Raw genomic sequence first — 57671 nt, 5'->3', positions numbered from 1 at the left:
TGCTCTGCAGACACAGAAAAAGACAACGCAGCGGCAATTGCTACGCCTAGAGTAGATTTGTTTAACATGATATCCCCTGACCCGCGCCCACCGCACAAGTGATAGTAAATTGACTTCAAGGCCGGTCTCCGGACTTAACATAACTCGCTAATAAATTTAGCTAAAAGTATGTATCACCGTTGCGGGGGCAGTGTTGGACTTCGTTTATATCCTATAAACGCCACCAACTTCCCGATTATCTTGCCGTACTTAATCAACAACCTTGAAAAGTAACCACAAGCACCTTGAAAATAGGTCGCTATTGTGATTATTTTAAGCACAAAAGTCAATGGACGGCTATACATCTAAATACTCTAGGTTCTAGGAATAACCATAAGTTCTAAACTAAAAAAGCCAAACTACATTGCTGCAATTTGGCTTTTTCTAGCACCTAGAAACCTAGCTCCTAGCTTTCTAATCTCTAAAGTTTTTAAACTGAAATGGTTGCCCTAAATCAGCACTGCGTACTACTTGCATGGCTTCTTGTAGGTCATCACGTTTTTTGCCCGTTACACGTACTTCTTCGCCTTGGATCGCAGCTTGTACTTTCACTTTAGAGTCTTTAATGGCTTTAACTACTTTTTTAGCCATATCTTTTTCGATACCTTGCTTTAGCGCAACATTACGGAAAACATTTTTTCCCGCACGTGAAATATCTTGCAGCTCTAAACTTGATACGTCCATACCGCGCTTTGATATTTTGCTCGCTAAAATATCAAACAACTGCATAACCTGTGAATCAGCTTCTGCTTTTAGTTTAATGGTTTTATCATTAAGCTCTATTGACGCATCAACGCCTCTAAAATCAAAGCGAGTTTCAAGTTCACGGTTAGCGTTATCAACAGCATTTTTTGCTTCGTTCATTTCGACTTCCGAAACAATGTCAAATGAAGGCATAAGTCTCTCCTAGCAAGATATTTTTAATTCAAATTTATATTGTCGATAATTATACTATATAAATTTTATAAATCTTTACACTTTTCTATGCTTTGTTCAGCTGCGATACGAAATTTGTTTGATATACTACGGGTCTATTTTTAAACGATTTAGGATTTTTCGTGACTCGGCGTGTTTATCAAACCCTATTTTTAATCAGTATTCTGGTATTTACCTTTTTGTTTGCCCGCGATTTTAGGGGCGTTGGGGTATCGTCACTGCCTCACCTAGATAAGTTGGTACATTTTACTATTTTCTTTGTTCTGGCAGCCGTCATGGTCAGAGCATTCAAGCTACCTGTATTCGTTCACCTCGTGTTATTAGCATTTTATGGCATTGCTATTGAGCTAATGCAAAGCACAATCCCTTATCGTAGCGCCTCTGTTGCTGATGTTGTTGCTGACTTTTCTGGGGCTGCTAGTTTCTTTTTGTTGTTCGGTATTTATTCTCGTTTTAAAAAGAATCAAAATGGCTAATATATTCGTCGTTGGCGATGGTGCCATTGGGCTGCTCTATAGCCATTATTTGAGTCAACAGCACAGGGTTACCCTACTTACCAAGCATGCTATTGACGAACCTCGTTTTTATCAACAAGCAAACGCGCCAAAACAAACAATTAATTGCCAACTGACAAACCTGACTCAATTATCCGAGCACGGCCAAGTCGATGTTATTATTTTTACTGTTAAAGCATATCAAGTTGCCACCGCATTTAGGCAACTAAAGCCTTTTTTAAGCGCTCAATGCCAATTGATTTTATCTCACAATGGCATGGGTAATGTAGATGAAATAAATAGCGAACTTACAAAACAACAAGGACTATATTTTTTAACAACACGTTTAGCGGGCTACAAAGATACACCTTTTAGTGTGTTGCATACTGGTATCGGGAGCAGCATTTTAGGTGATTGTAACCAGCAAGCAAAAACACAACTCGCTGAAGTTAAAAATCTACTAAACGCTATTCCTGAATTAACAACCACAAATAATATACAACAATTACGCTTTGAAAAATTACTCGTTAATATTGCTATTAATCCACTCAGTGCGCTGCACAATGTGAAAAATGGCGCACTGACTGAACCACAGTTTAGTGGCATAATTTTAAATATCTTAAACGAAGCGTGTACCGTAGCAAATAAACTAGGTATTAATGTGCGACTTGCTGAAGCATTGGCGAACGCCTATCAAGTGATGAGTGATACCAAAAACAATTACTCATCAATGCATCAAGATATCGCCCATAATCGCATCACAGAAATTGACGCGATGTGCGGTTATATTTGCCAAAAAGGTAATCAACTCGGTGTTAATACCCCTCACAATCAATCTTTACTCGATGCTATCAGACATAAAAAAAGCGCGATTTAACTCGCGCTTGTTATTAATAACTATCAACCTTACGGGCGATAAACTTTAACATTGGCAAAGCCATTTTCATGTAAAATAAGCGCCTGTAGCTGACTCATTACACCTTTAGTGCAATATAAGTAGTAGTCTTTGTCTTGCGGTAGGTCTGCAAATTTGGTCGCTAAGCGGAAAAATGGCAAATGCACAACTTCTATCCCATCAATTTCAAGCGGTGCTGCATCTTCTTCTTCCGGCGAGCGAATATCAACAACAACTGCATCAGCTGGTAAATCAGAAACTGACTCGGCCTCTTTTAGCTCTTGTTTAGCTTCAACGTCAATGTCACGAATATCCATAATACGTGCGTTTTCAATAACAGTATTGAGCACATCAAAATCAAACTTTTGCTCTTCAGCTTCTACTACGGCAATTTTAGCTTTAACTGTAGGCTTTTTAGAAATCACACCACAGTATTCCGGCATAGTTTCGGCCATTTCTGCGGTGCCAATTTTACGAGCGATGTTTATAATTTCTTGTTTGTCGTGTTGGATCAGCGGGCGTAATATAAGCGTTTCGGTAACACGGTCAATCACACTTAAGTTGGCTAATGTTTGACTTGAAACTTGGCCTAGACTCTCACCGGTAACGAGCGCTTGAATCCCCATTTTTTCAGCTATTTGGCTGCCTGCACGCATCATCATACGTTTGAGGACTACACCCATTTGACTGTTTTCAACATTTTCTAAAATTTCGGCAACAACGGGGTCAAAGTCAACACTGATAAATTTAACTTTATGGGTTGAGCTAAACTGCTTCCAAATATAATAGCTGGCTTGTTTAACACCAATCTCGTGCGCCGCACCGCCTAAATTGAAGAACAAAAAGTGCGTACGAGCGCCTTTGCGGATCATTTGATAACTAGCAACGCCCGAGTCAAATCCACCTGACATTAACGACAAGACATCTTCTTGCGTTGGTAATGGGAAACCGGCCATACCATGATGGGTGTGCGTTACGACGTAAGCTTTATCATCTTTAATTTCAAGACGAATAGTTACTTCAGGATTTTTCAGTCTTACGCTGGCACCATCGACGTGCTGATTTAAACCACCACCCACATAACGCTCTACATCGGTAGAGGTGAAATCATGCTTACCTTGGCGCTTACAACGTACACAGAATGTTTTGCCCACGACGGTGTGGCCAACCATATCTAACGCTTTTTCGTAAATATCGTGCAGGTTTTCGTAGTTAGTTTCGGTCACTTCAATAAACTGCACAATACCAGGGATCCGTTGTAAGCCATCGATAAAATCAAGGCGCATTTGTGCGTCATCTGATTTAGTTACGACGGATATATTGTCCCAGTTATTTTGTACTTGTACTTTTTCGTCAAGCTTGCGTAACACAATTTTAATGTTGTTTTCTAACAACTTAGTAAAGCGTTTACGCACAGAGCGGCTTTTAATGGCTATTTCAGGATGGAGTTTGACGATAAATTTAAGCATAGTTTACTCGTTAGACAATATTTAGGATTCACGCACCCACGTGTTGGGCGCGCGATTATAACAAAAAATCTAACGTCTAGGAAATAAACAACCGCTGCGTTTAATTAAACAGGCTCTGCTTGTGCCGCTAATTTACTGTATTTTTCGCGTAACAAGTTAATTTTTGGGATACTTTGCTCGGTACCAAATGCTTTAAAAAGCGCTAACACTTTTAAAATACCATTATAAATATCTTGCTGCATTAACTCACCGCTTAACCGTCTGGCTTTAATGTAAGGAGTCCAAAAACTGACGGTGATTTTTAGCATATGAGCAAGTTCAACGGTATCTTCATCATCAATTGCGATCATCCCACCTTCACGCAGGCCAATCACAATTTCGCGCACTTGACTTAACAAAGCCTCTTGAAACTCAATATAATCTTTTTTCAGTACTTCGTCGCGAGATAAAATGTCACCCAAATTGTCATAGAAAAAATGAAAACGCCACATCAACTCAAACAAAGCATCAAGATACCCAGTTAAGTGTGTTAGTGCTTCATCCTGCTTTTCCATTGGCACAAATTGAGTGTGTAAATGCTTACTATATAATGCAAAAATATGGCGAATAATGTCTTCTTTATTTTTAAAGTGATAATAAAGATTACCGGGACTGATGCCCATATGTGAAGCGATATGGTTGGTTGTGACCGCACGCTCGCCATGTTGGTTAAATAGCATTATGCTGGTTGTAATTATTTTATCCTTGGTACTCATATCCTGCTACTCTGATTATTTTTATTAGAGTAAATGCCCATAATTCACTCAGTATTATTAGCCGCGCAGTATATACAAATATAATCCAATAAAATACCACCTTGAAAATTTCTAATCCATAATTCGTAGTTATTGTTTCTTATTGAAATAAACTCATTTACAAATGAAAATATGCAGTCGCAATTTGCAGGCTGATCTGGACAACAAAGACTGTTAATATAACCCTCAAAATAACACTAAGATGATATTTATGAAAGTCACCGCAATTTATCCTGGCACCTTTGATCCATTAACCAATGGACACACAGATCTGATTCAGCGGGCAGCTAAAATGTTTGATACTGTAATTGTTGCAGTTGCTCACAATCCTAGTAAAAAACCCTGCTTTAGCCTAGATGAGCGGGTAGCAATTGCCAATAGTTTACTCACTCATTTAGATAACGTTAGCGTGATCGGTTTTTCTGGATTATTAGCTGATTTAGCACGCGATCATAGTGCGAATGTACTGATCCGCGGTATTCGTGCGGTGTCTGACTTTGATTATGAGTTTCAGCTTGCCAATATGAATCGTCGTTTAAATCCTGATTTAGAGAGTGTTTTTTTAACCCCAGCTGAAAAGAACTCATTTATCTCTTCAACCCTAGTTAAAGAAGTCGCGCGTCATAAAGGCGATGTCAGTGAGTTTGTACACCCTATTGTAGTAAAAGCATTACAGGAAAAGTTACACGGATGAAGTTAAATATCTATTTAAGCACCCTTGTTGTGATTGCCACACCCGCGTTTGCATCACCTTGGATTGAAAGTGACGACCCTTTATTACGAGCCTCAATTGAGATGCTCTTTAACCAAGGCGTGATTAAACAACCGATCAATAGTTATCCCTTGATGTGGCAAGGCATTGCCAGAGATTTAAATACAATTGAAAGCAGCAGTTTATCAACACAAAGTCGATTTGCTTATCAACACGTAAAACATGCCTTAGAGAACGCTAAACAAGGCAGTAGCTCTGGTGTGAGGCTTAACTACAATAGTGAGCCGGCTTTGCAACAAAGCTTTGGCAAACGCGATCAACAAAAAAGTGGCATTAATAGCTATGGCTCTATCACTGGCGACCGTGTTAGCGCCAAAGTAAGTGTTAATTACGCTGATCAGGCACTTGATGATGAACACATAAACTATCATGGCAGCTACTTAGCAGTATTAATGGGCAATTGGTCTGTTAGCGCCGAACAAGTAAGCCATTGGTGGGGGCCAGGTAACGACAATGCATTACTACTGTCGAATAATGCCGCACCAATGAAAGGGCTAAGAATTAACCGTGCTAACACCCAATATGTCGGCCCAAGCTGGCTATCATTCATTGGTAACTGGCAGTTGACTGGTATTTACGCAAAACAAAAACCACATTTAAGTAATGGTGAAAAAGGCGACTACTGGGCTATGCGCTTTGCCAGCACACCACTACCAGGACTTGAGGTTGCATTTAGCTCAGCGGGCTCTGACTATTTAACCAATACAGAAGTAAATCCTAATACGCTGGAAGTAATAACAAATAAGCAACGCTTAACAAGCTTAGATGCCAAATACTCAACTACTATAGCAGAGCAACCGATTGCATTTTACACCGAGATAATGGGAAAAAATGACAGTGGCTTAGCGCCAAGTGATGCTTTTTATACAATTGGCGTTGAGAGCTTTTTTGGCGGCCAAGAGCAATTACTAAAAACCTATTTTGAATATTCAAATACACAACAAGATTGTACAGCCCAACTTAGTTGTGACGATGCTAATGAAGCATTTATTAATTATGCCCAAGCCTATAATCATAAAGATCGGTTAATTGGCTCTGCAACACCACAGCAAAGTAAATCAGCAGTATTAGGTGCGCATTATCATACTATGAACGGTTATGGCGGCTATGCGAAGTTACGTTGGTTTAAAACTGACATCACCGACTTGACCCAAGTCGCCGAAACGTTTGAACGCTTACAATTAGAGCTTGGTTATCAGCAGGCTATTTTTAGTGGTTTATGGAAGATCAGCGGCTCAGTGTATAAAGACGAACTTGCTAACGAGTCTGATACCAACAGCGCATTAAAAACCAGCTGGGAATACCGGTTTTAAGTTTTCGAAACAAGGGCCTGATTTTTATTTAGGCCCTTGATTATACTAGCTTTTTGTAATAATTTTCTTAAGCCTAAAAAATCTTTATTTATAGCTAAGGCTGTTATCATTATCACATCGCATATATTGACACCAAAAGAATAAACTGACCAAAGCCACCAAGGCTCAGAATTTAAACGCACATAGATATCGCAATAAATTGCGGCAATTAAAATCGCATTTAAGATAAGCCCACACATAATATAGCAAGTAACTGGAGAGGGGCTAATCTTTTGATATCTTATCAACAATCCAATGCATGTAAGAGTAAGCAAATCGTATATAAACCAGTTCAAATAAATTGAATACACTAAATATAAGAGCTCGCTCGTTATATAAGAAACGGCCATTATAAATGAAAGTATTACTATGCTTTTATTGGGGTTATTTATGTACAGTACCCAATTTAATAAAAAGACCATTAAGAATCCCCACTCGATAAATACACCGATGTACGGACCAACTACGTCATTTATAAACATAGGCTAAATGGAGTGTTTTATGTGATGTGTTTTAAATAATGCTTTAATTGCATTTTTAAGCCTAATTAAACCTAAAATGTCACGATCGACAATCAAGGCTACTATCATTGTAAAATCAATGATATTTACACCAAAAGAGTATATGTCCCAAAGAATCCAATAAGTTGAATTTTCATAAACCTGAACATCTAAATACACAGAAACAAACAATAGGATATTTATAGACAAACCGCAGACAAGATAAATAAATGACGGTGTAGAGTTCTTTATAACGAGATAGCATCCCGCCAAACATAGTAATGTCACAAAATCATATAATGCCCAATGCATATATGTGACTGCAGTAGAAGATAGCCATGTAAAGAAATGATCCCCTGCCATATAGGAGATCATCATAATAAATGAACTGATTAACAGCGTAGTTTTTCTTTTAACATCTATAGAGTATATAAAGATATTAAAAAAAAATGCCATTAAAAACCCCCAAGCACTCAATGCAGAAAGGGAGAAAAAACCAAATTGTTCAGTTAAAAACATTTCACTCCTATTGAGGCCTTTTATCTCGAGGAAGCATCACCCCACCACCGCGCTGGATTTCAGCTTCACCTTTAGCCGCTAGTAAGGCTTCATTAGATATAGACACTGTATCAGATTGTAGGGTTTTATTACTAGCGCTTTGTTCAAGTGCTGGCTTTGATTGTTGCATATTATTGTATGCTTGCATTTGTAATTGGCTGTTAGCTGTAACTTGCATAAGATTAATCCTTTCAATAAATGTTGAATAAATGACTTATTAAATAAGCCACTGTTTTTAACGCTCTGATAACTGCTTGGCGCTTTTAAAGATGAACTCACGCTGAGCCATCTTACATCTAGTAATAAGCAATTACTGATCCAACATTTTAAAAAACGATCTTTTTTGATCTTTTATTTGCTACAGCGCATCCCACACAACAGGTCATACCAGATATGATAAGGCATAAAAAAACGCACAGGGATAACCGTACGTTTTTTATATCCAGGGATTTTAAGCTACATTTTTACACGGGATCTCCGCGTTCCGACTTTGCTTCAAAATAAATTCCATCGCGACTTCGTCACAATTGTCTCTGCGTAAACACAGTTCACAATCTTTCATTACCTTTTCCGGTAAGCTGTCTTTGGTACAGAATGTGAAACCTTGTTTTTCAAAGAAATCAGGTACTCGCGTCAAAACAATGATGCGATTGAGTGCCAATTTTTTGGCTTTAACTAATAAATGTTCAACTAACTGACGACCTTGCCCAGTAATACCGGTTTCAGGATCTATCCCTAAAGAACGAATTTCAGCAAGACCAGTATCATAAATATACAGTGATGCGCAGCCCGCGACTTCTCCAGCAACTTCGGTAACCGCAAACTCATTGATTGAATGTACCATGTCGCTTTTAGCACGCGGTAAATTTTCACCTACCGTAGCCCAGTGCTGGATCAATTTAGCAATTGACTCTACATCGTCAAGATTAGCGTCACGAACTGTTATTTGCTGTTTTTTTTTGGCATCTTTAACTGCAACTGTAACTTGCTCTAAAGATGTACCACCAAGTGCTTGGCGCGCTTTTATACATGCGTCTATCTCTAGTACAGCATATACGTCCTGTGCAAAAATACTATGCACCGATTGGAATTGTTCTAAACTTAAATCTTCTAAGTTATTCCCTTGTGCGATAGCCATTTGTACCAACACACCAACAATATGATGACCTTCCCTAAAAGGGATCCCTTTGGCGACTAAATAGTCAGCAAGCTCTGTAGCGTTGGAGTGCCCGCCTTTCGCAGCAGCTAGCGTTCGCTCGCCATTTACTTTTATACCTTTGATACACGCTTGCGCCATATGAATACAAGCTAGCCACGTTGGCATGGCATCAAATAAGCCTTCTTTATCTTCTTGCATATCTTTATTATAAGCAAGTGGCAGTGCTTTTAACGTCATCATCATGGCACTAAAGGCACCAAATACACGCCCTGTTTTGCCGCGAATAAGCTCTAGCGCATCGGGGTTCTTCTTTTGTGGCATCAATGATGAGCCTGAAGTAACATTATCTGCTAACTCAATGAAACCCGCTTCACCCGAATTATAAAAGATCAAATCTTCTGACATACGCGATAAATGGATCATAGAGATTGATGCACAGCTTAATAGCTCAACCACAAAGTCACGATCTGATACGGCATCTAAACTATTTTTAGTCGCAGCGGTAAAACCTAACCCCACGGCAAGTGCTTGCCGATCAATTGGGTACGCAGTACCGGCAAGTGCCCCACTGCCCAAAGGGCAAAAATTCATTCGCGCTTTAGCATCTGCTAAACGGCTTTCATCACGTTCGATCATTTCCACGTAAGCCATACACCAATGACTAAACAACAATGGCTGAGCACGTTGTAAATGGGTATAACCAGGTAAGATAGTGCCCAGCTCACGTTCAGCTAAAGCGATAAACTCACCTTTTAACTGACCAAGCGCCGTAAGTATGTGAGCGGCGGTATCACGACACCATAAACGAAAGTCAGTAGCGACCTGATCGTTACGACTACGTCCGGTATGTAATTTTTTAGCTAAGTCACCCACTTTTTCGATCAATGCAGCTTCAACATGTGAGTGAATATCTTCAGCTCCTGACGTTGCCACTGCTTGTGGATCAGCTTTTACTTCGTCGAGTAATTCATATAATGCAGCGACTAACTTTTTGTGTTCGTCACTACTTAATACATCAACCTGCTTAAGGGCACCTGCCCACGCTACAGAGCCAACTATATCTTGCTCTGCGAGTTGATAATCGAAGGGAAGTGAGTCGTTAAATTGTTTAAACGCCTCATCTGGACCCGTAGAAAAACGTCCGCCCCATAATGCCATGAAATCTCTCCAAACCCTGAAATTGCCCCGCCTTATTGTTACGGGGCTGTAGTAAAATTACTTCTTCGCTAGTGCTGAAATTCTGCTTGAAAGCGAGAATAAACGAATAAAGCCTTCAGCATGCGATTGGTCGTAAACATCATCTGCACCAAACGTTGCAAAATCTTCGCTGTATAAGCTATTAGGTGATTTTTTCTGAACCGCTGTTACCTGGCCTTTATAAAGCTTAAGAATAACTTCGCCAGTAGCAACTGTTGATAACGCTTCTGCGCCCGCTAAGATTGAATCTTTAAGTGGTGTAAACCAACGACCGTCATAGACTAAATGTGAAAACTCGCCGCCCAGTACTTCTTTCCATTTGCGGCTTGCTTTATCAAGTACTAACTCATCAATCGCTTGTAATGCCGCCATGATCACTGTGCCACCAGGGGTTTCATAACAGCCACGGGATTTCATGCCCACTAAACGGTTTTCAACGATATCAACACGACCAACACCATGCGGGGATGCAATATCATTAAGTTTAACTAGACAGTCATACGGTTTAAGCTGCTCGCCATTGACAGCAACAACTTCACCTTCAACCACGTTTAAGGTAACAAATTCAGGCTCATTGGGTGCTTGCTCTGGTGAGCTAGTCCAAGTCCACACTTGCTCACTTGGTTGACACCACGGATCTTCAAGCTCGCCACCTTCGTGAGAAATATGCCATGCGTTTGCATCACGGCTGTAGATTTTAGTTGCCGATGCAGAACATGGAATATTACGCTCTGCCAAGTAATCAAGTAATGACTCACGGCTTGATAAGTCCCACTCACGCCATGGCGCAATAACTTGAAGATCAGGCGCAAGGGCCGCAAAACAAGATTCAAAGCGCACTTGGTCATTACCTTTACCTGTACAACCATGAGAAAGTGCATCAGCGCCTACTTTACGAGCAATCTCAACTTGCGCTTTAGCAATAATAGGACGTGCCATTGACGTACCTAATAAATAAGTACCTTCGTAAATTGAACCGGTTTTTAACGTTGGGTAAATATAATCACTTACCATTTCGTCTTTTAAGTCAACTACATAACATTCAGAAGCACCAGATGCGATCGCTTTTGCTTCAACGCCTTCAAGTTCTTCAGCACCTTGACCTACATCGGCCACAAACGCGATAACTTCACAACCGTAGTTTTCTTTTAACCATGGCACGATGGCTGACGTATCTAAACCACCAGAATAGGCTAATACAACTTTTTTAATAGAACTCATTGGTGATACCTTACACAAAATTTGGATTTAATAATGAAACAAGCAATGCGTTTTGCGCATGCATACGGTTTTCTGCTTGTTGTATAATTTTTGACGCCGGACCATCCATTACCTCAGAAGTAATTTCAAATTCACGGTGTGCTGGCTGGCAATGCAGTACAGTGTCAGCCCCAGTCTGTTTAAGCAACGCCGCATTTAATTGATACGGCATGTACTTTTCTTTTACTTGTTCAAGTGGCGTATCATCGCCCATTGATACCCATGTATCGGCATACACTGCGTTAGCGCCTACAGCCGCTTCAACACGATCACTCACCATCACTGATGCACCATTCATTGCGGCAATTTGCTCAGCCTGCTTTAAAATTTGCGAGTCTGGTGAACTGCCTTTAGGGCATACGGCAACAAAATCGGTGCCTAAAGTAGCCGCAAGTAACATCAGTGAATGCGTTACGTTGTTGCCTTCACCTAAATAAGCTAATTTTAGCTGGCTTACATCGCCATATACTTCTTGCAGTGTTAGAAAGTCAGCAAGTGCTTGGCATGGATGATATAAATCGCACAAACTGTTGACCACAGGTACGCTTGAAAATTCAGCAAGTGTGGTTAATGTTTTATGCTGATATACCCGCGCCACAATACCGTCAGCCCAACTGGCAATGTTCAATGCAAAGTCTTTTACTGATTCACGTGCGCCCATGGCGCCATTTTGTGAATCAAGATACACCGCATGTCCACCTAACTTATTAATACCTATATCAAATGATAAACGCGTACGTAAGCTTGGTTTTTCAAATAAAGTAACCACCGATTTGCCAGCCAGTGCTTGACTAAAATCAGCTGGGTTAGCTTTAATTTTTTGCGCTAAGTTAAGTAATTTAAGTGCGCCTTGTTGGTCTAACTCTAGACCCGATAAAAAATGATTAAACATATAAAACCTATGGTGTAATTTTTGTTCCGACGTGCTCACCCGCGAGTAGAGCAATTAAGTTTTCTGGCTTTTGCCAGCTCGAAATGTAAACGCCACGTCGTAAGTGCTGGGCAGCAAGAAGGCTGGTCTTAACTTTGACCTCCATCCCACCCAAAATTACTCCTTCTGCAATTAAAGTATTGATCTGGTTTGTGTCAAGTTGATGTAACGGCCGTTTATTTGCATCAAGTACAGCTTCTACATCAGTCATAAAAATAATTTCCGCATTAAGCTCTTTAGCTATTGCCGCCGCCGCTTCATCAGCGTTTACGTTATACCAAAGGCCATCTTCACCAAAACCGATAGAGCTGACCAGAGGTAAACGACCAAGTTTTAATAACTCCGGTATCACACTTTGCACACCGCCGTCACAATTACCAACTTGACCAAGCGCTTTGAGTTTTTGTGACGAAATAATGCCCGCTTCGTATAAACTAAGCCCGACCGGTTTATGACCTGCGATAATTGCTTGGCTCATTAATTGTTTATTAGCACACCCCGCAAGCGCGCCAACAATATAAGGCATTTGCTCTTTTGGACTGATGCGTAAACCTTGATGTTTCGCACTAGCAAAACCAGCCTCAGTCAACCAATTATCAACTAGTGAACCGCCACCATGAACGATGACAAATTGTGCTTGAGTTTGCGATGCAAGCGCCTCAAATAACGCTTTAGCCGCGTCTTCTGTATTGAGTACTGCACCACCGAGTTTAATGACCCATGTTTGCATTACTAACTACCCTTTTAAACCTGTACTATGGGCAATACCCATGGCTAAATTAATGCACTGCAATGCTTGCCCTGCAGCACCTTTTAATAAGTTATCAATAGCTGCCATCACAATTAGCTGCGTACCTTGCTGCTGCCATGCAATATCAACGTAAGGCTGCTTTGCAACTCCTTTAATTGATGGCATTTTATTACCAAGCAATCTGATCAGTGGCTCATCAGCAAGCACTTGATAAGCTTGTGTAACTTGCTCTGGTGTAACTCCAGGTTTCAATTGCACATAAATAGTTTCTAAAATACCGCGTGGAAAATTACCTAAATGCGGCGTAAATAGCACCTTGTGACCTAAATGCTGCTCAATCTCAGGACTGTGTCTATGATTAAACAATCCATAAGGTGCTAACGACACTTCACAAAAATGCGTGGCTACACTAGCTTTACGCCCCGCACCGGTTACACCCGATACAGCATTAATAATAATGGTTTGCTCGGCTAATAAGCCGGCTTGTTGCAATGGTTTTAACGCATTCAGCGCTGCTGTTGGATAGCAACCAGCCACAGCGACTAACTGCGCCTTGGCGATTGCTTCACTATTCCATTCAGCCAATCCGTAAGCCGCTTCACTTAGTAATTCCGTATGTTGATGCGCAAAACCATAATAGGTTTGATAATCTTCATTACTGCTTAAACGGTAGCCACCCGATAAATCAAATACTTTTTTGCCCATGCTTAAAAAACGTGGCGCTAAGTCAACACTCACTTTATGATCAGTACACAAACATACAAAATCGGCCGACTTTTCAATATCGTTATAAGCGCTATCACTAAGAGGCAATAAAGGAGAATCAAGCAAACCTAAATGCTCAGGATACAAGTCACTTAATAATTTACCCTTATCTAAGCTTTGCTCAGATACATAGCAACCAGCTAAGGTTAATTGCGGGTGTTTTACTACCAAACTTGCTAATTCTGCGCCGCTATAGCCACTTGCGCCAATAATCACTACTTTCATTCGTTACTCTTTTTGGTTTTTTGTTACTACATATATATTCAAATCGGGTTTAACAGTGCATAAAACACTATTTTATGAATGAAATCTGGTTATCGTCGTTTTATATTCATTGCGTCGCTTTAATATATTTATGCTTAAAAAGTGAATTGATATTCATCATAAATACTTTTATATTGTTATGCAATTAGATTGAATACTTATTTTGGATTTTTTTATGTCATTACCGTCTTTTTTATCTATGTATCAGCAATTGATTGCTGCACCTTCAATTAGTGCCATGGATGAGTCATTGTCTATGAGCAATAAAGGGGTGATCGATTTATTAGCTACTTGGTGTACAAGTCTTGGATTTGAATGTGAAATTACTGAGTTGTCGGGCCCTAAAGGTCGTTTTAACTTACTCGCAAAACGTGGCCAGGGAGATGGTGGTTTAATGCTTGCCGGTCATACCGATACAGTCCCATTTGATGATAGTCGTTGGAACTATAATCCGTTTAAATTAAGTGAAGATAACAATAAATTATATGGTCTAGGCAGTATTGATATGAAAGGTTTTTTCGCTTTTGTATTACAGGCAATCAGTGAACTAGATAAGAATATTCAAACACAGCCAATTTTGATTCTAGCTACTGCCGACGAAGAAACCACCATGGCCGGTGCACAGCAAGTTTGTCAGCATAAAAACTTAAAGCCAGCTCGGTGTATTATTGGTGAACCTACTGATATGACGCCTGTTTTCACACATAAAGGACATATGAGCAGCGCGATTCGCGTAGTCGGTCGTTCCGGACATAGCTCTGATCCTGAACGTGGTTTAAATGCCATTGAAGTGATGCATAAAGTTATTGCAAAACTGTTAACTTTAAAAGAGCAATTAAAGAATAAATATGCAGTTGAGCATTTTGTTATTCCTTACCCTACTTTAAATCTAGGACACATTCATGGTGGCGATAATGCAAATCGCATATGTGGCTGCTGTGAAATGCATATTGATATGCGCCCTTTACCGGGTCTAAGTGTGCAAGAACTGCAAATGATGCTGTTAAAAATAGCTACAGAGATCAATAACCAATATCCCGATTCAGTCAGTGTGATGGATATGCACGAGCCAATCCCCGCGTTTACCGGCAGTACTGATTCGGCATTAGTTAAACTGGCAGAAAAAATATCAGGAGAGCAAGCAGTTGCAGTGAACTACTGTACTGAAGCGCCATTTATTCAACAATTGGGCTGTGAAACGATTGTGATGGGACCGGGTTCAATTAATCAGGCTCACCAACCCGATGAATTTTTGGCGATGGAAAAAATTAAACCATCTCAACATATTATCACTGAAATGATCAGAACATCGTGTTTTAGCTAACAAAGAAAGTGCTGCTTGCGTTATCCCCACGCAATCTGGGAATAACGCAACTGTTACTGCTCAGTCCATGTATTTACTAAGGTATTTCTTAAATACAGGATCTGTTTTAGCCAGCTCTTTTTGCTCAGCAAGTATATCTTTTAAAATACTCTCTGATGTCAGCGGATTTGCAAGTACGACTCTGAATACCACTGTAGGTTGATGATCATACTGCGCGGGAGTTAAACGGGTACGGGATACAAAGGAACGACCGGCTTCACGTTGACGTTTTTGCATACTGGCAGTAAAACGATTTAACGAGGCAAAGATATCCAAACGCGTTTGTTCATCTGCTTGAGCTATTTTTTGTTTTATCTGTTTTGGCACATAACGGTATGTCAGTAAACATAACTCAGGTTCTGAGATCAGCTCAAAGTCATCATCTGCTTTCACTAAATCAGCAAAGTAGCGGGCTTTTTCAATCCCTTTATCTATTAAGATTTCGTAGCCTTTACGGCCAATAACGCGTAAGCAAGCATGCACTAACATCGCCATACCAGGACGACTACCTTCAAGCGTATGACTACCTAAATCTTTTGATCCTTTACGTAAGATGTATTCTGCATGATGTTCTATAGCATCCGTAGCTGTAGGATCTTTAAATAGCACTAACCCAGCGCCCATTGGCACATACATTTGTTTATGAGCATCGACGGTAATTGAATCTGCTCGCTCAATGCCTTTCAGTAACGAGCGATATGTATTAGAAAGCAGCGTAGCTCCTCCCCATGCTGCATCGACATGAAAATGGCAGTTGAGTTCAGCGCTTAAATCAGCCATAGCATCAAGAGGATCAATATTGCCAGTTTCAGTCGTGCCGGCTACCCCAACAATCGCCACCACTTTTATACCTTGCGCTGCTAGCTCATGGGCTTTGGCGCGCATTGCATCAACATCAACCTTATTGTTATCTGCAGTTTTAATGGCAATAAAGTTATCACGACCAATGCCAAGTAAATCAGCTGATTTTCCTAGCGAGTAATGGCCACGTTCAGAAATAAGTACTGCAAGGCCTTTATATCCATAATGCAACATGGCACTGATCAAACCTTGTGAACCAATCCCTTTAAATTCGCCGTCCGCTTTCAGTAAGCGATTACGAGCAATCCACAATGCGGTAATATTGGCGATTGTGCCACCCGAACAAAACGCACCTAGCGACGTTTTCGCACTGTGCATCCATTTGCTATAAAAACTGTCATCTTGCCCGTATGCCAAATGATGCATCATACCAAGCACTTGGCGCTCAAGTGGAGTAAATGCTTTGGAGGTTTCTATTTTTACTAAGTTTTGATTAAGACCAACCATCAACTTAGAAAGTGGCAATACAAAATGCGGTAATGCTGACGTCATGTGCCCAATAAAGCTTGGCGCAGCGGTATGCACTGAATGAGCGACAAGTTGCTCCATAATATCTTGCGCATAAGCAGATACAAAAGTCGGATCTTCTGGGATTGCTGCCGATTGAAAATCTTTTTCAATCTCATGCAATGGCTTTTCAATTGCCGCTATGTTCTCATTCAAAAAACCTGCTAAATTGCTTGAGATCTCAAGTTCGATTTTACTCAAAGTTGAGTCTGGTGCTTCAGGCACAGTAAATATACGCATCAGAGTTTCTTTAGAGGCGACGGCACAACGCTTTTGATCCATCTTTATACCCAGTAAATGTAGCTTTGTTTAGCTGAAGATCCATCTCTAGGAACTCCATTACTAATAACGCCAAAACTACAATGATTCCACGAAATGCGTTAACTCTACTGTAATAGAGTTGAAATGTCTCGTATAAAGCCACAAAAGTAGCCAATTGCATGACAAATTAATGATAATTTGATTAATATTTATCATTCAAATAACTAACTATATTTTTATAGGCGATACAGCCTTTTTTTGTATAATAGAAGGGCTAATAAATCAAGGAAGAGCATGATAAATACAAATTTACGGACAAATTGGATAATCGCGGGTTTCATGCTGTTTTTTATCAGTTTATTGAGCTACATCTATTACACCTACAACAGCACTCGTAACGATATTATGCACAGCGTTGATACTCGATTACTCAATGCGGCATTAAGCGTTAAGCATATGCTTGGTGATGAATACCATCAAAAAATCAATGCAGGCCAATATATATCATCAACCGAATACCAACAAAAAAGCCGGCAACTTTCAGAGTTTGCTAATGCGTTAAATATCGCTTATGTATATGCCATGGTTTTAAAAGACGGTAATGTACATTTTAGTGCATCGAGTTACACTCAGAACGATCAAAATACCGGTAAAATCACCCAATTACTCGATCTATACCCTGAAGCAACTGCCGCTAATATTGGCGCGTTTTATTCAACAGAGCCAGTGTTTGAAATTTCAAAAGATCAATGGGGGCATTTTAAAACAATTTTTGTCCCTTTTGTCGATGCCAATGGAGTCACCTATTTAACTGGGGCCGATATCACCATATACGATCTCAATCAGCGATTAGCGCAAAGTGTATCTAAAGCTGCGGGCATGGCTATGTTTTTCTTTTTTATTGCTCTGTTGGTTGCCGGTATTTATGTGTATTTATTGAAACGTGCGATTTCAACCGATACCAGTAGTGGCTTTGCCAATCATATTGCACTTGAATATTATATTAAAAACTCCCCTAATCATCATCTGCAACTTGCTGTTATTTGGGTAAATGAAGTTGAAGATATAAGCAGTTTTTATGGTACAGAAGTAGGCGACCGCGTTATGAAAAACTTGTTGCAACACTTCAAAAAGCGCCGCCCTGCGGGTAGCCAGATGTTTCGTCTAACGACCAACAAAATAGTCCTCATCGCTCCTTTTGGTAAAGATAATGCAGGTTTTCTCGAGGTGATCCAAGCTTATAATTGCAGTACCCCATTACTTACCGACCCTTTTATATACATCACCTTGTGCGCAGGCATCGCCAGTGGCAATAAATCAATGTTACTTGAAAATGCTCATATTGCCGCATTACAAGCTAAACAAGGTCGCCGCACTGTGATTAATTACTCAAGCGCACTCCATGATGTAAAAAACCAATATCAGTACAATGTAGCAATGGCAAAAGAAGTGCGTGAAGCATTTGAGAACAATAGAATTGTGCCTTATTTTCAGGCAATTTATGATAATGAAACGAATGCCATTATTCAGTATGAATGTTTGGCTCGCATGATCACCTGTCACGGGGAAGTCCTAAAACCAGAATCATTCTTAGATGTCGTTAATCGCTCTCGCATGGATGGAATGCTCACCCGCACAATGCTCACACAATGCTTTGCACGATTTAGAAAAACCAGTACGTGCTGGAGCATCAATATCACAGCCCAAGATATGCTTGACCCAAGCCTTGCTGAATTTTTAGAAAACGAATTTAAACGCTATCCACTACCGAGTAATATCACCCTAGAACTATTGGAAACCGAAGCTATCGCAAATTTTTCTGAGGTAAAAGCATTTATAACCATGGTTAAAAATCGTGGTGTACGGGTAATAATTGATGATTTTGGTACAGGTTATTCGAATATATCTAATGTACTAAAATTAGAAGTAGATGGCATTAAGCTTGATGGTAGTTTGATCAAGCAAATTATCAACGATAAAGATATTTATTTATATATTGAGCATATTGCCAGCTTTGCTAAGCAACTCAACTTACAGCTAATTGCTGAGCATGTAGAGAGTAAGCCTATCGCCAACGCGCTTAAAAAAGCTAATGTGACACTAATGCAAGGCTATTACTTTGCCGAGCCTGTGCCACATATTACTGCAAATAAAAACCAACCGTATCCAATCTCTTAACCTAAACTCAGGTTAAGAGATTTACGAAAACATTAAGTTATAAAATACTTAATTTTTATTTCGAGCCAGGATCTAAATTAATTACTAAACGGTGACTTTGTTGACCACTTGCCCAATATTTACGTTCAAATGGCGTAACTGCCAAATCATTTTGATAAAGCTCTACTGTGCAGTCATGTCCGGTGAGTTTGAGTGCTTGAGCAAACTCTTTCACATAAATATCCCAATTGCTGCGAACTTCTAACAGCCCACCTAATTTAACGATAAATGGAAAAATAGCAGCGCCATGCCAGCGACGTTGAATATGCTTCGCTTTTGGCCACGGATTTGGATACAGCAAATAATGATGTGTGGGTTGCCAATTAGCCGCCACTGCGAGTCGCCAAAAGTCATTTAAATCGGCTTGCACTAAAATGTACTGACCTGAATCGGTTTGTTTATATTCAATGTCATGCTTATCTAAACGATGCGATGACTTATCAATACCTATAACTAACGCATCAGGATGTCGTTTCGCTAAATTAGCGGTGCTTTCACCTACCCCACAACACGAATCTAAAATAATGGGCCCATTAAAAGCCTGCACTTTTTCATTTACTTGATCAAACGCCGTTTGCGTATGAGCTGCAATGGGTTTTTTAAACTGGGCAGCTAAATGCTTATTAACTATATCATCCAGCTTTTCATGTAAGCCTTGTTGATTCGATACAATACTTCGTGAATTTGCATCACTCATTAGTGTCTTAACCCCACACCTTTTTTAATTAACGTTAAAGCTAATATAAATAAGGCTGTAATAAATAATAACAACACGCCAAATGCGACCGTTAAATCAACATCCGACACGCCTAAGAAACCATACCTAAAGGCATTAACCATATAAATAATTGGATTAACCTGCGATACGCCTTGCCAAAACTCTGGCAATAAAGTGATTGAGTAAAACACACCACCTAGATAGGTCAATGGCGTTAAAATAAAGGTCGGAATTATACTGATATCGTCAAAGCTATTAGCATAAATAGCATTGATCAAACCGCCTAAAGCAAATACCGCAGAAGTTAAAATTACTGTCGCGATGATCACAAAAATATTATGGATTTGAATATCCACAAATAATAACGACACACACGTAACAATTAATCCCACCAGCATGCCACGGGTCATACCACCGCCCATATAGCCAAGCACAATGATATAATTAGGCACGGGTGCAACTAACAGCTCTTCAATACTTTTTTGAAACTTGGTTGAATAAAAGCTTGATGCCACATTAGAATACGAATTAGTGATCACCGACATCATGATAAGACCCGGCACAATAAACTCCATATAACTAAAGCCCCCCATATCACCAATACGAGAGCCTATAAGATTACCGAAAATCACAAAGTACAAACTCATAGTGATTGCCGGTGGTACGAGTGTTTGTACCCAGATACGCAAAAATCGAATGCACTCTTTAAACCATAAACTCTTTAAGGCTACGCCATATTTAAACATCTACTTGCCCCGCCCTTGCTCTAGTAAACCTACAAACAACTCTTCTAATCGGTTAGCTTTATTACGCATGCTAAGCACGGTATTGCCCTGCTCGGTTAATGCTGTAAATACTGCATTCAAGCCCTGTGATTTGGCTACTTCAACCTCAATAGTATGATCATCAGCCATAGTAAACTTATAACCATCAAGCGTAACGGTAACCGGCTGGACAGGCTGTTTTAAATCAAGAATAAAGGTTTCTTTATCTAGTTTGGCAAGCAGTGCTTTAATGGTGGTGTTTTCAACGATAATGCCGGAATCAATAATCGCGATATTTTTACACAGCAGTTCGGCTTCTTCTAAGTAATGGGTGGTGAGAATAATCGTCACCCCCTGCTCATTAATTTGTCTTAAAAAATCCCACATCGAACGGCGTAATTCAATATCTACACCGGCGGTTGGCTCATCTAAAATTAGCAGTTTTGGTTCATGCATTAACGCGCGAGCAATCATTAAACGACGTTTCATGCCACCTGATAGTGTTCGTGCTTGTTTGTCTTTCTTTTCAAGTAAGCCTAATTGCGCTAAATATTTATCCGCTCGTTGATGCGCCACCTTACGGGGAACTCCGTAATAACCCGCTTGATTTACCAGTATTTGCGTCAACGTTTCAAACTGGCTAAAGTTAAACTCTTGTGGCACTAAGCCTAGTTGTGATTTAGCGGCTTCTAAATCTGAATCTATGTTGTGACCAAACACCTCTACTAAGCCTTTGGTTTTATTAACCAATGATGAGATCACCCCAATGGTAGTTGACTTACCCGCGCCATTTGGGCCTAACAAGGCAAAAAAATCACCTTCATATACTTTTAGATCAACGCCTTTAACGGCTTCAACACCATTTTTATATACTTTGGTAAGGCCTTCAATATTCAAAGCCAATGCTTTACTCATGATTTACCCTCCCCATAACCCCAACGTTTAGTTAGTGTGTGTGCAATATTTAAATGATCTAAAATACGTGCAACCATAAAATCAACTAAGTCGTTAATGGTTTGCGGTTGATGATAAAACCCCGGTGCAGCTGGCATAATTGTTACCCCGAGCTTTGCGAGCTTTAGCATGTTTTCTAGATGGATTTCACTAAATGGCGTTTCTCGTGGCACTAAAATTAACTGACCACGCTCTTTAATCACGACATCAGCGGCGCGCTCTAATAAATTATCAGAGGCCCCCATCGCTATTGCAGAGACCGAGCCTGCACTACACGGGCACACGACCATTTTTTTCGGCGCTGCAGAGCCAGACGCCACAGGGCTAAACCAGTTATCTTTACCAAATACTTGTAACTGCCCTGGCTGTGATTTAAATAAGCTACTTAATTGTTCGGTGGCTTTATCTTCATTGGCTGATAATTTAATGTTTGATTCAGTATCTAGCACTACACGCGCCGCGCTTGAGATCAATACATACACGCGAAACTGCTGCGCGAGCAATACTTCAAGTAATCGTAAGCCATATGGCGCGCCTGACGCACCACTAAAGGCCAGCGTTATGGTTTCTTTATATTGCACTGTCGCTCCGGTTTATTGCTGGATAAATTTATGCTGCAAAGCTGTTATCAATGTGTTGTGGAGACCATTAAAGCCACCATTACTCATGATCAAAATATGTTGTTGCGGTTGCGCTTGGGAGACCACTTGTTCAACGATCTCATCGGTATTACTCAAGCATAACATACCAGCCTGTTTGGCCTGCTCACTTAATGACCAGGTTAAATTATCTGGCTCGAATAAATACACATCATCAGCATCAGCTAATGACGCCAATAACGTATGTTGATGTACACCCATTTTCATAGTGTTTGAGCGCGGCTCTAATATCGCAATAATTTTTTCATTGCCTACTTTTGCACGCAACCCAGCAAGCGTTGTAGTGATAGCTGTTGGGTGATGAGCAAAGTCGTCATACACTTTAATATTGGCAATATCGGCTTTTAGCTCCATCCTACGTTTAGGACTAATAAATTCCCCTAACCCTGCAATGCTATGTTCAATTGCAATCCCGACATGGCGCGCGGCAGCAATAGCCATAATAGCGTTTTTAACATTGTGCCCACCAAACGCTTGCCATTTTACTGAGCCTTGGTATTCATCATTGAGTAACACTGCAAATTCACTGCCATCGGCATTAATCAGCTCATATCCCCAATCAGCGCCCAGTGTTTCACTTTCGCTCCAACAGCCTTGGTTAATTACATCTTGCAGAGCATCGTCTTGTTGTGGCCAAATAACTTTGCCGCTACTTGGTAGTGTACGCATCAAATGATGAAATTGTTTTTTAATAGCGTTTAAATCTTCAAAAATATCAGCATGATCAAACTCAAGATTGTTTAAAATCAGTGTGCGCGGTAAGTAATGAACAAACTTACTGCGTTTATCAAAAAATGCAGTGTCGTATTCATCAGCTTCAATTACAAAAAATGGCGTTTCGCCAACCCGTGCCGACAAACCAAAATTTTGCACGATACCGCCAATCAAAAACCCTGGCTTTAAACCCGCGTATTCTAAAATCCATGCCAGCATGCTTGCAGTGGTAGTTTTACCATGAGTTCCAGCAACCGCCAGTACCCAGGAGTTTTGCAATAAATTATGCTTTAACCATTCAGGGCCAGAAGTATACGCTAAGCCCTTGTCCAATACATATTCAACACATGGGTTACCACGACTCATTGCATTGCCAATAATCACCATATCTGGTGCAGGTTCTAACTGAGAGACATCATAGCCTTGGGTTAATTTAATACCAAGCTCTTCAAGTTGCGTGCTCATTGGCGGATATACGTTTAGATCAGAGCCCGTGACTGTATGACCTAGCGACTTAGCTATCGCTGCAATACCACCCATAAAGGTGCCGCAAATGCCTAAAATATGAATATGCATATTATTCCTTTGCCGCCACACATAGCTTACGCAGCGCTAAAAAATAGATAATAAATGAGATGCCATAATGCCAAAAATAGCGCTCAGTTACCATTGCCATCTAACACAACACTTGTGCTAAATAACAACGAATAAGTATATAAGTTAAATAATTCCCTTACTTATGCTTAACCGCTCAAATGTAGATGTAATTGCAGAGCCTCGCTGGAAAGGTCGCTTATCGATGGGTGCAAAATACACTTTCTAATTTAAGGTGCATTTGGCTTATAAAAAAACGCCTTAGCTCATTGAGTTAAGGCGTTTTTATTGATCTTTTATAAACCTAGCGTTACATCATCAAAAAAACAATTAAACCCACACCCAATAATAATCGATAGATAACAAATGGCATCATCCCCATACGTTCGATTATTTTTAAGAACAGGAAAATACACGCATACGCAGAGAGAAACGATAAACCAGCGCCTAAAATTAATGTTGTCCAATCAACTATATGATCCCCTAATGCCAGCTCAATGGTGTAATACAAGCCCATCATTGAGATCACTGGAATTGCGAGTAAAAATGAAAAACGCGCAGCGCTTTGTTTATTCATCCCCAGCATTAAACCGGCGGTCATCGTAATACCCGAGCGTGATGTACCTGGGATCATCGCCATCGCTTGCGCCATACCGATCATCAGTGCTGATTTCCAAGTTAATTGATAAATTGTTTTAGTTTGCTTACCTTTTACGTCGGCATACCAAAGTAATAAACCAAACAAAATAGTGGTGATTGCAATTACCCACGCACTGCGTAAATAGAGCTCGATTAAGTCTTTAAAAATTAAACCCAGTACAGCGGCTGGTATAGTGCCTAAAATAATCCACCAGCCAAGTTTACTATCATCTGTTGTACCTTGTGCACCAAATGATTTAAACCATGCAGCAAGTATTTCGACAACTTCTTTTCTGAAGTAAATTATTACGGCAATCAGCGTGCCTACATGCACAGCAACATCAAAGGCAAGGCCTTGATCTTGCCAGCCAAGAATTTGTGAAGGGAGAATGAGGTGAGCTGAGCTTGAAATAGGTAAAAACTCAGTTAATCCCTGGATCAGGGCTAAAACAATAATTTCGATAATACTCATGGGTTAGTAAACTCCACCTTCCATAGTTTTTGCTTGGGGTTGTTATAAGTATCCCACAACTGAGCGATTGTTTGCTTTGCTGTAGGATGATAAAAATCGGGAGCTATTTCTGCCAAAGGCTGAAGAACAAAGGCATTCTTGGTGATTTCATCACGGGGTAACTGTGCAGGAGAATCACACACTACATCATCGTAAAACAGTAAATCTAGATCGAGTGTACGCGGGCTAAATTTTTTATCATTATTTGTACGACCATTCTCTCGTTCAATCTGTTTGAGTAACTGACATAACTGGGGAAGCGGTATCTGTGTTTGTGCACCAATGACTGAGTTGTAAAAGTTATTACCTGCAAAGCCAACTGCTTCGCTTTCAAAGACACTGGAATGCTCGAATTCTATAAGGTGTGCTTTTAGGGCAATTAACGCTTGGCGGATATAATGTTCTTTATCAACATTAGAGCCAAGGCTAATATAAATTTGCGCCATCTTAACGTGCCTTGAGTCGGGTAATTTCAACACCTACAGTGCGTGCTTGCGCGACGGCTGCGGGTTTACTAACTCGAATGGTAACTTGTGTTGTAGCAAACTCGGTTAAAATGATAGCCGCTAGTTGCTCTACTAAGGTCTCCAATAACTCAACAGGCTTTGCTGTCGTGTGCGCGATTACTCTCTCACTTACCTTTGCGTAATCAAGTGCTAAGGCAATGTCATCGGTTTTTGCTGCGGGTTTAATATCACACAGCATCTCGATATCAAAATACAAACTCTGTTTAGTTTCTTTTTCAAAATCGTACACGCCTATGATAGTGTCAACATGTAGTTGCGATATAAAAACCTTATCCATAACTGCTCCAACTGGCAAAAACTTAAAACTCATTGACTTGAGTCTACATCGGCTATAATTTGCATTTATAGCCTTTATACACTTTAACTGTGTTTTATTATGTAAAAATTACCCATACAATAGCCTATAGGTACATCATGTAAAAATTACCCATATGATATAAGCGTATAGATACATTATGTATCTGCTATTTGAACCACGAAAAGTATGAATGCAATTTTTGCGGCCAATGATAGCCGAAAAACTGCGATTAAAAAATAAGGAAGCGCGTGATAGCCGTTTTAATGTTAGTTTTAGCCTATTTACTCGGGTCGATTTCATCAGCCATTCTAGTGTCTCGGCTGTTTAAACTACCCGATCCTCGCAGCAATGGCTCAAACAACCCAGGCGCAACTAATGTTTATCGTCTTGGTGGCGCTGTTCCAGCCTGCTTAGTCTTAGTGTTTGATATTCTCAAAGGGACTATTCCTGTCTGGGGCGCTTATTTTTTACAACTTGAACCACTAATGCTGGGATTGATAGGGGTTGCTGCATGTTTAGGACATATGTTTCCGGTATTCTTTCACTTTAAAGGCGGTAAAGCAGTTGCAACTGCGTTTGGAACATTGCTACCCATTGGCTTGTTGTTAGGCGGGTTATTAATTTCAACCTGGGTGGCTGTTGTTGCTATTACACGCTATTCGTCACTTGGGGCATTAGTCGCCGTTTCTTTAGCGCCATTATACACTTGGTGGATCAAACCGCTTTATACCTTACCAGTAACATTTTTAACTATTTTGATTATCTTTCGCCACCACGCCAATATTAAACGTTTATTTAGTGGCAAAGAACCTAAAATTGGTGACAAAAAAACGCCACCAACTAAAGATGATAACAATACTTAAATTTAAATAGCCTCTAAACTATCTATCGGCCAACGTGGTCTCGTTTTCATATCAAGGCTGGCAAACTGCCCAGCCTTTAAGCGCTGCATACCCGCATAGGCGATCATGGCACCATTATCAGTACAAAACTCTGTGCGCGGATAATAAACCTGTCCTTTCATGCCTTGCATTACACGCTCTAGTTGCGCACGTAGCTGTATATTGGCGCTTACACCACCGGCAATTACTAAGCGATTTATACCCGTTTGCTTTAAAGCACGCTTACATTTAATAACTAATGTATCAATAACTGCGGTTTGAAACGCATGAGCGATATCGGCTTTGGTTTGCTGATCATCGTCATTATTACGAATAGTAATTGCAGCCGCCGTTTTCAAGCCGCTAAAACTAAAGTCAAGGCCCGGTTTATCTGTCATTGGTCGTGGGAAAATAAAGCGCTTAGGAACACCTTGCTCAGCAAGTTTAGCTAACCGTGGCCCACCAGGGTAATCTAAACCAAGTAACTTAGCTGTTTTATCAAATGCTTCACCTGCGGCATCATCTACCGATTCACCCAATACTTCATACTGACCAATCCCAGCGACTTTAACCATCATGGTGTGTCCACCTGATACGAGTAAAGCAATAAACGGAAATTCAGGCACGTTTTCTTCAAGCATTGGCGCCAGTAGATGGCCCTCCATATGATGAACAGCCACTGCTGGAATATTCCACCCATAGGCAAGTGAGCGTCCAATTGAAGTACCCACTAATAATGCTCCCACCAGTCCTGGGCCTGCAGTGTAAGCAATACCATCGATATCTTCAGGTCCGCAACCGGCCTGTGCAAAAGCAGCATCGATTAATGGCAAGGTTTTACGAACATGATCTCGAGATGCAAGTTCAGGCACTACACCGCCATAATCTGCATGCACTTTTACTTGGCTATAGAGTTGATGAGCAAGTAGACCTTGTTCATCATCATAGATTGCAATTCCCGTTTCATCACACGACGATTCAATGCCTAAAATTCGCACTGCAGTTTTCTCCCATGCCCTTTGGCACTTTTAAATTCTTAAAATAAATCTCTTAATCAGAGTTTTGGTTACTTAAAGTGTAATACCAATGTTTGTTTGTCCATCAGCTATAGCGTGTTGCTTTAACGCTTTAACATTTTCAGCTGTTACTCTGCCCATCTGCTCAACAAAATCAATTAACTCGCCTAACACTTCAATTTCGTATTGCATTAACGGATGTTCACGTACCGCTGTATTATCAGCCAGTTCACCTTCAACCGTTAATTGATATTCAATAAAACGCGCAACAGTCGCCTGAGAGATTTTACTAATGCTGATAAATTCTTGCTCATCTTTGGCAATTAAACCATGCATTAAACCTAATAAGGCAGTGGCGGCATCTATCGCTGGATAAGTACCGAACATATCAAAATCAGCGAGTTCTGGAACATTAGGCTCTATTTTCTCAATTTGCTTTTCAAGACTTATCTTACTTTTCGGCAGTAAGATTTTTTCCCAACACAAATTAAGTGCACTACGCAAAATAGCTTCGTCACCAAATCCTGTTGCTTCACTAAATAAACCATAATTAGGTAGCATGCGTTCAATTAATGCTGCTGCCAGTACCGCTTGTTGCAAATAGTTAAGCTCTCTTATACGCTGAAAATTATTCGCTTTAGTCATTATTTGGTGTCCTGCAAGACCAACAAATTTCAAATGTTGGCCCATTATGCTCGTTACAGTTGGGGCATACCCAATCAGGAGCGGATTGTTGTACTTGAGTGTAGTTTACCAATATTTGCCGCGCCTGGCGCTCTTTAATCACAAAAACCTGTACTCTCACTTGGGTTTGATCTAAAGGTATTTCGCCAACGGCTCCTTGTAAGGACTCACCGAGTAACTGACACTCAATATTGCTGTTAAGTAATAACCCTTTGACAATGTTTGCCTCTACCGCATTTGCAGCGCAATAGATTGTTAACCATTGAAATGGGGGTTGCTCTGTACTGTTGTTATTTATTTTATTTTGCAATGACAACCTCTTTTACTTTGCGATTAAATTACCCTAAGCTACTCTAAGCGAAGTAATTGTTATATAGGAAATAATCATGACCCTCACGACACCTGGACTGCTGTTCCCTGCAATTTCTTTATTGTTATTAGCATATACCAATCGTTTTTTAGTGCTAGCACAATTAATTCGTGAACTTAATGCCCGTGAAGGTGACACTATTCGACCATTAGTCGTTGCACAAATTACTAACCTAAGGAAACGCATTAGACTCATTCGAACTATGCAAGTCTATGGCGTTGCTTCTTTTTTAATGTGTACATTCTCAATGTTTGCATTATTTATTGAGTTTAAAACCACTGGCGTAATTTTATTTGGTATTAGCTTAGCCAGCCTTGCGCTATCGTTGCTAACCTCTTTATATGAAATACATATTTCATGTGATGCGATTGAAATTGAGCTTAAAAACATTGAAAAAAAACCACTGAGCAACAAGGCAGACTAAAAAACAAGCACTATACTCTTTAGCAGGATGATTAAACTAAAGGCGTAAACGTGAACGACTTTTTATTTTCAGAAAATGTCATTGAAGAGTCAGAAGCTCAGTCACCACAAGCGTTCTGGAATATCCTTGTGGTCGATGATGAGGATGATATTCACCAAGTCACTAAACTTGTACTATCTGGCTTTACCTTTGAAGATAAAGCTTTGTGTTTACATCATGCCTATTCAGCGAAAGCCGCAAAAGAATTATTGCAACAAAATCTCGATTTTTCGGTTGGTTTAATCGACGTGGTAATGGAAACTAGCCATGCAGGTTTAGACTTAATAAAATTTATCCGTGATGATATCAATAACCACGACATCCGCCTTATTCTTCGAACGGGTCAACCTGGCGAAGCCCCTGAAGAAGCGGTGATCCGTGAATACGATATTAACGATTACAAAAATAAAACCGAGCTGACGGCAATAAAAATGAAAACATTATTGTATTCAGCTCTGCGTTCACATCGTGATATTCAAATTATTGAGCGTCATAGAAAAGGCCTTGAAAAAATAATCAACGCTTCTAGCTCATTTTTAAAATGTGATAGTGTCCATGAATTTGCATCAACAATTTTATCCCATGTAACCAATGTTATGGGCTTAGATGACACTGAAATTTATTGTGCCGCAGCTGTTAACCAACAAACATCCCCAGCCACTGATTTTAAGCTACTGGCAGCTTCAGGTGTTGAGCCTGAACCTAATGCCGATATGATCCCCGAAGATGTAAAGCAATTATTTGTTGAAGCACACAATCGCAAATCATCTCAAAAAACCATGCATGACTACATTGGCTATTTTCCAACTCAAGCGGGCCTCGAAACGATGTTGTATGTGCGCAAAGGCTCGTTATTAGGAACCACCGATTATCAGCTTTTGGAGTTTTTTGCCAACAATATTGCTCTAGCTTACGATAACTTGAAATTACGCGAAATGATGAAGGATTCGCAAAAAGAGCTATCGTATATTCTCGGTGAAGCCGTTGAAAAACGCTCAAAAGAAACCGGTTCACATGTCAAAAGAGTTGCACACTATAGTGAACTGTTAGGTAAGTTATATGGCTTAAATAACTTTGAGTGTGAAGTAATAAAACTCGCCTCCCCCTTGCACGATATTGGAAAAATAAGTATTCCAGATCATATTCTCAATAAACCCGGTAAGCTTGATGATCAAGAGTGGGCGATTATGCAAACTCACGCCGAAGTTGGTTATGATATTCTAAAGAATTCGAATAACGAAATATTAAAATGTGGTTCAATCATTGCTCATACACATCATGAGAAATGGGACGGCTCAGGCTATCCTAATCAACTTGCAGGTAAAGATATTCACATTGTTGGTCGTATTACAGCTCTAGCGGATGTTTTTGATGCCCTTGGCAGTGATCGTTGCTATAAAAAAGCTTGGCCACTTGAAGAAGTACTCGATTTGCTCAAGAAACAGAGTGGCAAACAGTTTGAGCCAAAACTTGTGGACATATTTATTAACAATTTAACACTTTTTTTGGAGATAAAAGAGCGTTACCCTAACTGATACTTGTAACAATTGTGTGAAATGCGCTTTTCAAATTGGGTACAATGGATTACTATCTATTAAAATAATATCAATTATGTTCGCCAGTAGTGCGGCTTACTTATACAAAGGACTATAAAAGTGAGATTTGAACAATTAGAGCAATTTGTAGCTTTAGGCCAGCTACGACATTTTCGCCAAGCGGCCGAAACAACAAAAATTAGTACCTCAGCATTGACGCGCAGTATTCAGACTTTAGAAGATGAAGTTGGCTATGAATTAGTCAAACGCTCGACTCGCTCCGTGAAGCTAACAACTGAAGGTGAGCTTTTTTTAGAGTACGCACAAGACACTCTAAGCAAGCTCGAAGAAACTAAAAAGCGTTTATTTAAATCCGTTAATGGCTGTGCAAGTGAAAAGCTGGTGATTGGCTATACCAATAATGCTAGTGCCATAGTGCCTATTTCATGTGGCCAATTTTTAGCACAATACCCTCATGTAAAAATCGAAATGCAACTACAAGAACAAAGTGAGTTGGTTCGTAAACTGCAATTAGGTGAAATTGATATTAGCGTTTGTTCGCAAGCAGTTAATAGTATTGGCAATGACATACACTTACCTGATCAACTTATTTTATTCGTTGCAAAAAGCCATCCTCTTGCGAATAAGAACAATCTTTGCAAACAAGATTTAAATGATTACCCTATGTATAGTTGTTTTTCACAATCAAAACAAATTCAAACTATGTTGAATGAGGCTGTCGATAGCTTAAACAAGACCAGCAGTATAAAAGTTGGCAGTATTGAGCAAGTAATGGACGGGTTGTGTAAATCAAACCATGTTGCAATTAGCAGTATTGAACATGCAAGTTCGGTCGCAGAGAATAATAATCTGCTCCAGTTAAAAACCAATAAGAACTTAGCTCATGAGCAATTGATTGTACAAACCAGCCAGCAAGTTACTGCTGACGACCCAATAAACCAGCTCCTGTCATTAATAGAAAAGACAGCGTTATCAATTAATTCTTAAGTAACAGCATGAAAACCAAGCCTAAAGCAGAACTCAGGCTTGGTTTCTAAATCTTCAGTAGTACCTTTGCATCATTTTAAGCTAAACTACGCGCCTTCCCTGCTATATAGTACAATTAATGAGCCTTAACCTGATCCCTGGACGTTATTTAACTGACATAGAAACTCATGGCTACGCCGTGATCGAAAATATGTTTGCTGAAACACTGACTAACGCGTTGATAGAAGATTGTTATCGTATCAACCCCAATTTCAAATCAGCAGGTATTGGCCGTCAGCAGGATTTACAAATAGACAAGAGCATACGCACCGACAAGACCTTTTGGTTTGATGGTAGTAGCCAAGCTCAAATTGATTATCAAAATGCGCTAGAAGATATTAGAGTAAACTTGAATCGTTATTTCTTTATGGGTTTATTTGATTATGAGTGTCACTATGCGAAATACCAGCATGGCGACTTTTATAAAAAGCATTACGACGCATTTAAAGGGCGTTCGAACCGTGTATTTACTACTGTATTTTACTTAAATACAGTGCAATCTGGTGGTGAGTTAGTGATTTACAAACCTAAAAGTAAAGACGTTGAAATCACTATTCAGCCCAAAGCTGGCACGTTCGTGATGTTTGAAAGCGAACGCTTTATGCATGAAGTACTGCCGACAATTGATAATCGCTATTCAGTTGCGGGTTGGTTTAGGAAAAACACTTCAATCAGTGGCGTTATTGATCCACCTCGCTAACACTATAGATTAAATGGCAAGGACGCCACTAAGCCAATAAAAACGACCATACCGACATAATGATTATTTAAAAAAGCTTTAAAACAATGCTCTCTATTACGACTATGAATTAGAAATTGTTGGTAAACCAAAAAGCCACATGCCACACATAGACCAAGCCAATACGGCATTGCTAATTGACTCGTATAACCAATTAAAGCCAACAAACCTATAAATACACCATTTAGCGCAAAAATAATGATTCGATCGGCACTACCAAACAATATCGCTGTAGACTTTACGCCAATTTTCAAATCATCATCTCTGTCTACCATGGCATACATAGTATCGTATGCCGTAGTCCACGCAATATTAGCGATAAATAACAACCAGCCAAGCAGTGGGATATTATCTGTTGCAGCCATAAAAGCCATCGGAATAGCCCAACCAAAAGCTGCACCTAGCACTATTTGCGGTAAATTAGTGTAACGTTTCATAAATGGGTAGCTAAATGCCAATAGCAATGCCCCGACTGACAATAATATGGTTTGCCAACTGAGTAACAACACCAGTATGAAAGCAATTATGATAAGCAACAAAAACAAGCTTAATGCTTCGCCACTACTCACCAAGCCAGAAGCTAAGGGTCTTTGTGCTGTGCGTTTTACCGCGCCATCAATTTTACGATCTGCGTAATCATTAATAACACAACCTGCGCTGCGCATAACAAATACACCAAAGCTAAATACCACAAAATTAAGTAGGCTTGGCATACCATCACTTGCAAGCCACAATGCCCAATATGTAGGCCATAACAGCAATAAAGTACCGATAGGCTTATCGGTGCGCATTAACTGCTTATAATACGGTATATGAGCAATGTGTAAGGCAGCAAATTTCATAAATATAGATAAGCCTCTGGTAAAAATATTTCAGCTACTAAAAAACGGCTTTGCGCCAACGAAAAAATACTGCGTCGCCCCCACAAGGGTTTTGTAGCTGCAGAGTATTGGCTAACAAGCTGCTGTACTGGGTGCTGACAATCAAAACGTGCTATTTCAATTTCGGTACGTTTTAAGTCCGGATGTTGAAAAATAACATCACCTAAAGGCCGATTACCCAGTGCCAATAATTGCTGTTGTTGCATATCATCGGTGGCAGGCAGCCAGCTTTGTGCGTATACCATAGGGATGCCATCACAAAGCAGCAAAACTTCACGATTAATACCAATACGCTTTGAACAATCTAGTAATTGTTGTTGTGAAATACTCAGTTCAAACTCTTTCTCACTAAGCACTTTTACAGAGAATTCACCACACTGTGTTTTTAATTTAGCCGTCAGTGAGTTGGGTTCAAGTAGCCAGTCTTGCTCGTTACAAGACAAAGAATTGATTGATGTACCTAACTGCCAATCCGCAGTTACAGAAATAGGAAATGTGATCACGATAACTCTATTTAATAATAACCCTTTAAATGATACCACTGCCCGCGTCGGGGAAAAAGTGATGATTAATGAATATAATAGCTGCATCAGCCTGTATCTTAGCCATTATTACGTATAGACTAATAACAATTAATTACAGGGCTCTCTACTGAATATGAAAAAAACGCTTTACGCTGGCATATTAATTAGCACTTTCTTTATTAGCTTGTTTAGCAGCTTTGCAAGCAAAGCTGAATCAACTGTGGGCTACTTTGGTTTCGAACCCGATATCATTACCAACTATATTGGTCAGAGTAATAAAAAGTTAGGTTATGTGCGTATTACTGTAGATTTAATGCTCAGTGATATGTCAAACATTGCTATTGTTGAGCATCACACCCCGTTACTTAGAGATGCATTGGTAGAAATTTTATCAAAAGAGCCTGAAGAAAAAATTAAATCACTCACCGGCCGTGAAGAGATCAGAAAGCGTTGTGCCGAAAAACTCAAAACCCTGTTAAAACAAGAAACAGGGCAAGAGATCATTCGCGAAGTATTATTTACTAAATATTTATATCACTAAGTACTTATATAACTGAGTATCTTAAGCTGTTTTTTTAGTAAACAATTGAGCGGTAAACGCGTAAGCCATACCGCTTAATAGCCCACCTAAGTGCGCCCAGTTAGCCATACTTACAAACAACATGTCAGCAAAGCCTAGTACCAGCCAAATCAGCATAAAACCAATAATACCATTAGTTACTAAAGCCGGTTGTTGCGGGTTCAATGCCCGATGGATCCAACAAAACCCAAGTAAACCATAAACAACGCCACTTAAGCCGCCAAAGTTAGGGCCAACCATAATAAACTCAGCCCAATTACTAAATAGCGCGGTCACTAAAAAAAGACCTACTAAAGTACTTTTACCACTGAGCTTTTCAATACCATCGCCTAGCATGATCCACCACATAATATTAAACACTAAGTGCACAGCAGTAAAATGCACAATTGCAGGTGTAAGCCAAGTTAATGGTTGATTGGGTTTAAACTGTAATACGCTATAAATTGACTCAAAGCCACCGAGTAAGAAGGCAATGTAAATACCTACACATAATAAAGTGACCGTTTGGTTTAACCAGCTCAATGCTTTAAAGCGTGCTTTTAAATTTAAGTCATGGCCTTGATAGCTCAACGGTGATTGCGTACTTCCTACTTGCCAAGATGCCTCTTGATAACGGGCATGATTGGGGTTTTCTACAAACGCTTGCCATAATGGCTGAGCTTGATGGAAATGCTCTGGGGCAACACAAATAATTACCGTTTTTCCATCTTGCGATCGAAGCTCGCCCTGTAAGCCTTGGCTTTTTATATAATCAATAAAGCCTTGTGCTGCACGTGGATTATTTATACTACCCAGTTCGATCATCGTTCCACTTGCTCCGGAAATTGGGTTTCCCACTGGGTAAAACCACCATCCATACTGTATACATCTTCAAAGCCTTGCTCAGCTAAGTAGTTGGCTGCGCCTTGTGAGCTCATACCATGATAACAAACAATAATAATTGGCTGTTCAAACTCTTTGTTCATCATAAATTCGCCAATATTGGCATTTGATAAATGCTCTGAACCCGGAATATGCCCTGCTTGATACGAATTAGGATCGCGAATATCAGCAATCACGACATCATCTTTATTAAGTAGTGCTTGAGTTTCGGTAATTGAAATATGCTTAAATGCCATAGTACTCTCTTATAATTACAAAAAAGGCGACAAATGCCGCCTTTAATTCTCTTAACAAGTGGATAATTAATTCCAGTTAAGAATTACTTTCCCCGATTGGCCTGAAATCATCATATCAAAGCCAGCTTGGAAGTCATCTATTGAATATTGATGAGTGATGATTGGATTTAGATCGAGCCCTGACTGAATAAGACTGGCCATTTTGTACCAGGTCTCAAACATTTCACGGCCATAAATCCCTTTGATCACTAAGCCTTTAAAAATCACTTGGTTCCAATCAACCGCCATATCAGATGGTGGAATACCTAGCATGGCAATTTTACCACCGTGATTCATGTTATTTAACATGCTATTAAATGCAACCGGTACGCCTGACATTTCTAGACCAATATCAAAGCCTTCTGTCATACCAAGCTCTTTAATAATATCTTCAAGCTTTTCATTAGCCACATTAACTGCACGCGTTGCGCCCATTTTACGTGCAAGGTCTAATCGGTATTCATTGACATCGGTGATCACTACATGACGTGCGCCAACATGTTTTGCAACTGCAGCAGCCATAATACCAATTGGGCCTGCACCTGTGATCAACACATCTTCACCCACTAAATCGAATGACAGTGCTGTGTGTACTGCATTACCGAATGGGTCAAAAATAGAAGCTAACTCATCACTGATATTGTCTGGAATTTTAAATGCATTAAACGCTGGGATCACTAAATACTCGGCAAAAGCCCCCTCGCGGTTAACACCTACACCAGTGGTGTTACGGCATAAATGAACACGCCCAGCGCGACAGTTACGACAATGGCCACAGGTAATATGCCCTTCGCCCGATACTCGGTCACCAACACTAAAACCGCGAACTTCTTGACCCATATCAACCACTTCACCGACATATTCATGACCTACTACCATAGGCGTAGGAATGGTGTTTTGCGCCCACTCATCCCACTTATAAATATGTACGTCAGTACCACAAATAGCGGTTTTACGAATTTTGATTAATAAATCGTTATGCCCAACTTCAGGTTTTGGCGCATCCGTCATCCAAATACCTGGTTCTGCTTTTAATTTAGATAATGCTTTCATGAATCACACTCAATAAAAAAACCGCTGCGAAGGCAACGGTTTAAAATAAATTAATTAGATAATGCCCATTTCTTTACCAATACGGGTAAAGGCGTCAATTGCGGTATCTAATTGCTCAATGCTGTGCGCAGCAGAAATTTGTGTACGAATACGCGCTTGGCCTTTTGGCACCACTGGGAATGAAAAACCAGTGACGTAAATACCTTCTGCTAATAACTTATCAGCCATTGCCGACGCAACTTTAGCATCACCTAACATTACTGGAATAATCGCGTGATCTTTACCCGCACAGGTAAATCCAGCCGCTTCCATTTGCTCACGGAAGTATTTAGCGTTTGACCATAACTTAGCACGCAATTCACTGCCATTTTCGAGCATTTCTAATACTTTGATTGATGCTGTAACGATTGAAGGCGCTAATGAGTTTGAGAATAAATATGGGCGAGAGCGCTGGCGTAACCATTCAACTATTTCTTTTTTACCTGATGTATAACCACCCGATGCACCGCCAAGCGCCTTACCTAAAGTGCCGGTAATAATATCAACACGGTCTAGCACGTTGCAGTACTCAGGTGTGCCTTTGCCGTTTTCACCGACAAAGCCAACGGCATGAGAGTCATCAACCATAACAAGTGCATTGTATTTATCAGCAAGGTCACAGACCGCTTCAAGATTACAAATAACCCCATCCATTGAGAACACACCATCGGTGGCGATTAATTTTGTTTTTGCACCCGCTTCATCGGCAGCAATCAATTGCTTTTCAAGATCTGCCATATCATTATTTGCATAACGGAAGCGCTTTGCTTTACATAAACGAACGCCATCAATGATAGAAGCATGATTTAACGAATCAGAGATAATCGCATCATCAGCGCCTAAAATTGTTTCAAATAAACCGGTATTGGCATCAAAACATGATGAATATAAAATCGTGTCTTCCGTTTCTAAAAATTCACTGATCTTCTTCTCTAATGTTTTATGAATGTCTTGTGTACCACAAATAAAGCGTACTGACGCAACACCAAAGCCATGGTCATTTAAGCCGTTTTGTGCAGCCTGGATCAGCTCAGGGCTATTCGCTAAACCTAAGTAATTATTTGCACAGAAGTTAATAACTTTATCACCAGAAGCAACTTGAATTTGTGCTTGCTGCTGCGAAGTAATAATACGCTCATTTTTATATAAGCCTTCGGCTTTTACATCTTCAATTTGCTGCTGAAGCTGAGTAAAAAACGCAGATGCTCTCATCTGTAATCTCCAAATTATTGAACGGGGTGAGCGTACTTAAGTTAACACGGCTCATCTTTGTGGCTATTGTAAAAGTTTAGTCAAACAAATGCACTGTTTGTAGTTCATCGCAGAAATAAGGAACTGACAACTTATGCTGCCAGTTTACATTGGGCTATAGCAATATTGAGGGTAAGTCTGCTAACGAATCACAAACATGATCTGCCGAGTCGATGGCTACCGCATCAAACTCCTGCCCGGATCGTACAAGCACCCGAGTGCCAATAACCGCTTTACTTGCCGCTTGCATGTCGCTTAGTTTGTCTCCAACCATAATGCTGCAAGCTGGATTGATATGATGATCAGCGATGCCTTGCAGTAACATGCCCGGAGCTGGTTTACGACAATCACACTCTTTGAGGTATTCGGGTAATGCTTTTTTCGGGTGGTGTGGGCAAAAGTAAACATCCGTCACCTTTACTTGATGCGCAGCAAATTGGGCTATCATCCACTGTGTTAAAGCGTGAAAATCCGCCTCTGAATAGTAACCACGGCCAATACCAGATTGATTAGTCACTATGATCAGTTTATAGCCTGCATCCGCAAACGCCTTACATGCAGTAAATACGCCTGGCACAAATTCAAATTTATCCGACTCATAAACATAACCATGATCGATATTAACCACGCCATCACGGTCTAAAAATAAGGCTTTATTGATATTGCTCATAATTGCTCTTTCTCAACCACAAGGTCAAACATCAAAGCTACTTCATCAACACTTATTTGGCTCATTAGATCACTGCCTTTAACCCGCGTACCCCAAGGTAATCGCTCAGCGGTTTTACCAGTTTGCTTGAGTAAGTTTTGGTGATACACCTCAACCACGTAATTTTGATATAAATAGGGTCCAGTGCGTTTCGGGTTTGAGTGGGCATATAAACCAATAACGGGAGTGCCTACGGTGACGGCCATATGAGCAGGGCCTGTATCAGGTGCTAATACCAATGCAGCTCGTTTAAGTACGCAAAGCAACTCTTTGAGTTTGGTTTTACCCACTAAATTAAGGATTGGCGTTGTAGTGGCTGCAATAATGTCATCACTGAGCGTCACTTCAAGCTCTGTCGGGCCACCCGTGATCACCACATGAAACCCTTGCTTGTAGGCATGTTCTGCAAGCTTAGCATAGCGTTCAGCCAGCCAATTGCGTTCTTTTTTACTGGCAGCTGGAGAAATCACAAAAATTCGCCCCTCTAATCGCTCCGTACCAAGTAATTCATCAGCATTACTTTGATCATGTTCGCTGACTGGCATTTGCCAGTTTGGTTGATAATCAGGTACACCTATCGCCTGCGCAAAGCCTTTAAAGCCTTCTAACACATGAGCCTGCTGCTGTGGTGCAATGCGCTGGTTAATAAACAAGCTATGCAATTCTTTTGAGCGCGCCCAATCAAAACCAATTTTAACTTTTGCAGGAATACAACGCGCCACTAAGTTAGCTCGAAGTGCCACTTGCATATGCAGCAACACATCAAACTTACGCCCTTTAAATTGTTGTTTTAATTGCTGATAGGCTGCTTTGCCTTGTTTTTTATCAAACACCACCAGCTCAACACCGGGTAAATCAGCTAGTAACATGGCTTCAATTTTGCCGACCACCCAGGTAACTTTTGCATTGGGGTGCGCTTTTTGAATTGCCTGCACTGCAGATACGCCATGGCAAACATCACCAATTGCTGAGAGTCTTAAAATACAAATATCTGAATAGGTGGTTGAGTCAGTCACAGGTGTCCTTTGCTTTATGCTGGATAATTACCATGATCTTAAATTAACCACCCACTATTGCAAGCACTTATGCTCGGCTTTAAAACAGGTTAAGATAGCACTATCACCTGCAATAAAATAAGTACGCCATGTTTAACCAGCAAACCATCAATGAACACATTATTTTAAGCCATCCTGAGCATAGTGCCGAAATTAGCTTAAATTGGTTTGATAATGAATATTGGCAGCAGCAAGGAAAAATTGTCGGCGCCAAAAAAGGTCGCGCAACTGCATGGTTTTTCTGCCATAACGGGCTAACAGCAGTGCTCAGGCATTATTGGCGTGGCGGTTTAGTGGGTAAAGTGCTAAGTGATCAATATGTGTTTTTTGGACTGGAAAAAACCCGTGTTTACCAAGAGTTTTCATTAATGATGAAACTGTGCGAATTAGGTCTAAATGTACCAAAGCCGATTGCAGCTAAAATATCGCAAGCTGGCTTAATTTACCGTGGCGATATAATTACTCAAGCTGTTGCAGGCGCACAAAGTGTGCTTGATATATTAAAACAACGTCCCTTTAGCGCACAAGAGTTAATTAAAGTAGCACACACGATTGCGGATTTTCATAATCATGGGGTGTATCACGCTGATTTGAATATTAACAACATTCTATTTGATGAAACGGGCGAGATATACATTATTGACTTTGACCGCGGTGAACTAAAACTCCCCGCCAGTAATTGGCAACAAGCTAATATGACCCGCCTTGCTCGTTCGTTTCATAAAGAGCAAGGCCGAAATAAAGTAATGCATTGGCAAACTACAGACTGGCAGCAGTTACACACAGCATACCAGTCCACTCTTAAAATATAGCCGTTAAGCCTTTATTTTACTGATCACTTTTGACGTAGAGCAGCCATTTAAAAACTCAAGTACTTCAACTTTTCCGCCATGGCGAAGTACATGATCAGCGCCTGCAATTTGTTCAACAGTGTAATCTCCACCCTTTACTAAGATATCAGGACTGATCAGCTCAATTAATTTAGCGGGTGTATCGTTTTCTTCAACTGCACCAAATGGAATTACCCAATCAACTGATGCCAAAGCGCTCAGCACCATAGCACGCTCATCAAGCGGGTTAATAGGGCGCTCTGGACCTTTTAAACGCGTTATTGATTCATCATTATTTAAACCGACGACTAGACGATCTCCACGTGCTTTGGCTTGTGCTAAGTAACGCACATGCCCCGCATGTAAAATGTCAAAACAACCATTGGTGAACACGATAGTTTCACCATTTTGCTTTGCAAACTCAATATGCTGAAGCACATCATCAAATGGGGTTTGATAATGCTCACCGGTTTTTTGTAAGTATTGACCTAACTTACGACTTAACTCTTCAGGCGATACCGTAGCTGCCCCTAATTTACTCACTGCAATTCCAGCCGCAAGGTTAGCAATTTCCACTGCATCTTTAGGCTGCATTCCTGCACCTAACATCACCGCCAGAGTTGCAATAACAGTATCACCAGCACCGGTAACATCACTGACTTCAAGCTGTTGCGCTGCAAAATCGTGTTTTTCATCGGCACTAATAAGTGACATACCTTGCTCTGAGCGAGTCAATAGCATGGCCGCGATCCCTGCATCGCTGATCAGTGCTCGAGCACTGTCTGCTAAATGCTGTTCCGAATCTGTTTTACCACCGGCAAGCTTAAATTCATTCAAGTTAGGAGTAATAAAATCAGCACCGCGATATAAGTTTAAGTCTGAGGATTTAGGATCAATTAGAACTGTTTTTCCAGCACCTTTAGCAAGTTTTATCATTTGCTGGATCAAGCTTAATGAGCCTTTATTATAATCTGAGAATAAAACAAAGTCGTACTCATCTAATACTAATTCCAGACGGTTTAAAAGTAATTGACTGTGTTGCTCAGTAAACATCTCTTCTAAGTCAAGTCTAACGACTTGTTGATGACGGCTAATCACACGCATTTTTGAAATAGTTGGCAAATCACAAACACTGACTAATTGTGAATCTATACGTTCATCAGCTAGAATTCGCTCTAAGATTTGGCCGCTTTCATCTTCACCAATTAAACCCAACAAGCCAACTTTACCATCTAAACGAGCAATATTTTTTGCCACGTTTGCGGCGCCACCGGCTTTATCTTCAAATTTACTTACTTTCACTATTGGCACAGGTGCTTCTGGCGATATGCGCCCTGAATCACCATGCCAATAACGGTCAAGCATCACATCCCCAACCACTAATATTTTAGCGTTAGATAGGTTTTTTAATAACGCTAAATCCATTAACTCTGCCCCGCTACAACCATATCAATGGCTTCACATAACCAATGACCAATAAACATATGTGCTTCTTGAATACGTGCTGTTTCGTCATCTTTAATAATAATGGATAATTTAGCGATATCTTTTACTTTACCGCCATCGCGGCCTGTAAATGCAACTGTATAAGCGCCTATTTCATTTGCAGCAGCTAACGCTATATTAATATTAGCGCTAGTGCCAGAGGTAGTTAAACCAATCACTAAATCCTCAGGCTTACACAACGCAAGAACCTGACGCTCAAAAACTGTGTCAAAGTGATAGTCATTACTATGCGCAGTTAAGATGGAAGTGTCGGTTGTTAGCGCCATAGATGCTAATGGGCCACGTTCTAATTTGTAGCGTACGACAAACTCTGCAGCTAAATGCTGAGCATCTGCTGCGCTGCCACCATTACCAAACCAAACTACTTTTCCACCAGCTTGCAAAGTACTGTGGCAAACTTCAAGCAATTGCATTACTTGAGGGTGGTAGGTTTCCATCGTTTCAAACAATACTTGGTGACGGGTTAAACTTTCAAGGTAGCTGCTCGCTACAGAATCAATATTAGACATGGGTAATCCTCTCAAAATTAGTCTGACTAGCTACTACCAAAAAAGTGCCACTGACAACCACGTATAGTTATCACCAAAGACATCTTCGCCGTAAGTTAAAGTTGTTTCAATATTATATTCTTGCCACTTTCGGTTATTACTGATTTGTAACTCAATGGCTTGTTTATATTGCTCACTAACACCACCAAAATCGTTAACATAGCCACTCTCGTTATCTATTAAAGTAAACTTTGTACGCCAAAAAGAATCCTGTGTGGCTGCATAAGAGACCTCAAGGCTATGTATATTCGAAGGCACACCATCACCAAAATAACGTTTATCAGCAGCATAATGACCAATAACATAGCCATCATTAGTATTGCCATTTGTTGGATATATGTAATTCATATACCAAAGACTATGCATGCTAGTATATTCGTAGCGAAGTGACAGATCGCTAGTTAATTGAGGTAAGAACACGCCATAATTATAAACAATATTACCAAATTGGTAGTTTTTGTGTTCTTTGGTATCTTCGCCGCCATACTCAAAATAAAGCTCTGCCGGCATACCCCAATTAAAGTTCACAACACTCGTTATTGAAGCAAACTGGTCGCCAAGTTCATTATCAGGGCCCCCCGCTATTGCACCATTATCATTACCTGCAGGGTCAAAGAATGCTTTAGCTACATCGCTAAAACCAACATCACGAGGCCCACCACCAAATTGCATCATACGATTAATGCCAATTTTCCACCCATCTACAGGCTCTAAACTAATATGTGTGCCAGCTAAGCGAGGCGTGCCATCATGCAATTCATTTTGATATAATATGCCTTTTTCAACATGTTCAAGCTCGGAGTAATAAAGCTCAAAATCAAAGTTCCACCAGTTATGGGCTGGTGCCACCATCCCTAATGAAATTGATGGCGAGGTACGGGCATTAGTAGAAATAATCTGCGCTGATTGCTTAAACGGCGAAAACCAATGCTCTTTGTAACCAATATTTAACTGCAAGTCATCGCCAGCAAAACTGACAAAACTGTTATAATTAACGAATTTATTTTGCTTCGCGCGATAATCAACTCCCACTTGCATCAAGGTATAGTCATTAGGACGCCAAATACCCTCAAAGAACACTTGCCCCCATTCATCAGAGCTCACACCACGTTGATTGGCAAGCTTGGTTGCATTGCTGCCATCAGCACGCAGCTTAACACCTACTCGAGTAATATTATCGTTGCCTTGATAAGGCTTAATTTTAGCACGTATTGCCGCGACTAAACTTGGCTGTGCATTTTGCAATTTAGTAAGCGCCGCTTCAACTTCCGTTAAGCGATAAGGCTTTGTCATCGGTGTGCCTGACGTCAAGGCAAATAACGTATCGAGCTGATGATCAAGCTGTGCATCCATGCCAATTGGTAAGTAAGCAGTTGGTGTTGCAAGTGAAGGCAATGCGCAACTCATAAAACTGGTTAATACCACGGCTTTTATCAATTTGAATTTCATAACGACTGTATTTTTCATAATGGTAGTTAAATATTACCAAATTAGCTGCAACTAAACACCCAAAACTCTCTGTTCTAACGCTTTTTAACAATTTCGCATTTTGCTTAAAGGGTATCCGCGTTATCATTAGTGTTTATAATTCGAGGCTGGAAAATGGCACGCTTTTTTTATTCACTGATTCTTTATTTGCTTAGTCCTCTCATAACCTATTATTTATATATACTTAGAGGTAAAAAGAACGCAGGTTATCGCGCGCACTTTGCGGAACGATTTGGCTTCATTACGATAAAAAATACCTCACAAGAAAGCACAGTATTAAAAGATGATCTAATTGTGATCCATTGCGCTTCAGTTGGTGAAGTACTTGCTGCAACGCCTTTGCTCAAAGAGCTACAATACCAGCAGCCAAGTAACTCATTTATGATAACCTGTAACACCCCTACAGGCCGTGAACAAATACATAATAATTTTAAAGACTCGGTACAGTGCGCCTATTTACCTATTGATTACCCTTGTGCTACAGCGCGCTTTTTAAAGCGTGTTAAACCCACGTTAATGTGTATTTTAGAAACCGAACTTTGGCCTAATCTTATGGCGCAGTGTAAACAACAGAATATTCCTGTACTAGTACTCAATGCGCGGCTTTCAGCAAAATCACAACAGGGTTATCAAAAAGTAGCGCCATTAACTAAGGTTATAATGCAATCAATTACCGCTTTAGCTAGTCATAATCATGAAGACGCTAAACGCTTTATTGAGCTTGGCCTCAATGAGCAAAAAGTGCATATTACTGGCTCAATTAAATTTGATATAAAGCCAACTAGCGATCAGTTAGACAAAGTCGACACCCTAAAAAGCCAATACAATAATCAGCGTTTTATCTGGGTTGCCGGTTCCACGCACCCTAGTGAGCATGAGCTAGTATTAGCTGCTCATCAGCAGCTGCTAAAACAGATTCCAGATGCACTGCTAGTTATTGCGCCGCGCCACCCAGAACAATTTGATAAGGTCGCCACATTGCTTGATGACTCACCATTGAGCTTTAGCCGCCGCAGTAAAAATAACTATCAAAGCGAACAAGTACTCCTTGCTGATACTTTAGGTGAATTGCAATGTTTATATGGTATGGCCAACATCAATTATATTGGCGGCAGTTTAATTGCACGTGGCGGGCATAACCCTCTCGAGTCAGCGGCATTTTCTGTCGGTGTTTTAACAGGCCCGCATACCTATAATTTCAACCATGTTTACCCTGAACTGATTGCATCAGGTGGGTGTATACAAGTAAGCGATACAAAGATGTTAGCGGAGCAACTATACGAGCTTCATCAACAACCAGCGTTTTGCCAGCAGCTAGGTCTACAGGCAGCACAATGTGTTGCTAACAACCAAGGCGCCATCGCGAAAACGATCGCCATCATTAACAAGTTTTTAGAGCCACACAATGACTGAACAAAAAAAACTAACCTTACCAGAACAACAAACCCGTTTATGGGTAGCTAATGTCATTGTTAAATATAACTTTTGCCCCTTTGCCCGTAAAGAAGTTGAAAATAATTGCATTCATTATCAAACCAGCCAAGCAACCAGCATTGATGATGCTGTGATGGAGATGATCGAACAATGTATTGAACTTGATCAACAACCGGCTCGAGAGACTACATTATTGATGTTTGAACAAGGCTTTACTGACTTTGAGGAATTTTTAGATTTAGTGGATTTAGCCAATGCGCTATTAGTTGCCCAAGGCTTTGAAGGTAAATATCAAATAGCCAACTTTCATCCTGACTATGTGTTTGCCGATAGTGATGACAATGATGCAGCAAATTACACTAACCGCGCGCCTTTTCCTACCTTACATCTAATTCGTGAGGCTAGTATGAGTGCAGCACTTGATGATTATAATGAACCTGAATCAATTCCAGATCACAACATCAATTTAGCTCGCCGAAAAGGCATCGACTTTTGGCAACAATTACTTGCTGGATGTAAAAAGCCGAGTGCTTAATCACTCAGCTTTTAGTAAAAAGGAATGTTACTTTTTAACCCATTCTCCGTTCACTTCAACAAAGTGACCCGATTGGGTTTTTTCAATCGTTTTAGCAGCTGCCAGCGCTTCTACTTGAGAAAGCGACAAGTTGTTCTTTTTAGCGAGCTTTAAATACTGTGCTTTACGTTTAGCATTAATTTCATCGACAACCACTTTTGCCTCTGCATTTTGCACCACAAGGCCTAAATAACCCGAGCTGTCCTCACCCACTAGCCCTTGATTTTTTGCATCATCTAACGAAATGGCCCAAGCCGAAAACGACAAACACACCGCACTTAATAAAGTGACAATGCTTAGTTTTTTATTTTTTACTATATTCATACTTGCTCCTTAAAATAATTCGCTGTCATCACTAAATAAACTGTCGAGTTCTCTATCAACTTTTACGCGGATTTCATGATCGACCTTAACATTTAAGTTAATTGTAATAGGTTCCTTAGCGGCCACCTCAACACGATGCGTACATGCACTGAGTAATCCCAATGCGGTTAATATTACTAACCATTTAGTCATTATTACTTCCTTTTGTTGAATACTCTTGTTCAACTTTTTGCGTAATTTCATCACTTAAGCGCAGTGCTCGTAATAGTGTGAACACGTTCTCTTCATGATTATAGTTAAAATTAACTTGCTGTGCTTGCTGTTGATTATACCCTTGCAAATTAACGCCTAAGGTCATCCAGCCGTCAGGTTTTAAGTTAACACTACTTTTAATACTCTGAATATCTAAATTTTCAAGCAAGCCAAGTATAGGCCCTAACTCTTGTTGTTGAGCCTTTACCGAATTAAAAGCTGCATTATCAGTGATAAGTAATTTAGCAGCACCTTGATTAACAAGCTGCCCACCTTTAACCTCAATACCTGCTTTTGTGAAATAAACAGGCAAGTGTCCAGCTACATTTCCAGTTAAGCTAATACCCGATTTAGCATCAAGGGTAATGACCTTGCTAGCATCTATATTGTCAAATGTAACTAATGCTTGTTGCGGCTCTTCTGTAAGGCGATATTTATCCAGCAAAAAATGCCCTCCCATAACCTTCCCTGTAAGCTCCGTAACAGCAAGTTCATTTGCCTGTACTTGCCAAAACCCTGTTAGCTGCTTCACCACAGCACCAGCTCGTAATTCATTTAGTTCAAATGTAGAAGGCACAACATTAAGCTGCCCTGAATCATAACGACCTGTAAATTGAGTATTAAAATGCTTTGCAAGGTAATCTGTGTATAAACCACTTACACCGACTAGCTGTAAAGAGAGATCGGCCTGTTGCAGATTAATATCACCAGCAATACGGCCACTGACTTTACCATCTGTTAAGGTTGCAAGCGGCACAAATTGATGAAGCAGTGGGTTAAGCTTAGTAACTAACTGCTCTGAAATTATCACCTCAAATGGATGAGCTGTGCTTGTTATATTATGCATTGCCACAAGCTCTATCCCCTCTACATATATATGATGAGATGCTTGCAGGGCACGACTTTGTAAACCTGTTGAGCTTATACGAATATCGTTAAGTCGTAACTCTTCCGTTTGTAGCTTGGCTAACTTTGTTTCACTAGTTAAATCAAAAAACAATTCTCCTGCTGACAAACTTCCTGCAGCAGTTAGCTGATTCGTCAGCTGAGATAGTTTAATACTCCCCATATTAACAGTATCAATCTGACTCGATAAGCTAGCGGTTAAGTATTGATTACTTTGTAGCTTCGCCTTAAAAGTTGCTTGGTAATTATCAATACCAATATCATGCACTTTTAATTGCCCCAGCGCTAATTGTGCTGACAATTCGAGAGCAGGCTGTGCAGCCAATATGCTATTTATTGAAAAATGCCCTTGTGCACTAATATGCTGCGCATCAACATCGATAAAATCAGGCAGCGCAGCCACTTTTAACTGATAGTTACCATCAATATCACTGCTAACAACACTCGCGGCTATATCTAATAATGCAATATCATCACTCGAAAACGACAACGCGAATTGTGCCAATAGGGTTTCTAAAGGGTTCTTTATATCAACCGCTAACTGTTTAACATTCATGAGCAGTTGTGATCCTGCCTGCAATGTTAGCTGATCTAATGTCAATTGAGTGTCTTGCACAATTATCTTACTAGGTAAAACTAATCGCCAATTTAACGGTATTTGCCGAGTAACAAATTGCTGCTGTGCATCATCATCGATAACACCAGCCAAACTTTGTAAACACTCATTTTTGCCATTGAGTGTTGTTGCTAATTGCTGAGCATCTAGGGTTAATGTTTTTGAATTTAAGTTATAGTGACTGCTGACTTTGCCACTACTTTTAATTGTCATCGAGCAGGTATTGATGGCGTAAGTGAAATCAGCACCTAGCTGAGTATCTATATCGAGTACAATACCATCAAAAGCGAATCTATTTTGGCTAGTTAAATTAAGTCCTGCAATCGAGTTAACAGTCGCGGCCTTAACTGTAGAAAGTAGTCGCTCATCAAGCTCAATATTTCCTGCCAACTTGGTATTTTTAACGTCAACCTCAGCTTTCACATCACCAGTAACAACAAACTCATTTAACACCGGCTCATTTATGCTGATAATAAGTGGTTTTTTTAATTGAGACTGAGTGATCACTAAACGTTTTAGATGTAACAACGGGCGACTTTGCGGTAACGCCAAAGCAAGCTTTTTAGCCACACTAGGCTCAGTCGAAGAATCATGGTTTACCAGTATTAAATTTGCACGGTTAACCGTGATGTTTTGAGTATTGGCCGTAATATCAGCTAATTCAAGCAACTGCCCTTGATAGCCAATACATGCTCGCTGTACATGGAGATCCAGATTGGTTGTTAACGACCAATCCAAACAATGCAGTTCAACTCCAGCTTGATGCAGTGAAGGAGCAACAAAATGCAAGGTGATCGGCATGCGAAAAATATAACCAAGTGAAAGTACACTTAGCACTAGAATTAATAACCCCCAACCTACACGCTTAAACATATTATCCTTAAAATACCTTTGACCTTTGACCAGCATAAACAAAAAAGGCTGCATAGTGCAGCCTTTTATTCTAGTACTAGATAATGAATCTAGTGTGTATAAATATAGTTTAACCTACATTTTTACGTGCATTGCGGAACATACGCATCCATGGGCTATCTTCGCGCCACTCATCTGGGTGCCACGAGTTAGCAACCGCACGGAATACACGTTCAGGATGTGGCATCATTACTGTAGCACGGCCATCAGCTGAAGTAATACCTGTGATACCTTCTGGCGAGCCGTTCGGGTTAGCAGGATATTGTGTCGTAGGGTTACCGTAGTTATCAACAAACTTAACCGCTACAGTACCTGACTCAAGCGCTGCTTTCACTGCTGCATCATTAGCAAACTCAGCATGACCTTCACCGTGAGACACAGCGATAGGCATACGAGAGCCCGCCATACCGTTGAAGAATACCGAAGGATTCTCTTGCACTTCAACTAAGCTAAAACGTGCTTCAAAACGTTCCGATTTATTTGTCACAAAGCGTGGCCAATGTTCAGTGCCAGGGATCAACTCTTTTAATGTTGATAACATCTGACAACCGTTACACACACCTAAACTAAATGAGTCTTGGCGCTCAAAGAAGCTTTGGAACTGCTCACGTGCCATATCATTAAATAAGATTGATTTAGCCCAACCTTCACCAGCACCTAACACGTCACCGTAAGAGAAGCCGCCACATGCCACTAAGCCTTTAAACTCTTCCAGACTTAAACGCCCTTCAAGAATATCGCTCATGTGTACATCAACTGCCGCAAAACCAGCACGGTTAAATGCAGCTGCCATTTCTAAATGCGAGTTAACACCTTGCTCTCGTAAGATAGCCATTTTAGGCTTAGCGCCTGTCGCAATATACGGTGCTGCCACATCTTCATTTAAATCGAAGTTTAGTTTAACGTTAAGACCAGGGTCTTTAACATCAAACTTGGCATCAAATTCTTGCTTGGCACAATCAGGGTTATCACGACGTGCTTGCATTTGGTAGGTGGTTTCTGCCCAAATAGTACGTAATTCAGTACGCGTATTACTAAGTACAGGGTTACCAGCGCGGTTAAATACCACACTGTCGTCACTGTTAAGTGTGCCAATTTCATGGCTGATTGCAGCAATGCCATGCTCAGCAAATACTGCATTCACGACCTCTAAATCACTGTTAGCAACTTGGATTACCGCACCGAGCTCTTCATTATAAAGTGCTTCAATGTCAGAACCTGTTAAACCATCTAAATTAACAGTCACACCAGTATGACCCGCAAATGCCATTTCAGCCACTGTGGTAAATAAACCACCGTCTGAACGGTCATGATAAGCAAGTAACTTATTATCAGCGACTAACGCTTGCATTGCATTGTAAAAGCCTTTTAGTAATTCAGGGCTATCTACATCTGGCGTTACATCACCTAATTGCTTATAAACTTGCGCTAAACTTGAAGCACCTAGTCGGTTTTTACCTGCACCTAAGTCAACCAAGATAAGTGAGGTTTCACCTTTATCTGTACGTAGCTGCGGAGTAACCGTTTTACGTACATCGTCAACACGACCAAACGCGGTGATAATAAGTGATAATGGTGCGGTTACTGACTTCTGCTCGCCATTCTCATCCCACTGGGTTTTCATCGACATAGAGTCTTTACCCACAGGGATGGTTAAACCAAGCGCAGGGCAAAGCTCTTCACCCACCGCTTTAACTGCTTCGTAAAGACCCGCATCTTCACCAGGGTGACCAGCTGCTGCCATCCAGTTAGCAGACAACTTAATGTTTTCAAGCGGTCCAATGTTAGCACAAGCAATATTGGTTAATGATTCAGCTACGGCCAAACGTGCTGATGCGCCGTAATTAAGCAATGCTGCAGGTGTACGCTCACCAAGAGACATTGCCTCACCATGGTAAGTGTCATACGTTGCTGCAGTTACGGCACAGTTAGCAACTGGCACCTGCCAAGGACCAACCATTTGGTCACGAGCAACTAGCCCTGTTACTGAGCGGTCACCAATGGTGATCAAGAACGTCTTTTCAGCAATCGCAGGTAAACGTAATAAACGTGTTGCCGCTTCACTTACGTCAATATTTGTAGTATCCAGCGCTTTACCAATAACTTGTTGAGATTGCGCTTCACGGTGCATTTTAGGTGCTTTGCCTAATAACACATCCAGTGGTAAATCAACGGGGTTGTTACCAAAATGGCTATCTGCAACGGTTAAATGACGCTCTTCAGTCGCTTCACCAATCACTGCATATTGCGCACGTTCACGCTTACAAATGGCTTCAAAACGGTCAAAATCTTCAACCGCGACAGCAAGTACATAACGCTCTTGAGACTCGTTACACCAGATCTCATGCGGTGCCATGCCCGGCTCATCATTTGGAATATCGCGCAGTTGGAATTTGCCCCCACGACCACCGTCATTAACAAGCTCAGGGAATGCATTTGATAAACCGCCCGCGCCGACATCGTGAATAAACGCGATTGGGTTAGCATCACCTAACTGCCAGCATTTATCGATGACTTCTTGACAACGACGTTCCATTTCTGGGTTTTCACGTTGCACTGATGCAAAATCTAAATCTTCATTTGATTGGCCTGACGCCATTGATGAAGCGGCACCGCCACCTAAACCAATGTTCATCGCTGGGCCACCTAACGCAATCAACTTAGCACCAACAGGAATTTCACCTTTTTGTACATGGTCAGTACGAATATTACCTAAACCACCGGCAAGCATAATTGGCTTGTGGTAACCACGCACCTCAAGGCCATTATGACTGATTACTTGCTCTTCATAAGTGCGGAAGTAACCGACTAGGTTTGGACGACCAAACTCATTATTAAACGCAGCGCCACCCAATGGGCCCTCAGTCATAATATCTAATGCTGTAACGATACGAGCAGGCTTACCAAAATCAGTTTCCCACGGTTGCTCGTAACCAGGAATACGTAAGTTTGATACAGTAAAGCCAACTAAACCTGCTTTTGGCTTAGAGCCACGGCCTGTTGCACCTTCATCACGAATTTCACCACCTGAACCGGTAGCAGCACCAGAAAATGGAGCAATCGCAGTTGGGTGGTTATGGGTTTCAACTTTCATCAAGATTTCAATGTTCTCTTGATGATATGCATATTCACCTTCAGCATTTGGGAAGAAACGACCCGCTTTCGAACCTTTCATTACTGCGGCGTTATCTTTATAAGCAGATAATACGTTTTCAGGGTTTAGCTCGTAGGTATTTTTAATCATTTTGAATAGCGATTTAGGCTGAACTACACCATCGATGGTCCAATCTGCATTAAAAATTTTATGACGACAATGCTCTGAGTTTGCTTGGGCAAACATAAATAATTCAATGTCGTTCGGGTTACGCCCTAACTTTTGGAAGTTTTCTACCAAGTAATCAATTTCGTCATCAGCAAGGGCAAAACCTTGCTCAACGTTTGCAGTTGCTAGCGCTTCACGGCCGCCGGCTAAAATGTCAACTGATGACATTTGACTCGGTGCATCAGTACGGAATAACGTCGCAGCGTTGTCCATTGCGCTGTGCGTTGCTTCGGTCATGCGGTCATGTAATAAGGCTGCAACTTGATTTAATTGCTCAGCGTTTAAGTCACCTTCAACATAATAAGCGATGCCGCGCTCAACACGGTGTACTTGAGTTAAGCCACAATTATGTGCAATATCCGTCGCTTTTGAAGCCCATGGCGAGATTGTGCCAGGACGAGGCGTTACTAACACCAAAGTGCCTGCAGGTGTATGTTCGGCAATCGTTGGACCATAGGTAAGTAACTTCTCAAGCTTAGTTTGCTCATCACTTGACAGCTGTGCGGTTAGATCTGCAAAGTGTGCATACTCAGCGTATACATTAGTGACTGGAAGTTGCGCCTGTTGGCAACGGGCTAAAATTTTCTGAACTCTAAAATCGGAAAGTGCTGGTGCACCACGAAGGATCAACATAGGTATTTTCATCCGGGGTTAGGGATTGAACGATATTTTAGGCGGGTATTATATACTCAAGTAACTCGGAAATACAGGTTAAGCAGGGAATTAAAATTGCAGCAAGAGCGCTATAAGTTAGCATCGTTTATTGCTAATTATACCTAGTGGCAGATGAAATATAAAACACAGTAAAGTCATCTATGACAAATCGCCAAGTGACGTCATCGCAAAGTTTTGATATAAGGGTGTAATAGCATTCAAGGGGCACAGTATGTTTAAACAAAAGCTAATAACAATCATTACGTTAGTAATGCTTTTGTGTGCCTGCGATATGCAACAGCAGCAATCTCAACTCAGCCAAATAAAAACTCAAAACAAAATCAGAGTAGGTACGTTAGCTGGAGCAAGTAATTATTATCAAGCAGTGCAAGGTGAACAAGGATTTGAATATGAGTTAGCGCAAGAGTTTGCAGATCACCTTGGGGTTGAACTGGAGATGGTGCCATTTTTTAACTTATCCGACATGTTTTCACGCTTAGATAGCGGCGATTTAGACTTAATAGCCTCTGGTTTAACGTACAATAAAGTACGCGCCCAAGATTACCGTTTTGGCCCAACCTATCGCACAATTAGCCAAAAACTGGTTTATAAACAAGGTAGAGTAAGACCTCGTGATTTTGATGATCTAACCGATAACCTGACAGTACTTGCCAAAAGTAGCCATTCATTGGCACTGCAACAAATTAAACAAACTCACCCCAATTTAAATTGGCGCGAAACAGAAGATCTCGACGAAGAAGAGCTATTACAAGCAGTGATCGATGGTGATATTGATTACACTCTTGCCGACTCACATACCCTATCGTTGTTTCGTCGCTATCACCCTAATCTTAGTATTGGTTTTTCTGTCACTCGTAACGATCCCATTGCTTGGCTGCTGCGCAAAGACGGCGACGATTCGTTATATGCGTTAATGGTGCCGTTTTTTGGTGAAGTAAAACAAAGTAATCAGCTTTATGTACTTGAAGAAAAATATTTTGGCCATGTCCGCCAATTTAACTACGTTAATACCCTTGCCTATATTGAAGCAATTAAAGAAACACTGCCAAAATATCAACCTTGGTTTGAGCAATATGCAGGCAGCCTAGATTGGCGATTACTTGCAGCTTTAAGTTATCAAGAATCAATGTGGAATCCGCGAGCAAAATCCCCCACAGGAGTTCGTGGTATTATGATGCTCACTCGTGATACTGCAAAGCAGGTCGGCGTAACTAATCGTCTTGCTCCTGAGCAAAATATCAAAGGCGGCGCAGAATATTTGACGAAGCTAGAAAAACGAATTCCCGACCGCGTTCCTCAGCCAGATCGTACTTGGCTAGCTTTAGCATCCTATAATATTGGTTGGGGTCACGTGAACGATGCTCGTATTATTACCGAGCAGCAAGGTGCTAGCCCTGATAAATGGGCTGATGTGAAAAAACGCTTACCGCTATTAATCAAAAAACGTTACTACCGTAAAACCAAGTATGGCTATTCGCGCGGTGACGTTGCAGTCAAGTATGTGGATAATATTCGTCGTTACTACGATGCACTAGTTTGGTTAGATGAAAATGACGCGATCAGCACACCGACTACTGAACCCGATGATGCTGAACAAATAGATCAACCTACTACCCAAGCTGCTGAGATTAAAAATCCAAAGCCTGCCACAATACAAACCACGGTCTCCCCAGCAAAAGATGACAGTATCGATGAGCAAGCACCGCAAAAAAAAGATAACGGCGAACAATAAAAATAACTTTAAATGCGATAGGTACGCGCAAACTAAAATATCTATTTACTTGTCATCAAATGATCACTAATGTGTAGTATCAAGTATATAATTAACTTATATCTTTTCTCACTCTCACATTTTCAGGAGAAACCATGCTGAAACGTCGGCGTACACATTCGTTCAAACGAAATGTTATTTATTCATCATCTACCCGTCGCAGAATAATGCTGCGTAATTTACATAGAAAAGTAATTTGGCGTCGCAGAATGTTTGCAATGCAACAAATGGCAGAGTTAAGCATTGCAGCACCTGCAGGTTAAGCCTTCAGGTCACGCAAAGCTTTCTTTGCAGCTTTTATTTCTTGACGGCGGCGTTTAAAAAAATCAGAAATAGTTTGCCCACATAACTCACCTAGTATTCCGGCCTCAACTTCAACCTGATGATTTAATCTAGGATCTTGTAATAGATTCATAATAGAGCCTGCTGATCCTGTTTTTTCATCCGCAGCACCAAACACTAAACGTTTGATACGACTGTGTACTAGCAACCCGGCGCACATAGAGCATGGCTCCAACGTGACGTATAAAGTACAATCAATCAAGCGGTAATTATTAACGACCTTGCCACCTTCGCGTATCGCAATCATCTCTGCATGAGCAGAAGGATCGTTATCGGTAATCGAACGATTGTAGCCAGCTGCAATCAACTGATTATCTTTGACCAGTACAGCACCGACAGGAATTTCATTCAACTGCTCCGCTTTTTTTGCATACTCTAGAGCTTGCGCCATCCAATATTGATCGTTCAATTGTTCACTCATTGACTTAATCTTTAACTAATTATTGTTTAATTATACTCACTTAGGCCATTAAAACGCTAAATATACTGATTAGTGATAAAAATAAAACAAATTAAAACAGCTTTAACATGGCTCACCCCGTGCGATTTACGATATAATCTCTCGCTTTTTTTATTTAGCTCACAACACACGGGTAGCAAATGAAATTTCCTGGACGCCGCAGGCATAAACATTATTTTCCAGTGGAAGCCAAAGATCCACTTACTAATCAACTCAACGCCAGTGATAAGTTGCAACGCAGCTACATCACAGGGATAGATCAAATCGTAGTTGATATAGAAGCTAAAGTCGATCAAGCTTTCCTTGACGAATTTCAACTGCGCCGAGGTATGTCGCAAGTTATTGATAGTGATATAACCAATGCATTATATGACCGCTTAAAACTCAACGATATGATCGATTATGAGTTTGCAGGCGGTACTATCGGCAACACTATGCACAACTACTCAGTATTAGCGGATGACCGCTCTGTACTACTGGGTGTGATGAGTGAAAACATTAAAATTGGTAGCTACGCTTATCGCTTTTTATGTAACACCTCAAGTCGTGTCGATCTCGACTACTTACAACCGGTAGATGGTCCGATCGGTCGCTGCTTTACACTCATTGACGATACTGGTGAACGTACTTTTGCCATCAGCGCAGGGCTGATGAACCACCTACGACCTGAATCAATCGATCAGGAGTTAATAGAGAACTCATCGGCATTAGTGATCAGTGCTTACTTAATGCGTACGCAAGGTTCTGAGACGATGACAGAAGCAACAATGCAAGCTGTCAAATATGCCAATGATGCTGGCATCCCTGTCGTACTCACTCTTGGTACTAAGTTTTTAATCGAGCAAGACCCTACTTGGTGGGCTAGTTTTGTTGAAAAACATGTTGATATTTTAGCAATGAATGAGGAAGAAGGGCTGGCAATAACTGGCTTTGAAGACCCTCTACTTGCTGCTGATAAAGCACTTGATTGGGTAGATTTAGTGATCTGTACCGCAGGTGAAAAAGGCTTGTTTATGGCAGGCTACATCGATGAGCAATTTAAACGAGAAACAGAATACCCATTGCTGCCTGGCGCAATACCAGATTTCAATCGTTATGAGTTTTCGCGCGCTATGCGCAAAGTTGACTGTCAGCAGCCAATTCGTGCATACAGCCATACAGCGCCATTTATGGGTGGTCCAGACTCTATTAAGAACACCAATGGTGCAGGAGATTGTGCATTAGCGGCGGTACTACATGACTTATCGGCAAATGTTTACCATAAGCTCAATGTTGGTAGTTCAGCTAAACACCAGCAACCGGCAATGACCTACTCATCATTAGCACAAATTAGTAAGTATGCTAACCGTGCCAGTTTTGAGGTGTTAGTACAGCATTCACCGCGCTTATCTCGTGGTTTACCTGAGCGTGAAGACTGCCTCGAACAGGTTTATTGGGAGCAGTAACAACTCCCAATACATATTAGTTAAAAAATAGAGATATCAAGTTTTTTAGATAGCAGCTCAAGGGCTGCTATTCCTGCCACCGAGTTGCCAAATGAATTTAACCCAGGCGACCATACTGCCACTGTAAACTTATTCGGTAACACCGCTAATATAGTGCCCGATACTCCTGATTTACCCGGCATACCAACCCTATAACCAAAATCGCCCGCCGCATCATAGAGGCCGCTGGTAAATAATAATGAGTTGAGCTGTTTGTTTTGCAGACTTGAAAGTACGCGTCTATTAGACACGTTATCTATCCCTTTATTGGCCAGAAAGTTATATGCTTTAGCCAATTCGACACAATTGAGCTCTATTGCACAAAAATTAAAATATGCCCATAACACATCATCAACTTCGTTTTTAAAGTTACCAAAGGACTTCATTAAATGCCTCATTGCAGCATTACGTTTACGAAATTCTTACTCAGAATTATCAACCTTCTTATCAATCTTTATTCCCTTATTTCCAGCAAATGACCTAATTGTTGTGAACATGGATTGCATAGGTGCAGACAAGC

Annotated in this window: 58 protein-coding genes, 1 pseudogene and 1 riboswitch (1 of these 60 running past the window's edge); of the genes and pseudogenes, 18 read left to right on the top strand and 41 right to left on the bottom strand. The window is 40.6% G+C overall.

The features are described from left to right. Together H5232_RS03895 and H5232_RS03890 are read right to left on the bottom strand one after the other, a co-directional pair. On the bottom strand, positions 1-68 hold the 5' end (the start) of the coding sequence (locus tag H5232_RS03895; protein ID WP_182718373.1) for a TonB-dependent receptor domain-containing protein. 1777 nt of this gene lie to the left of the window's left edge; 68 of the gene's 1845 nt are visible here — the first part of the coding sequence; the start codon lies at positions 66-68; the stop codon falls past the left edge of the window. A gap of 33 nt (positions 69-101) precedes the next feature. Next, positions 102-280, bottom strand: a riboswitch (cobalamin riboswitch). A 173-nt stretch (positions 281-453) separates the two neighbouring features. After that, positions 454-936, bottom strand: coding sequence for a YajQ family cyclic di-GMP-binding protein (locus H5232_RS03890; protein ID WP_149981372.1), 483 nt, complete (start codon positions 934-936; stop codon positions 454-456). Positions 937-1097: 161 nt separating this feature from the next. Here H5232_RS03890 and H5232_RS03885 point away from each other — a divergent pair, with 161 nt between their 5' ends. Together H5232_RS03885 and H5232_RS03880 are read left to right on the top strand one after the other, a co-directional pair. Beyond that, on the top strand, positions 1098-1451 hold the full coding sequence (locus H5232_RS03885) for a VanZ family protein (protein WP_149981373.1): 354 nt from the start codon (positions 1098-1100) through the stop codon (positions 1449-1451). Next, positions 1444-2346, top strand: a complete 903-nt coding sequence (locus H5232_RS03880; protein ID WP_182767659.1) for a ketopantoate reductase family protein — start codon at positions 1444-1446, stop codon at positions 2344-2346. The genes H5232_RS03885 and H5232_RS03880 overlap by 8 nt, the downstream gene beginning before the upstream one ends. A gap of 29 nt (positions 2347-2375) precedes the next feature. Here H5232_RS03880 and thiI read toward each other — a convergent pair whose 3' ends face one another. Then, on the bottom strand, positions 2376-3833 hold the full coding sequence (gene thiI, locus H5232_RS03875) for a tRNA uracil 4-sulfurtransferase ThiI (RefSeq protein ID WP_182718375.1): 1458 nt from the start codon (positions 3831-3833) through the stop codon (positions 2376-2378). A gap of 104 nt (positions 3834-3937) precedes the next feature. Then, positions 3938-4588 (bottom strand): TetR/AcrR family transcriptional regulator, encoded by a 651-nt coding sequence (locus H5232_RS03870; protein WP_149981376.1) that lies wholly within the window; start codon positions 4586-4588, stop codon positions 3938-3940. 250 nt (positions 4589-4838) lie between these two features. On the opposite strand from H5232_RS03870, the gene coaD reads away from it, so the two are divergent. Both coaD and H5232_RS03860 read left to right on the top strand, forming a co-directional pair. Beyond that, positions 4839-5321 carry a pantetheine-phosphate adenylyltransferase gene (coaD, locus tag H5232_RS03865; RefSeq protein WP_145235133.1) on the top strand — a complete coding sequence of 161 codons (483 nt, stop codon included), beginning with the start codon at positions 4839-4841 and terminating at the stop codon, positions 5319-5321. After that, positions 5318-6712, top strand: a complete 1395-nt coding sequence (locus tag H5232_RS03860; RefSeq protein WP_182739881.1) for a capsule assembly Wzi family protein — start codon at positions 5318-5320, stop codon at positions 6710-6712. Before coaD ends, H5232_RS03860 begins: the two co-directional genes overlap by 4 nt. On the opposite strand, the gene H5232_RS03855 is transcribed toward H5232_RS03860, so the two are convergent. The 8 genes from H5232_RS03855 to argC form a co-directional block, all read right to left on the bottom strand. Beyond that, positions 6709-7173, bottom strand: a complete 465-nt coding sequence (locus tag H5232_RS03855) for a hypothetical protein (protein WP_182830573.1) — start codon at positions 7171-7173, stop codon at positions 6709-6711. The two genes, H5232_RS03860 and H5232_RS03855, sit on opposite strands and share 4 nt — an antisense overlap. A gap of 63 nt (positions 7174-7236) precedes the next feature. Further along, a complete protein-coding gene (locus H5232_RS03850) occupies positions 7237-7770 on the bottom strand; it encodes a hypothetical protein (RefSeq protein ID WP_149981378.1) in 534 nt (177 codons plus the stop codon). A gap of 7 nt (positions 7771-7777) precedes the next feature. Further along, the gene (locus H5232_RS03845) at positions 7778-7987 is read right to left on the bottom strand and encodes a hypothetical protein (RefSeq protein WP_149981379.1); all 210 of its coding nucleotides are present in this window, start codon (positions 7985-7987) and stop codon (positions 7778-7780) included. 273 nt (positions 7988-8260) lie between these two features. After that, positions 8261-10126 carry an argininosuccinate lyase gene (argH, locus tag H5232_RS03840; RefSeq protein WP_149981380.1) on the bottom strand — a complete coding sequence of 622 codons (1866 nt, stop codon included), beginning with the start codon at positions 10124-10126 and terminating at the stop codon, positions 8261-8263. 57 nt (positions 10127-10183) lie between these two features. Then, positions 10184-11386, bottom strand: a complete 1203-nt coding sequence (locus H5232_RS03835; RefSeq protein WP_145235122.1) for an argininosuccinate synthase — start codon at positions 11384-11386, stop codon at positions 10184-10186. A gap of 10 nt (positions 11387-11396) precedes the next feature. Next, positions 11397-12317, bottom strand: a complete 921-nt coding sequence (locus tag H5232_RS03830) for an ornithine carbamoyltransferase (protein WP_145235120.1) — start codon at positions 12315-12317, stop codon at positions 11397-11399. A 7-nt stretch (positions 12318-12324) separates the two neighbouring features. Continuing rightward, on the bottom strand, positions 12325-13086 hold the full coding sequence (gene argB / locus H5232_RS03825; protein WP_182739879.1) for an acetylglutamate kinase: 762 nt from the start codon (positions 13084-13086) through the stop codon (positions 12325-12327). 6 nt (positions 13087-13092) lie between these two features. Beyond that, the gene (argC, locus tag H5232_RS03820) at positions 13093-14097 is read right to left on the bottom strand and encodes an N-acetyl-gamma-glutamyl-phosphate reductase (RefSeq protein ID WP_145235116.1); all 1005 of its coding nucleotides are present in this window, start codon (positions 14095-14097) and stop codon (positions 13093-13095) included. Between the two features lie 214 nt (positions 14098-14311). Here argC and argE point away from each other — a divergent pair, with 214 nt between their 5' ends. Further along, positions 14312-15460, top strand: coding sequence for an acetylornithine deacetylase (argE, locus tag H5232_RS03815; protein ID WP_182718378.1), 1149 nt, complete (start codon positions 14312-14314; stop codon positions 15458-15460). A gap of 60 nt (positions 15461-15520) precedes the next feature. Here the strand turns inward: argE and panP are convergent, their stop codons facing one another. Beyond that, positions 15521-17149: a pyridoxal-dependent aspartate 1-decarboxylase PanP gene (gene panP / locus H5232_RS03810; RefSeq protein WP_182739878.1), complete on the bottom strand. Its 1629-nt coding sequence runs from the start codon at positions 17147-17149 to the stop codon at positions 15521-15523. Positions 17150-17422: 273 nt separating this feature from the next. Here panP and H5232_RS03805 point away from each other — a divergent pair, with 273 nt between their 5' ends. Then, positions 17423-19306 carry a bifunctional diguanylate cyclase/phosphodiesterase gene (locus H5232_RS03805; protein WP_182718379.1) on the top strand — a complete coding sequence of 628 codons (1884 nt, stop codon included), beginning with the start codon at positions 17423-17425 and terminating at the stop codon, positions 19304-19306. Positions 19307-19361: 55 nt separating this feature from the next. Here the strand turns inward: H5232_RS03805 and H5232_RS03800 are convergent, their stop codons facing one another. From H5232_RS03800 to folB, 8 genes are all read right to left on the bottom strand, one after another. Continuing rightward, positions 19362-20042, bottom strand: coding sequence for a tRNA (guanosine(46)-N(7))-methyltransferase TrmB (locus tag H5232_RS03800; protein WP_182718380.1), 681 nt, complete (start codon positions 20040-20042; stop codon positions 19362-19364). After that, the gene (locus tag H5232_RS03795; protein ID WP_145235106.1) at positions 20042-20809 is read right to left on the bottom strand and encodes an ABC transporter permease; all 768 of its coding nucleotides are present in this window, start codon (positions 20807-20809) and stop codon (positions 20042-20044) included. Before H5232_RS03795 ends, H5232_RS03800 begins: the two co-directional genes overlap by 1 nt. Continuing rightward, complete coding sequence (locus H5232_RS03790) at positions 20810-21742, bottom strand: ABC transporter ATP-binding protein (protein ID WP_145235104.1); 933 nt, start codon at positions 21740-21742, stop codon at positions 20810-20812. Next, entirely contained in the window at positions 21739-22362 is a 624-nt protein-coding gene (locus H5232_RS03785; protein WP_182718381.1) for a flavin prenyltransferase UbiX, read from the bottom strand. Before H5232_RS03785 ends, H5232_RS03790 begins: the two co-directional genes overlap by 4 nt. A gap of 12 nt (positions 22363-22374) precedes the next feature. Beyond that, on the bottom strand, positions 22375-23730 hold the full coding sequence (gene mpl / locus H5232_RS03780) for a UDP-N-acetylmuramate:L-alanyl-gamma-D-glutamyl-meso-diaminopimelate ligase (protein WP_182739877.1): 1356 nt from the start codon (positions 23728-23730) through the stop codon (positions 22375-22377). Positions 23731-24058: 328 nt separating this feature from the next. Beyond that, positions 24059-24859 (bottom strand): undecaprenyl-diphosphate phosphatase, encoded by an 801-nt coding sequence (locus H5232_RS03775; RefSeq protein WP_182739876.1) that lies wholly within the window; start codon positions 24857-24859, stop codon positions 24059-24061. Further along, on the bottom strand, positions 24856-25344 hold the full coding sequence (gene folK / locus H5232_RS03770) for a 2-amino-4-hydroxy-6-hydroxymethyldihydropteridine diphosphokinase (protein ID WP_149981390.1): 489 nt from the start codon (positions 25342-25344) through the stop codon (positions 24856-24858). Before folK ends, H5232_RS03775 begins: the two co-directional genes overlap by 4 nt. Position 25345: 1 nt before the next feature. Beyond that, a complete protein-coding gene (gene folB, locus H5232_RS03765) occupies positions 25346-25702 on the bottom strand; it encodes a dihydroneopterin aldolase (protein WP_145235093.1) in 357 nt (118 codons plus the stop codon). Between the two features lie 269 nt (positions 25703-25971). Between folB and plsY the strand changes: the two genes are divergently transcribed. Further along, the gene (gene plsY / locus H5232_RS03760) at positions 25972-26586 is read left to right on the top strand and encodes a glycerol-3-phosphate 1-O-acyltransferase PlsY (protein WP_145235091.1); all 615 of its coding nucleotides are present in this window, start codon (positions 25972-25974) and stop codon (positions 26584-26586) included. Between the two features lie 2 nt (positions 26587-26588). Here plsY and tsaD read toward each other — a convergent pair whose 3' ends face one another. The 3 genes from tsaD to H5232_RS03745 all read right to left on the bottom strand — a co-directional run bounded on the left by tsaD (position 26589) and on the right by H5232_RS03745 (position 28614). After that, positions 26589-27602, bottom strand: a complete 1014-nt coding sequence (gene tsaD / locus H5232_RS03755) for a tRNA (adenosine(37)-N6)-threonylcarbamoyltransferase complex transferase subunit TsaD (RefSeq protein WP_182830572.1) — start codon at positions 27600-27602, stop codon at positions 26589-26591. A gap of 72 nt (positions 27603-27674) precedes the next feature. Next, positions 27675-28265 (bottom strand): YjaG family protein, encoded by a 591-nt coding sequence (locus tag H5232_RS03750; RefSeq protein WP_145235087.1) that lies wholly within the window; start codon positions 28263-28265, stop codon positions 27675-27677. Beyond that, entirely contained in the window at positions 28258-28614 is a 357-nt protein-coding gene (locus H5232_RS03745; protein ID WP_182739875.1) for a DUF2007 domain-containing protein, read from the bottom strand. The genes H5232_RS03750 and H5232_RS03745 overlap by 8 nt, the downstream gene beginning before the upstream one ends. Before the next feature lie 76 nt (positions 28615-28690). On the opposite strand from H5232_RS03745, the gene H5232_RS03740 reads away from it, so the two are divergent. The 4 genes from H5232_RS03740 to H5232_RS03725 all read left to right on the top strand — a co-directional run bounded on the left by H5232_RS03740 (position 28691) and on the right by H5232_RS03725 (position 32419). Beyond that, positions 28691-29098, top strand: coding sequence for a DUF2721 domain-containing protein (locus H5232_RS03740; protein WP_149981394.1), 408 nt, complete (start codon positions 28691-28693; stop codon positions 29096-29098). Between the two features lie 50 nt (positions 29099-29148). Next, positions 29149-30672 (top strand): DUF3369 domain-containing protein, encoded by a 1524-nt coding sequence (locus tag H5232_RS03735; protein WP_149981395.1) that lies wholly within the window; start codon positions 29149-29151, stop codon positions 30670-30672. 120 nt (positions 30673-30792) lie between these two features. Beyond that, positions 30793-31680 (top strand): LysR family transcriptional regulator, encoded by an 888-nt coding sequence (locus H5232_RS03730; protein ID WP_149981396.1) that lies wholly within the window; start codon positions 30793-30795, stop codon positions 31678-31680. Between the two features lie 118 nt (positions 31681-31798). Beyond that, positions 31799-32419 carry a 2OG-Fe(II) oxygenase gene (locus H5232_RS03725; protein WP_182718387.1) on the top strand — a complete coding sequence of 207 codons (621 nt, stop codon included), beginning with the start codon at positions 31799-31801 and terminating at the stop codon, positions 32417-32419. A gap of 2 nt (positions 32420-32421) precedes the next feature. On the opposite strand, the gene ubiA is transcribed toward H5232_RS03725, so the two are convergent. Further along, a complete protein-coding gene (gene ubiA / locus H5232_RS03720; RefSeq protein ID WP_182718388.1) occupies positions 32422-33300 on the bottom strand; it encodes a 4-hydroxybenzoate octaprenyltransferase in 879 nt (292 codons plus the stop codon). Then, positions 33297-33842: a chorismate lyase gene (locus tag H5232_RS03715; RefSeq protein ID WP_182718389.1), complete on the bottom strand. Its 546-nt coding sequence runs from the start codon at positions 33840-33842 to the stop codon at positions 33297-33299. The genes ubiA and H5232_RS03715 overlap by 4 nt, the downstream gene beginning before the upstream one ends. A gap of 154 nt (positions 33843-33996) precedes the next feature. Between H5232_RS03715 and H5232_RS03710 the strand changes: the two genes are divergently transcribed. Next, a complete protein-coding gene (locus H5232_RS03710; RefSeq protein WP_145235070.1) occupies positions 33997-34404 on the top strand; it encodes a flagellar basal body-associated protein FliL in 408 nt (135 codons plus the stop codon). 21 nt (positions 34405-34425) lie between these two features. Here H5232_RS03710 and glpG read toward each other — a convergent pair whose 3' ends face one another. The 6 genes from glpG to H5232_RS03680 form a co-directional block, all read right to left on the bottom strand. After that, the gene (glpG, locus tag H5232_RS03705; protein ID WP_182739873.1) at positions 34426-35247 is read right to left on the bottom strand and encodes a rhomboid family intramembrane serine protease GlpG; all 822 of its coding nucleotides are present in this window, start codon (positions 35245-35247) and stop codon (positions 34426-34428) included. Then, entirely contained in the window at positions 35244-35561 is a 318-nt protein-coding gene (glpE, locus tag H5232_RS03700) for a thiosulfate sulfurtransferase GlpE (protein WP_182830571.1), read from the bottom strand. The genes glpG and glpE overlap by 4 nt, the downstream gene beginning before the upstream one ends. Before the next feature lie 66 nt (positions 35562-35627). Next, a complete protein-coding gene (gene tdh / locus H5232_RS03695; RefSeq protein ID WP_145235065.1) occupies positions 35628-36653 on the bottom strand; it encodes an L-threonine 3-dehydrogenase in 1026 nt (341 codons plus the stop codon). 54 nt (positions 36654-36707) lie between these two features. Next, positions 36708-37904 carry a glycine C-acetyltransferase gene (locus H5232_RS03690; protein WP_145235063.1) on the bottom strand — a complete coding sequence of 399 codons (1197 nt, stop codon included), beginning with the start codon at positions 37902-37904 and terminating at the stop codon, positions 36708-36710. 154 nt (positions 37905-38058) lie between these two features. After that, complete coding sequence (gene gmhB, locus H5232_RS03685) at positions 38059-38613, bottom strand: D-glycero-beta-D-manno-heptose 1,7-bisphosphate 7-phosphatase (RefSeq protein ID WP_182735366.1); 555 nt, start codon at positions 38611-38613, stop codon at positions 38059-38061. After that, positions 38610-39668 (bottom strand): glycosyltransferase family 9 protein, encoded by a 1059-nt coding sequence (locus H5232_RS03680; RefSeq protein WP_182718392.1) that lies wholly within the window; start codon positions 39666-39668, stop codon positions 38610-38612. Before H5232_RS03680 ends, gmhB begins: the two co-directional genes overlap by 4 nt. Positions 39669-39796: 128 nt before the next feature. Between H5232_RS03680 and H5232_RS03675 the strand changes: the two genes are divergently transcribed. Further along, entirely contained in the window at positions 39797-40519 is a 723-nt protein-coding gene (locus H5232_RS03675) for a 3-deoxy-D-manno-octulosonic acid kinase (protein ID WP_145235056.1), read from the top strand. A 3-nt stretch (positions 40520-40522) separates the two neighbouring features. On the opposite strand, the gene hldE is transcribed toward H5232_RS03675, so the two are convergent. The 3 genes from hldE to H5232_RS03660 are packed head-to-tail and all read right to left on the bottom strand — an operon-like array spanning position 40523 to position 44040. Continuing rightward, positions 40523-41962, bottom strand: a complete 1440-nt coding sequence (hldE, locus tag H5232_RS03670) for a bifunctional D-glycero-beta-D-manno-heptose-7-phosphate kinase/D-glycero-beta-D-manno-heptose 1-phosphate adenylyltransferase HldE (RefSeq protein WP_149981403.1) — start codon at positions 41960-41962, stop codon at positions 40523-40525. Continuing rightward, complete coding sequence (locus H5232_RS03665; RefSeq protein WP_182739869.1) at positions 41962-42552, bottom strand: SIS domain-containing protein; 591 nt, start codon at positions 42550-42552, stop codon at positions 41962-41964. The genes hldE and H5232_RS03665 overlap by 1 nt, the downstream gene beginning before the upstream one ends. A 33-nt stretch (positions 42553-42585) precedes the next feature. After that, positions 42586-44040 carry a capsule assembly Wzi family protein gene (locus H5232_RS03660; protein WP_182739868.1) on the bottom strand — a complete coding sequence of 485 codons (1455 nt, stop codon included), beginning with the start codon at positions 44038-44040 and terminating at the stop codon, positions 42586-42588. A gap of 153 nt (positions 44041-44193) precedes the next feature. Between H5232_RS03660 and waaA the strand changes: the two genes are divergently transcribed. Together waaA and H5232_RS03650 are read left to right on the top strand one after the other, a co-directional pair. Further along, on the top strand, positions 44194-45492 hold the full coding sequence (gene waaA / locus H5232_RS03655; RefSeq protein WP_182830570.1) for a lipid IV(A) 3-deoxy-D-manno-octulosonic acid transferase: 1299 nt from the start codon (positions 44194-44196) through the stop codon (positions 45490-45492). Beyond that, positions 45485-46048 (top strand): DUF1415 domain-containing protein, encoded by a 564-nt coding sequence (locus tag H5232_RS03650; protein WP_182718396.1) that lies wholly within the window; start codon positions 45485-45487, stop codon positions 46046-46048. Before waaA ends, H5232_RS03650 begins: the two co-directional genes overlap by 8 nt. A gap of 27 nt (positions 46049-46075) precedes the next feature. Here H5232_RS03650 and H5232_RS03645 read toward each other — a convergent pair whose 3' ends face one another. The 4 genes from H5232_RS03645 to purL all read right to left on the bottom strand — a co-directional run bounded on the left by H5232_RS03645 (position 46076) and on the right by purL (position 53052). Next, entirely contained in the window at positions 46076-46411 is a 336-nt protein-coding gene (locus H5232_RS03645) for a YdbL family protein (protein WP_149981407.1), read from the bottom strand. Positions 46412-46420: 9 nt separating this feature from the next. Next, on the bottom strand, positions 46421-46603 hold the full coding sequence (locus tag H5232_RS03640; protein WP_149981408.1) for a YnbE family lipoprotein: 183 nt from the start codon (positions 46601-46603) through the stop codon (positions 46421-46423). Continuing rightward, entirely contained in the window at positions 46596-49058 is a 2463-nt protein-coding gene (locus tag H5232_RS03635) for a YdbH domain-containing protein (RefSeq protein WP_182830569.1), read from the bottom strand. Before H5232_RS03635 ends, H5232_RS03640 begins: the two co-directional genes overlap by 8 nt. 109 nt (positions 49059-49167) lie before the next feature. Beyond that, positions 49168-53052 (bottom strand): phosphoribosylformylglycinamidine synthase, encoded by a 3885-nt coding sequence (gene purL, locus H5232_RS03630; protein ID WP_182830568.1) that lies wholly within the window; start codon positions 53050-53052, stop codon positions 49168-49170. Positions 53053-53305: 253 nt separating this feature from the next. On the opposite strand from purL, the gene mltF reads away from it, so the two are divergent. Continuing rightward, positions 53306-54826, top strand: coding sequence for a membrane-bound lytic murein transglycosylase MltF (gene mltF, locus H5232_RS03625; RefSeq protein ID WP_259398799.1), 1521 nt, complete (start codon positions 53306-53308; stop codon positions 54824-54826). A gap of 134 nt (positions 54827-54960) precedes the next feature. Beyond that, the gene (locus H5232_RS03620; protein ID WP_169020230.1) at positions 54961-55128 is read left to right on the top strand and encodes a hypothetical protein; all 168 of its coding nucleotides are present in this window, start codon (positions 54961-54963) and stop codon (positions 55126-55128) included. Here H5232_RS03620 and tadA read toward each other — a convergent pair. Beyond that, a complete protein-coding gene (gene tadA / locus H5232_RS03615) occupies positions 55125-55628 on the bottom strand; it encodes a tRNA adenosine(34) deaminase TadA (RefSeq protein WP_145235034.1) in 504 nt (167 codons plus the stop codon). The two genes, H5232_RS03620 and tadA, sit on opposite strands and share 4 nt — an antisense overlap. A gap of 179 nt (positions 55629-55807) precedes the next feature. Here tadA and H5232_RS03610 point away from each other — a divergent pair, with 179 nt between their 5' ends. Beyond that, positions 55808-57112 carry an inosine/guanosine kinase gene (locus tag H5232_RS03610; protein ID WP_182830567.1) on the top strand — a complete coding sequence of 435 codons (1305 nt, stop codon included), beginning with the start codon at positions 55808-55810 and terminating at the stop codon, positions 57110-57112. Between the two features lie 20 nt (positions 57113-57132). Here the strand turns inward: H5232_RS03610 and H5232_RS03605 are convergent. Further along, positions 57133-57671: pseudogene (locus tag H5232_RS03605) on the bottom strand (glutaminase); the annotation flags it as partial.

It is taken from the genome of Pseudoalteromonas sp. SG41-5 (assembly GCF_014164495.1).
Lineage (GTDB): Bacteria > Pseudomonadota > Gammaproteobacteria > Enterobacterales > Alteromonadaceae > Pseudoalteromonas > Pseudoalteromonas rhizosphaerae.
This window is presented reverse-complemented; position numbering and strand designations above follow the sequence as displayed.

What these genes read in the sequence shown, in the direction of transcription:
- H5232_RS03890 (WP_149981372.1), bottom strand. Translation starts at nt 936, where the DNA reads ATGCCTTCATTTGACATTGTTTCGGAAGTCGAAATGAACGAAGCAAAA.
- H5232_RS03880 (WP_182767659.1), top strand. Translation starts at nt 1,444, where the DNA reads ATGGCTAATATATTCGTCGTTGGCGATGGTGCCATTGGGCTGCTCTAT.
- thiI (WP_182718375.1), bottom strand. Translation starts at nt 3,833, where the DNA reads ATGCTTAAATTTATCGTCAAACTCCATCCTGAAATAGCCATTAAAAGC.
- H5232_RS03870 (WP_149981376.1), bottom strand. Translation starts at nt 4,588, where the DNA reads ATGAGTACCAAGGATAAAATAATTACAACCAGCATAATGCTATTTAAC.
- coaD (WP_145235133.1), top strand. Translation starts at nt 4,839, where the DNA reads ATGAAAGTCACCGCAATTTATCCTGGCACCTTTGATCCATTAACCAAT.
- H5232_RS03860 (WP_182739881.1), top strand. Translation starts at nt 5,318, where the DNA reads ATGAAGTTAAATATCTATTTAAGCACCCTTGTTGTGATTGCCACACCC.
- H5232_RS03855 (WP_182830573.1), bottom strand. Translation starts at nt 7,173, where the DNA reads ATGGTCTTTTTATTAAATTGGGTACTGTACATAAATAACCCCAATAAA.
- H5232_RS03850 (WP_149981378.1), bottom strand. Translation starts at nt 7,770, where the DNA reads ATGTTTTTAACTGAACAATTTGGTTTTTTCTCCCTTTCTGCATTGAGT.
- H5232_RS03845 (WP_149981379.1), bottom strand. Translation starts at nt 7,987, where the DNA reads ATGCAAGTTACAGCTAACAGCCAATTACAAATGCAAGCATACAATAAT.
- argH (WP_149981380.1), bottom strand. Translation starts at nt 10,126, where the DNA reads ATGGCATTATGGGGCGGACGTTTTTCTACGGGTCCAGATGAGGCGTTT.
- H5232_RS03835 (WP_145235122.1), bottom strand. Translation starts at nt 11,386, where the DNA reads ATGAGTTCTATTAAAAAAGTTGTATTAGCCTATTCTGGTGGTTTAGAT.
- H5232_RS03830 (WP_145235120.1), bottom strand. Translation starts at nt 12,317, where the DNA reads ATGTTTAATCATTTTTTATCGGGTCTAGAGTTAGACCAACAAGGCGCA.
- argB (WP_182739879.1), bottom strand. Translation starts at nt 13,086, where the DNA reads ATGCAAACATGGGTCATTAAACTCGGTGGTGCAGTACTCAATACAGAA.
- argC (WP_145235116.1), bottom strand. Translation starts at nt 14,097, where the DNA reads ATGAAAGTAGTGATTATTGGCGCAAGTGGCTATAGCGGCGCAGAATTA.
- argE (WP_182718378.1), top strand. Translation starts at nt 14,312, where the DNA reads ATGTCATTACCGTCTTTTTTATCTATGTATCAGCAATTGATTGCTGCA.
- panP (WP_182739878.1), bottom strand. Translation starts at nt 17,149, where the DNA reads ATGGATCAAAAGCGTTGTGCCGTCGCCTCTAAAGAAACTCTGATGCGT.
- H5232_RS03805 (WP_182718379.1), top strand. Translation starts at nt 17,423, where the DNA reads ATGATAAATACAAATTTACGGACAAATTGGATAATCGCGGGTTTCATG.
- H5232_RS03800 (WP_182718380.1), bottom strand. Translation starts at nt 20,042, where the DNA reads ATGAGTGATGCAAATTCACGAAGTATTGTATCGAATCAACAAGGCTTA.
- H5232_RS03795 (WP_145235106.1), bottom strand. Translation starts at nt 20,809, where the DNA reads ATGTTTAAATATGGCGTAGCCTTAAAGAGTTTATGGTTTAAAGAGTGC.
- H5232_RS03790 (WP_145235104.1), bottom strand. Translation starts at nt 21,742, where the DNA reads ATGAGTAAAGCATTGGCTTTGAATATTGAAGGCCTTACCAAAGTATAT.
- mpl (WP_182739877.1), bottom strand. Translation starts at nt 23,730, where the DNA reads ATGCATATTCATATTTTAGGCATTTGCGGCACCTTTATGGGTGGTATT.
- H5232_RS03775 (WP_182739876.1), bottom strand. Translation starts at nt 24,859, where the DNA reads ATGAGTATTATCGAAATTATTGTTTTAGCCCTGATCCAGGGATTAACT.
- folK (WP_149981390.1), bottom strand. Translation starts at nt 25,344, where the DNA reads ATGGCGCAAATTTATATTAGCCTTGGCTCTAATGTTGATAAAGAACAT.
- folB (WP_145235093.1), bottom strand. Translation starts at nt 25,702, where the DNA reads ATGGATAAGGTTTTTATATCGCAACTACATGTTGACACTATCATAGGC.
- H5232_RS03750 (WP_145235087.1), bottom strand. Translation starts at nt 28,265, where the DNA reads ATGACTAAAGCGAATAATTTTCAGCGTATAAGAGAGCTTAACTATTTG.
- H5232_RS03740 (WP_149981394.1), top strand. Translation starts at nt 28,691, where the DNA reads ATGACCCTCACGACACCTGGACTGCTGTTCCCTGCAATTTCTTTATTG.
- H5232_RS03725 (WP_182718387.1), top strand. Translation starts at nt 31,799, where the DNA reads ATGAGCCTTAACCTGATCCCTGGACGTTATTTAACTGACATAGAAACT.
- ubiA (WP_182718388.1), bottom strand. Translation starts at nt 33,300, where the DNA reads ATGAAATTTGCTGCCTTACACATTGCTCATATACCGTATTATAAGCAG.
- H5232_RS03710 (WP_145235070.1), top strand. Translation starts at nt 33,997, where the DNA reads ATGAAAAAAACGCTTTACGCTGGCATATTAATTAGCACTTTCTTTATT.
- glpG (WP_182739873.1), bottom strand. Translation starts at nt 35,247, where the DNA reads ATGATCGAACTGGGTAGTATAAATAATCCACGTGCAGCACAAGGCTTT.
- glpE (WP_182830571.1), bottom strand. Translation starts at nt 35,561, where the DNA reads ATGGCATTTAAGCATATTTCAATTACCGAAACTCAAGCACTACTTAAT.
- tdh (WP_145235065.1), bottom strand. Translation starts at nt 36,653, where the DNA reads ATGAAAGCATTATCTAAATTAAAAGCAGAACCAGGTATTTGGATGACG.
- H5232_RS03690 (WP_145235063.1), bottom strand. Translation starts at nt 37,904, where the DNA reads ATGAGAGCATCTGCGTTTTTTACTCAGCTTCAGCAGCAAATTGAAGAT.
- gmhB (WP_182735366.1), bottom strand. Translation starts at nt 38,613, where the DNA reads ATGAGCAATATCAATAAAGCCTTATTTTTAGACCGTGATGGCGTGGTT.
- H5232_RS03675 (WP_145235056.1), top strand. Translation starts at nt 39,797, where the DNA reads ATGTTTAACCAGCAAACCATCAATGAACACATTATTTTAAGCCATCCT.
- hldE (WP_149981403.1), bottom strand. Translation starts at nt 41,962, where the DNA reads ATGGATTTAGCGTTATTAAAAAACCTATCTAACGCTAAAATATTAGTG.
- H5232_RS03665 (WP_182739869.1), bottom strand. Translation starts at nt 42,552, where the DNA reads ATGTCTAATATTGATTCTGTAGCGAGCAGCTACCTTGAAAGTTTAACC.
- H5232_RS03660 (WP_182739868.1), bottom strand. Translation starts at nt 44,040, where the DNA reads ATGAAATTCAAATTGATAAAAGCCGTGGTATTAACCAGTTTTATGAGT.
- waaA (WP_182830570.1), top strand. Translation starts at nt 44,194, where the DNA reads ATGGCACGCTTTTTTTATTCACTGATTCTTTATTTGCTTAGTCCTCTC.
- H5232_RS03650 (WP_182718396.1), top strand. Translation starts at nt 45,485, where the DNA reads ATGACTGAACAAAAAAAACTAACCTTACCAGAACAACAAACCCGTTTA.
- H5232_RS03645 (WP_149981407.1), bottom strand. Translation starts at nt 46,411, where the DNA reads ATGAATATAGTAAAAAATAAAAAACTAAGCATTGTCACTTTATTAAGT.
- H5232_RS03640 (WP_149981408.1), bottom strand. Translation starts at nt 46,603, where the DNA reads ATGACTAAATGGTTAGTAATATTAACCGCATTGGGATTACTCAGTGCA.
- H5232_RS03635 (WP_182830569.1), bottom strand. Translation starts at nt 49,058, where the DNA reads ATGTTTAAGCGTGTAGGTTGGGGGTTATTAATTCTAGTGCTAAGTGTA.
- purL (WP_182830568.1), bottom strand. Translation starts at nt 53,052, where the DNA reads ATGTTGATCCTTCGTGGTGCACCAGCACTTTCCGATTTTAGAGTTCAG.
- mltF (WP_259398799.1), top strand. Translation starts at nt 53,306, where the DNA reads ATGTTTAAACAAAAGCTAATAACAATCATTACGTTAGTAATGCTTTTG.
- H5232_RS03620 (WP_169020230.1), top strand. Translation starts at nt 54,961, where the DNA reads ATGCTGAAACGTCGGCGTACACATTCGTTCAAACGAAATGTTATTTAT.
- tadA (WP_145235034.1), bottom strand. Translation starts at nt 55,628, where the DNA reads ATGAGTGAACAATTGAACGATCAATATTGGATGGCGCAAGCTCTAGAG.
- H5232_RS03610 (WP_182830567.1), top strand. Translation starts at nt 55,808, where the DNA reads ATGAAATTTCCTGGACGCCGCAGGCATAAACATTATTTTCCAGTGGAA.